The sequence below is a fragment of the Loktanella sp. PT4BL genome, from assembly GCF_003201935.1.
Classification (GTDB): Bacteria; Pseudomonadota; Alphaproteobacteria; order Rhodobacterales; family Rhodobacteraceae; genus Yoonia.
In genome coordinates this window covers 1-56479 of sequence record NZ_QJJL01000010.1, presented here as the reverse complement: position 1 = coordinate 56479, position 56479 = coordinate 1, and the positions used below count along the sequence as shown (strand labels likewise).

The 56479-nt window shown below is 55.5% G+C and carries 53 protein-coding genes and 9 pseudogenes (1 of these 62 cut by a window edge); 38 read left to right on the top strand and 24 right to left on the bottom strand.

Going from position 1 to position 56479, the window contains the following annotated elements; translation table 11 throughout:
* The 4 genes in view from C7964_RS17955 to C7964_RS17940 are tightly spaced (each overlapping or abutting the next) and all read right to left on the bottom strand, a layout consistent with a single transcriptional unit that may run on beyond the window.
* Positions 1–45 carry the 5' portion of a helix-turn-helix domain-containing protein gene (locus C7964_RS17955; RefSeq protein ID WP_110280963.1) on the bottom strand. Its footprint begins 972 nt before the window's first position, so 45 of the gene's 1017 nt are visible here — the first part of the coding sequence; the start codon lies at positions 43–45; its stop codon lies off the left edge, out of view.
* On the bottom strand, positions 42–494 hold the full coding sequence (locus C7964_RS17950) for a VRR-NUC domain-containing protein (protein ID WP_110280962.1): 453 nt from the start codon (positions 492–494) through the stop codon (positions 42–44). Before C7964_RS17950 ends, C7964_RS17955 begins: the two co-directional genes overlap by 4 nt.
* Complete coding sequence (locus C7964_RS17945) at positions 491–769, bottom strand: hypothetical protein (protein WP_110280961.1); 279 nt, start codon at positions 767–769, stop codon at positions 491–493. The genes C7964_RS17950 and C7964_RS17945 overlap by 4 nt, the downstream gene beginning before the upstream one ends.
* Entirely contained in the window at positions 766–1023 is a 258-nt protein-coding gene (locus C7964_RS17940; RefSeq protein WP_110280960.1) for a helix-turn-helix transcriptional regulator, read from the bottom strand. Before C7964_RS17940 ends, C7964_RS17945 begins: the two co-directional genes overlap by 4 nt.
* A 560-nt stretch (positions 1024–1583) precedes the next feature.
* On the opposite strand from C7964_RS17940, the gene C7964_RS17935 reads away from it, so the two are divergent.
* The gene (locus tag C7964_RS17935) at positions 1584–2885 is read left to right on the top strand and encodes a tyrosine-type recombinase/integrase (RefSeq protein WP_110280959.1); all 1302 of its coding nucleotides are present in this window, start codon (positions 1584–1586) and stop codon (positions 2883–2885) included.
* Here C7964_RS17935 and C7964_RS17930 read toward each other — a convergent pair.
* Positions 2866–3477, bottom strand: coding sequence for a hypothetical protein (locus tag C7964_RS17930; RefSeq protein ID WP_110280958.1), 612 nt, complete (start codon positions 3475–3477; stop codon positions 2866–2868). The two genes, C7964_RS17935 and C7964_RS17930, sit on opposite strands and share 20 nt — an antisense overlap.
* Positions 3478–3674: 197 nt before the next feature.
* On the opposite strand from C7964_RS17930, the gene C7964_RS17925 reads away from it, so the two are divergent.
* The 4 genes from C7964_RS17925 to C7964_RS17910 all read left to right on the top strand — a co-directional run bounded on the left by C7964_RS17925 (position 3675) and on the right by C7964_RS17910 (position 9239).
* The gene (locus C7964_RS17925) at positions 3675–4667 is read left to right on the top strand and encodes a helix-turn-helix transcriptional regulator (RefSeq protein ID WP_110280957.1); all 993 of its coding nucleotides are present in this window, start codon (positions 3675–3677) and stop codon (positions 4665–4667) included.
* 267 nt (positions 4668–4934) lie between these two features.
* Complete coding sequence (locus tag C7964_RS17920; protein ID WP_110280956.1) at positions 4935–6005, top strand: sodium-dependent bicarbonate transport family permease; 1071 nt, start codon at positions 4935–4937, stop codon at positions 6003–6005.
* 345 nt (positions 6006–6350) lie between these two features.
* On the top strand, positions 6351–8219 hold the full coding sequence (locus C7964_RS17915; protein WP_110280955.1) for a dihydroxy-acid dehydratase domain-containing protein: 1869 nt from the start codon (positions 6351–6353) through the stop codon (positions 8217–8219).
* 48 nt (positions 8220–8267) lie between these two features.
* Positions 8268–9239, top strand: coding sequence for a DUF6671 family protein (locus C7964_RS17910; protein ID WP_110280954.1), 972 nt, complete (start codon positions 8268–8270; stop codon positions 9237–9239).
* Positions 9240–9928: 689 nt separating this feature from the next.
* On the opposite strand, the pseudogene C7964_RS17905 reads toward C7964_RS17910, so the two are convergent.
* Positions 9929–10117 (bottom strand): annotated as a pseudogene (locus C7964_RS17905) (transposase domain-containing protein); the annotation flags it as partial.
* Between the two features lie 17 nt (positions 10118–10134).
* Here C7964_RS17905 and C7964_RS20415 point away from each other — a divergent pair.
* From C7964_RS20415 to C7964_RS17895, 3 genes and pseudogenes are all read left to right on the top strand, one after another.
* A pseudogene (locus C7964_RS20415) lies at positions 10135–10359 on the top strand (DUF5372 family protein); the annotation flags it as partial.
* Positions 10360–10417: 58 nt separating this feature from the next.
* Positions 10418–10603 (top strand): hypothetical protein, encoded by a 186-nt coding sequence (locus C7964_RS17900; RefSeq protein WP_110280953.1) that lies wholly within the window; start codon positions 10418–10420, stop codon positions 10601–10603.
* Positions 10584–12659, top strand: a complete 2076-nt coding sequence (locus tag C7964_RS17895; RefSeq protein WP_110280952.1) for a recombinase family protein — start codon at positions 10584–10586, stop codon at positions 12657–12659. The genes C7964_RS17900 and C7964_RS17895 overlap by 20 nt, the downstream gene beginning before the upstream one ends.
* A 28-nt stretch (positions 12660–12687) precedes the next feature.
* Here C7964_RS17895 and tnpC read toward each other — a convergent pair.
* The 3 genes and pseudogenes from tnpC to tnpA all read right to left on the bottom strand — a co-directional run.
* Positions 12688–14150: pseudogene (gene tnpC / locus C7964_RS17890) on the bottom strand (IS66 family transposase); the annotation flags it as partial.
* Positions 14151–14214: 64 nt separating this feature from the next.
* On the bottom strand, positions 14215–14568 hold the full coding sequence (tnpB, locus tag C7964_RS17885; RefSeq protein ID WP_110280951.1) for an IS66 family insertion sequence element accessory protein TnpB: 354 nt from the start codon (positions 14566–14568) through the stop codon (positions 14215–14217).
* On the bottom strand, positions 14565–15026 hold the full coding sequence (gene tnpA / locus C7964_RS17880; protein WP_110280950.1) for an IS66-like element accessory protein TnpA: 462 nt from the start codon (positions 15024–15026) through the stop codon (positions 14565–14567). The genes tnpB and tnpA overlap by 4 nt, the downstream gene beginning before the upstream one ends.
* 68 nt (positions 15027–15094) lie before the next feature.
* Between tnpA and C7964_RS17875 the strand changes: the two are divergent.
* A pseudogene (locus C7964_RS17875) lies at positions 15095–16017 on the top strand (IS256 family transposase); the annotation flags it as partial.
* On the opposite strand, the pseudogene C7964_RS17870 reads toward C7964_RS17875, so the two are convergent.
* Positions 16010–16404 (bottom strand): annotated as a pseudogene (locus C7964_RS17870) (transposase); the annotation flags it as partial. The pseudogenes C7964_RS17875 and C7964_RS17870 overlap by 8 nt on opposite strands.
* Positions 16405–16454: 50 nt before the next feature.
* Positions 16455–16769 carry a transposase gene (locus tag C7964_RS17865; protein WP_110280949.1) on the bottom strand — a complete coding sequence of 105 codons (315 nt, stop codon included), beginning with the start codon at positions 16767–16769 and terminating at the stop codon, positions 16455–16457.
* A gap of 921 nt (positions 16770–17690) precedes the next feature.
* Here C7964_RS17865 and C7964_RS17855 point away from each other — a divergent pair.
* Both C7964_RS17855 and C7964_RS17850 read left to right on the top strand, forming a co-directional pair.
* Positions 17691–18896: an IS4 family transposase gene (locus C7964_RS17855; RefSeq protein ID WP_220000195.1), complete on the top strand. Its 1206-nt coding sequence runs from the start codon at positions 17691–17693 to the stop codon at positions 18894–18896.
* Between the two features lie 69 nt (positions 18897–18965).
* Positions 18966–19082, top strand: a pseudogene (locus C7964_RS17850) (transposase); the annotation flags it as partial.
* A gap of 236 nt (positions 19083–19318) precedes the next feature.
* Here the strand turns inward: C7964_RS17850 and C7964_RS17845 are convergent.
* A pseudogene (locus C7964_RS17845) lies at positions 19319–20089 on the bottom strand (IS110 family RNA-guided transposase); the annotation flags it as partial.
* An 85-nt stretch (positions 20090–20174) separates the two neighbouring features.
* On the bottom strand, positions 20175–21179 hold the full coding sequence (locus tag C7964_RS17840; protein WP_110280946.1) for a tyrosine-type recombinase/integrase: 1005 nt from the start codon (positions 21177–21179) through the stop codon (positions 20175–20177).
* 465 nt (positions 21180–21644) lie between these two features.
* Here C7964_RS17840 and C7964_RS20175 point away from each other — a divergent pair.
* The 9 genes and pseudogenes from C7964_RS20175 to C7964_RS17790 all read left to right on the top strand — a co-directional run.
* A pseudogene (locus C7964_RS20175) lies at positions 21645–22350 on the top strand (integrase core domain-containing protein); the annotation flags it as partial.
* Between the two features lie 207 nt (positions 22351–22557).
* Positions 22558–23259 (top strand): TetR/AcrR family transcriptional regulator, encoded by a 702-nt coding sequence (locus tag C7964_RS17825; protein WP_286164042.1) that lies wholly within the window; start codon positions 22558–22560, stop codon positions 23257–23259.
* Between the two features lie 94 nt (positions 23260–23353).
* Positions 23354–24103 (top strand): maleate cis-trans isomerase family protein, encoded by a 750-nt coding sequence (locus tag C7964_RS17820; RefSeq protein ID WP_502693577.1) that lies wholly within the window; start codon positions 23354–23356, stop codon positions 24101–24103.
* 11 nt (positions 24104–24114) lie between these two features.
* Positions 24115–24903 (top strand): alpha/beta fold hydrolase, encoded by a 789-nt coding sequence (locus C7964_RS17815; protein WP_087210621.1) that lies wholly within the window; start codon positions 24115–24117, stop codon positions 24901–24903.
* Between the two features lie 17 nt (positions 24904–24920).
* A complete protein-coding gene (locus C7964_RS17810) occupies positions 24921–25952 on the top strand; it encodes a 2,5-dihydroxypyridine 5,6-dioxygenase NicX family protein (protein WP_087210618.1) in 1032 nt (343 codons plus the stop codon).
* 16 nt (positions 25953–25968) lie between these two features.
* A complete protein-coding gene (locus tag C7964_RS17805; protein WP_087210615.1) occupies positions 25969–26589 on the top strand; it encodes an isochorismatase family protein in 621 nt (206 codons plus the stop codon).
* Positions 26590–26707: 118 nt separating this feature from the next.
* Entirely contained in the window at positions 26708–27688 is a 981-nt protein-coding gene (locus C7964_RS17800) for an amidohydrolase family protein (protein WP_087210612.1), read from the top strand.
* A gap of 1 nt (position 27689) precedes the next feature.
* Complete coding sequence (locus C7964_RS17795; protein ID WP_110280943.1) at positions 27690–30494, top strand: FAD-dependent oxidoreductase; 2805 nt, start codon at positions 27690–27692, stop codon at positions 30492–30494.
* The gene (locus C7964_RS17790) at positions 30491–31048 is read left to right on the top strand and encodes an aromatic-ring-hydroxylating dioxygenase subunit beta (protein WP_087210605.1); all 558 of its coding nucleotides are present in this window, start codon (positions 30491–30493) and stop codon (positions 31046–31048) included. Before C7964_RS17795 ends, C7964_RS17790 begins: the two co-directional genes overlap by 4 nt.
* 99 nt (positions 31049–31147) lie before the next feature.
* On the opposite strand, the gene C7964_RS17785 is transcribed toward C7964_RS17790, so the two are convergent.
* From C7964_RS17785 to C7964_RS17775, 3 genes are read right to left on the bottom strand one after another with little or no spacing between them, the layout of a single operon-like run.
* On the bottom strand, positions 31148–32323 hold the full coding sequence (locus C7964_RS17785) for a 2Fe-2S iron-sulfur cluster-binding protein (RefSeq protein WP_087210602.1): 1176 nt from the start codon (positions 32321–32323) through the stop codon (positions 31148–31150).
* The gene (locus C7964_RS17780; protein WP_087210599.1) at positions 32320–33144 is read right to left on the bottom strand and encodes an FAD binding domain-containing protein; all 825 of its coding nucleotides are present in this window, start codon (positions 33142–33144) and stop codon (positions 32320–32322) included. The genes C7964_RS17785 and C7964_RS17780 overlap by 4 nt, the downstream gene beginning before the upstream one ends.
* The gene (locus C7964_RS17775) at positions 33141–35495 is read right to left on the bottom strand and encodes a xanthine dehydrogenase family protein molybdopterin-binding subunit (RefSeq protein ID WP_087210596.1); all 2355 of its coding nucleotides are present in this window, start codon (positions 35493–35495) and stop codon (positions 33141–33143) included. The genes C7964_RS17780 and C7964_RS17775 overlap by 4 nt, the downstream gene beginning before the upstream one ends.
* Before the next feature lie 125 nt (positions 35496–35620).
* Between C7964_RS17775 and C7964_RS17770 the strand changes: the two genes are divergently transcribed.
* The 7 genes from C7964_RS17770 (at position 35621) to C7964_RS17740 (ending at position 41797) form a co-directional block, all read left to right on the top strand.
* Positions 35621–36139, top strand: a complete 519-nt coding sequence (locus tag C7964_RS17770) for a MarR family winged helix-turn-helix transcriptional regulator (protein WP_110280942.1) — start codon at positions 35621–35623, stop codon at positions 36137–36139.
* 305 nt (positions 36140–36444) lie between these two features.
* Positions 36445–37308, top strand: a complete 864-nt coding sequence (locus C7964_RS17765) for a branched-chain amino acid ABC transporter permease (protein WP_087210587.1) — start codon at positions 36445–36447, stop codon at positions 37306–37308.
* Complete coding sequence (locus tag C7964_RS17760; protein WP_110280941.1) at positions 37305–38228, top strand: branched-chain amino acid ABC transporter permease; 924 nt, start codon at positions 37305–37307, stop codon at positions 38226–38228. Before C7964_RS17765 ends, C7964_RS17760 begins: the two co-directional genes overlap by 4 nt.
* Positions 38225–38998: an ABC transporter ATP-binding protein gene (locus C7964_RS17755; protein WP_087213424.1), complete on the top strand. Its 774-nt coding sequence runs from the start codon at positions 38225–38227 to the stop codon at positions 38996–38998. The genes C7964_RS17760 and C7964_RS17755 overlap by 4 nt, the downstream gene beginning before the upstream one ends.
* Positions 38988–39692, top strand: a complete 705-nt coding sequence (locus C7964_RS17750; RefSeq protein ID WP_087210581.1) for an ABC transporter ATP-binding protein — start codon at positions 38988–38990, stop codon at positions 39690–39692. The genes C7964_RS17755 and C7964_RS17750 overlap by 11 nt, the downstream gene beginning before the upstream one ends.
* Positions 39607–40944, top strand: coding sequence for an ABC transporter substrate-binding protein (locus tag C7964_RS17745; RefSeq protein ID WP_087210577.1), 1338 nt, complete (start codon positions 39607–39609; stop codon positions 40942–40944). Before C7964_RS17750 ends, C7964_RS17745 begins: the two co-directional genes overlap by 86 nt.
* Before the next feature lie 253 nt (positions 40945–41197).
* Positions 41198–41797 carry a short chain dehydrogenase gene (locus tag C7964_RS17740; protein ID WP_087210573.1) on the top strand — a complete coding sequence of 200 codons (600 nt, stop codon included), beginning with the start codon at positions 41198–41200 and terminating at the stop codon, positions 41795–41797.
* A gap of 695 nt (positions 41798–42492) precedes the next feature.
* Here the strand turns inward: C7964_RS17740 and C7964_RS17735 are convergent.
* The 3 genes from C7964_RS17735 to C7964_RS17725 are packed head-to-tail and all read right to left on the bottom strand — an operon-like array spanning position 42493 to position 44893.
* Positions 42493–43335 carry a DMT family transporter gene (locus tag C7964_RS17735; RefSeq protein ID WP_335673968.1) on the bottom strand — a complete coding sequence of 281 codons (843 nt, stop codon included), beginning with the start codon at positions 43333–43335 and terminating at the stop codon, positions 42493–42495.
* 17 nt (positions 43336–43352) lie between these two features.
* Entirely contained in the window at positions 43353–44237 is an 885-nt protein-coding gene (locus tag C7964_RS17730) for a polysaccharide deacetylase family protein (RefSeq protein ID WP_087210567.1), read from the bottom strand.
* A 32-nt stretch (positions 44238–44269) separates the two neighbouring features.
* Entirely contained in the window at positions 44270–44893 is a 624-nt protein-coding gene (locus C7964_RS17725; RefSeq protein ID WP_157898252.1) for a TetR/AcrR family transcriptional regulator, read from the bottom strand.
* Positions 44894–45042: 149 nt separating this feature from the next.
* On the opposite strand from C7964_RS17725, the gene C7964_RS17720 reads away from it, so the two are divergent.
* From C7964_RS17720 to speB, 6 genes are all read left to right on the top strand, one after another.
* Positions 45043–46101, top strand: a complete 1059-nt coding sequence (locus C7964_RS17720) for an ABC transporter substrate-binding protein (protein ID WP_087210561.1) — start codon at positions 45043–45045, stop codon at positions 46099–46101.
* Between the two features lie 62 nt (positions 46102–46163).
* Positions 46164–46973: an ABC transporter permease gene (locus C7964_RS17715; protein WP_087210558.1), complete on the top strand. Its 810-nt coding sequence runs from the start codon at positions 46164–46166 to the stop codon at positions 46971–46973.
* Positions 46973–47764, top strand: a complete 792-nt coding sequence (locus C7964_RS17710; protein ID WP_087210555.1) for an ABC transporter ATP-binding protein — start codon at positions 46973–46975, stop codon at positions 47762–47764. The genes C7964_RS17715 and C7964_RS17710 overlap by 1 nt, the downstream gene beginning before the upstream one ends.
* 11 nt (positions 47765–47775) lie before the next feature.
* A complete protein-coding gene (locus C7964_RS17705; protein ID WP_181417235.1) occupies positions 47776–48543 on the top strand; it encodes an SDR family NAD(P)-dependent oxidoreductase in 768 nt (255 codons plus the stop codon).
* Positions 48540–49271 carry an SDR family NAD(P)-dependent oxidoreductase gene (locus C7964_RS17700; protein WP_087210552.1) on the top strand — a complete coding sequence of 244 codons (732 nt, stop codon included), beginning with the start codon at positions 48540–48542 and terminating at the stop codon, positions 49269–49271. Before C7964_RS17705 ends, C7964_RS17700 begins: the two co-directional genes overlap by 4 nt.
* Before the next feature lie 12 nt (positions 49272–49283).
* On the top strand, positions 49284–50234 hold the full coding sequence (speB, locus tag C7964_RS17695; protein ID WP_087210549.1) for an agmatinase: 951 nt from the start codon (positions 49284–49286) through the stop codon (positions 50232–50234).
* 343 nt (positions 50235–50577) lie between these two features.
* On the opposite strand, the pseudogene C7964_RS17690 reads toward speB, so the two are convergent.
* Positions 50578–50790: pseudogene (locus C7964_RS17690) on the bottom strand (hypothetical protein); the annotation flags it as partial.
* Between the two features lie 122 nt (positions 50791–50912).
* Between C7964_RS17690 and C7964_RS20045 the strand changes: the two are divergent.
* The 5 genes from C7964_RS20045 (at position 50913) to C7964_RS17670 (ending at position 52767) form a co-directional block, all read left to right on the top strand.
* Positions 50913–51095 (top strand): hypothetical protein, encoded by a 183-nt coding sequence (locus tag C7964_RS20045; RefSeq protein ID WP_087210546.1) that lies wholly within the window; start codon positions 50913–50915, stop codon positions 51093–51095.
* A 10-nt stretch (positions 51096–51105) separates the two neighbouring features.
* Positions 51106–51327, top strand: coding sequence for a hypothetical protein (locus C7964_RS17685; protein WP_110280940.1), 222 nt, complete (start codon positions 51106–51108; stop codon positions 51325–51327).
* A 13-nt stretch (positions 51328–51340) separates the two neighbouring features.
* The gene (locus C7964_RS17680; protein ID WP_110280939.1) at positions 51341–51628 is read left to right on the top strand and encodes a hypothetical protein; all 288 of its coding nucleotides are present in this window, start codon (positions 51341–51343) and stop codon (positions 51626–51628) included.
* Between the two features lie 99 nt (positions 51629–51727).
* Positions 51728–52129 (top strand): hypothetical protein, encoded by a 402-nt coding sequence (locus tag C7964_RS17675; protein ID WP_110280938.1) that lies wholly within the window; start codon positions 51728–51730, stop codon positions 52127–52129.
* 98 nt (positions 52130–52227) lie between these two features.
* Positions 52228–52767, top strand: coding sequence for a DUF3489 domain-containing protein (locus C7964_RS17670; RefSeq protein ID WP_110280937.1), 540 nt, complete (start codon positions 52228–52230; stop codon positions 52765–52767).
* A gap of 9 nt (positions 52768–52776) precedes the next feature.
* Here the strand turns inward: C7964_RS17670 and C7964_RS17665 are convergent, their stop codons facing one another.
* The 4 genes from C7964_RS17665 to C7964_RS17650 all read right to left on the bottom strand — a co-directional run bounded on the left by C7964_RS17665 (position 52777) and on the right by C7964_RS17650 (position 55431).
* A complete protein-coding gene (locus C7964_RS17665) occupies positions 52777–52986 on the bottom strand; it encodes a DUF7220 family protein (RefSeq protein ID WP_110280936.1) in 210 nt (69 codons plus the stop codon).
* Positions 52983–54245: a site-specific DNA-methyltransferase gene (locus C7964_RS17660; protein ID WP_110280935.1), complete on the bottom strand. Its 1263-nt coding sequence runs from the start codon at positions 54243–54245 to the stop codon at positions 52983–52985. The genes C7964_RS17665 and C7964_RS17660 overlap by 4 nt, the downstream gene beginning before the upstream one ends.
* A 477-nt stretch (positions 54246–54722) precedes the next feature.
* On the bottom strand, positions 54723–55112 hold the full coding sequence (locus tag C7964_RS17655; protein ID WP_110280934.1) for a helix-turn-helix domain-containing protein: 390 nt from the start codon (positions 55110–55112) through the stop codon (positions 54723–54725).
* 19 nt (positions 55113–55131) lie between these two features.
* Entirely contained in the window at positions 55132–55431 is a 300-nt protein-coding gene (locus C7964_RS17650; RefSeq protein WP_110280933.1) for a type II toxin-antitoxin system HigB family toxin, read from the bottom strand.
* Positions 55432–56479 lie beyond the last annotated feature (1048 nt).

Genomic DNA, 56479 nt, shown 5'->3' with positions numbered 1-56479 from the left:
GAGCCCGCGGCGCTGGATCGCCCAGTTGGTGGCGGCATGGCTCATTGGGTGACCCTCCGCGCCGAAGGACCGGTACCATCGTGGCGTGCCCCTGCATCGCGCGGGGCGTCCGGTGTACTGGTTTGCACGACCCGCGTTGTGAATCCGTGATCCGCCAGCGCGCCCAGCGCATCGTCAAGGCTGCGAACCAGCGCCCAGCCAAAGCCTTGCGCCAAGATGGCATCGCGAAACGCCTCCTGCGCAGGGCTGAGACGACCCTTCTGAGACTTCAGCTCCAAAAACAGCACGCGCCCACCGCAGAGCACAATGAGATCGGCAAAGCCGGGATATACGCCCATACCAACCAGGATCGCCTGACGTTTGGCGCCCCGCAGGCCCGCTTCAGTCACCTCATTGACACAGTGATGCACGATCGCCCCCTTGGGGAGGGCAAAGCGCAAGGCGACCACAACAGCGCGCTGCAGATCTGCCTCGGGTGTTCCGCGCCGCTTCATCGCTCCACCTCCGGATCCTGGTTGTGATGATTGCCGCGCCCCGGGGTCTTGGCCTCCAGCACGACCAGAAGAATACGAGCGTCCTCACGTTCCTCGGGTGTCTCGCCATGGCGGACCAGCACATTGCAGGCGATGCGTAGCAGATGGTCGGAATGGTTGATGACGTCAGCCACGACGATGCGGGCCTCGCGCCGCCGCTCGTCAATCCAGTCCGCGCGCACCTCATCGCGTTCAGCGCGCCGGCTCCGTTGCCGGAAGGGCAGGGGGATACTCATCGGCGTGCCCCCCGACGCCCGCGGCGAAGGTCTGCCGCTTCTTGGTCTTCCAGCCATTCAATGACGGCGCTGCGGCGGTAAAAGATCTTGCGACCTGCGCGAATGCAGGGCGGCCCCCAGCGCGCTAATGTCCAGCGCCTTAAGGTCGCTTCAGTGACCTCGAGTTCTTGGGCAAGATCGGCGCGGCTGATCCAACCGGTCAGCAGAGCCCGCGACGTATCCCGCCCTCCTTTGGCGTTTATGATTTCATGCATGTGATGTCTCCAGTGTGATGGCCCGAAGGTGGGCAAATGCTGAAAACCATTCACGCACATCGCTGGGGGTGGCAGGGAGGCACGGGGTGGCACGCAAACCGCCACCCTCGTGCCACCCCATGTTTTATTAGGTTTTCTTTGCATTCCGGTAAGGCGGCGGCAGGTTTCGCGCCATTGCAGCAATCGGGCTGATATGCGGATTCGTATGCACAAGTGCATAAACCGCTACATAGGCAGGCTTTCGCGCGCGTTCGCGTGCAAACAGGGGGTGGCAACGTGCATAAACGCGTGCCACCCCCATATTTTATTGAAAATTGTGCCACTATCGTCCGGCTTTGATTGTGATTTTGGAGTTCAAAGGTGCTTTCGGGCCAAAATCATAATGGGCGCCGCACCGACCGGAGACCGGCCCAGCGCGCAATTCCCCAATAAAACAGGGGGTGGCACCATAGTGTCTCCGGCGTGCCACCCCACGCCTCCCTGCCACCCCCTGCGCCATGCTCTGCTTGATAAGGTGCGCGATCTACGCGTCATGACAGGACCAAGAGAGAGGTTTAGGGATGGTGAACAGACAGAAACTTACAGAAGCGGTTGTGCGCGAGGCCGCGCCCACCGAGGGCCGAGATTACCAGATTTTTGACACAGAGGTGCGCGGCTTTGCTGTTTGCATCTATCGCGGCGGTGGTCGTGCTTTCACGCTTGATTACCGCTATGCAGGCAGGCAGCGCCGGATGACCTTTGGCCGCTGGCCTGAATGGAGCGTGTCGGCGGCACGCACACGCGCGAAAGCACTACGACGGGATATTGATGCCGGAGGGGATCCTCTGGCGAACCGCGACGCCCTGCGCGAGGCACCACGGATCACGGATCTGATTGCGCGCTACAGTGATGTGCACCTGACGCATCTGGCCAAGCTCAACGCGGCTGATCAGCGATCAATGATGGCAAAGTTCATCGCACCGGCTTGGGGCCGGATGCTGGTGACCGAGGTCAGCGCGTATGATGTGGAACTGCTATTGAACAAGGTCGCCGAGGGACGCGCGCGGCCCGCCAAGGCCAACCCCAATAATCGCGCGCGCAAGCTGCAAGGGTCCAAACCCACGCCGGTACGCGCCAACCGGGTGGGTGAGGTGGTCCGCAAGATGTTCGCCTATGCCGTTAAATGGGGGTGGCGCGAGGATAACCCCGCCATGGGGTTTCGCCGTCGCATGGAGACACCGCGCGAGCGATATCTGTCACAAGAGGAAATCGCACGCCTTGCCACAGCGCTGGATGGGGCAGAAGACGCGCGGGCTGCGAACGTCATCCGGATGTGCATGCTGACCGGGGCCCGTGTGGGGGAGGTCCGTCAGGCGCGTTTTGAGGATTTCAACCTCGAACATCTGTCGTGGACAAAACCTGCAACCACGACCAAGCAACGGCGCGTACACCGCGTGCCGATCTCCGAAGAGGCTGCTGTGATTGTGCGCCAGCGCCTTCAGGCTGTCTATCCTGGCTGCCCATGGCTGTTCCCCGGCGACACGCCGGGCCACCCTGTGCAGGAGGTCCGGCGGTTCTGGAAGCGCATTCAGAGAGAGGCCGACATCGAAGATGTCCGCATCCATGATCTACGCCACACCTTTGCATCATTGTTGGTCAGCGGGGGTGCTTCACTCGAAATGATCGGCAAGCTGCTGGGTCATAGCCAGATGCAGACGACCCAACGCTATGCGCACTTGATGGACTCGCCACTGCGCGCAGGCGTCGATGCGGTGGCCAGCGTCTTCAAGCCCAAGCCCCGCCTTGTCCACGACGCAGACACGTCTTCGGCAACGACGGCCCCGCACAGCAACCCCGACGCAGTCACCGCTTCGGCCTCTTGAACTTCAAGGCATCAAGAATGGGTTTGAGCCGTCGACGTATCGAGCGTTCATCAGGGAAGGTGCCGTCTTCCGATTGCGCGGAGAACCAGTCTTGAAGTTCGCGGACCCATGCGCCTTGCGAGGCGGGCAACCCTTCTTCGAACACGCGACGCGTGATTTCGACATGCATTGCTGACCAGTCATAGTCGCCTTCCTCGCTCAGCCCAGCGCCTTCGGCAATCCGACCGAAAAGATTATGTGCGTCCTCGAAAAGCTGAAGATCTTCGCCCAGGATCATGACGTCCCCGATCGAGACGGCGACGCCGACTTCAGGTGCGCTGATATACAGCCACTCTTTTTCCTCGAGTGGGCGAATGCGCTGAAGATGCGCGGATTGTGGTCCCGTTCCGCAGCGGCGGAATATGGGAATGATATCCATTGGTCGGATTTGCACCATCCCGCCAGCGCGCTTGCCATCACATTCCACGGGTGGGATCCCTGTGACGATCCTCAATGATCCCATGTCAGCCCAGCCGGCGATGTCAGATATCGTGCAGCCCCAGCGTGCGGCAGCTTCGTGGATAGTGTAGAAAACACGTTGCGGTAAACTCATCAGCAGCTTCCTTTGCCTTTTTGCCGTGACGAGCCAAGCAGGCCTCTCCAGCGGCAAATTTCCATTTCAATCTGAGGCTTGCTAACCACTTACAGACATATCACCGATGACGATTCGGCCTCGACGATTGATTGTAAACTGCCTATGGGGGCAGTCTCTTACCCCTTGTTGCTGCAACCGTAAAATAAGCTTTGCCCATGTCGTTCATTAAAGCAGAACAGCTCTACCGGATGGCTGAAATGGCCAACGCCCGCAGGCAGGGCATCTCATTGCGGCTCATCATGGAAGAATTCGAGGTTGAGGAGCGCACTGCACGCCGGATGCTGCGTAAGTTCGAAGACCTGTTCGGCGGTGTTGAGACCTGGGACGATCGTGACCGCCGCCGGTGGTGGTCGTTGCACGATGTGCCTTACATCCAGCACCGGGTTTTGAAGGAAAAGGAACTGGCGGCCCTTGATCTGGCGATTAGGCGGGCTGAGCGCAATGGCGCGCAGGACGAGGCAAAAGCACTGGAGACCGCCCGCGATCGTCTTGTGGCATCATACTCACGGCCCATGATGCACGGGGCAAAGAAATACTCAGAACTGCTGCTGCTGGCGAACGGCTTTGCCTCACGGCCAGGGCCAAGCCGAAAAGTGTCTGAGGAATATCTCAACCTATTGTTCACGTCGCTCCGCAGGCCGACGATGGTCGAGATCTTTTATCAAGGTGCGCGTGATCCGGCGCCCCGCAAGCGACTGGTCGAGCCTCACGCTGTGATTGTTGGCACGCGGCATTATCTCATTGCACGCAAAGCTGATGGCGACCGAGAATACCGGGAGTTTCGGTTTGACCGTATCTTCGAGATGCACGCAACCGTTCAGCCCTTTGAACGGGACCCGGATTTTGATGTTGAGCGCTACAGCGCGCAAGCTTTTGGATCGTTCTTTTCTGACTCGGAGCATGGACCGGTCCGCTGGCGTTTTACGCCCAGCGCAGCAGCAACTGCCCGCGAATTTCTGTTTCATCCGGACCAGGAGCTGACTGATCTGGAGGATGGCAGCCTCCTGGTCGAATTCACGGCCAGCGGCTGGTTGGAAATGGCGTGGCATCTGCTCAAATGGGGTAAGGCGGTAGAGGTTCTGCATCCGCCAGAGCTTAAGGAAATGCTGGAGCGGGTCAGGCGCGGCGAGGTGGATATCCTGCCGTGATGGTTCCAGAGGGCGTGAATTGGAGCTTCGCTGCAATGGCTTGGCACCTTCATCTGCAATGTGGAGGGCTCTCGTCATCGACCGAAGCAAGCTGGTGAGATTCTTAAATTGATCTACCAAAGCAGATGCGAATTCGCGAAGTAGCCAAGAAGAAGATCCCTTACATTCCCATTGTTCTATTTTTTAAATTGAAATGATTGAAATGATATATTTTTAACTTCAAGCCTCGTGCCCTATGTCGTTCTGGCAACACGCTAGGAGCTAGCAATGGAAATTATTGTAACGATCGCCGGCAGTTTCGTTGAGCAGCTACAAAAGCCGACACTGGCGTTCTTGATTGCGGGGATGCTGTTGGCTGCCCTTGGCAGTAAATTTGAAGTTCCGGATCCAGTATATAAGTTCATCGTCATCTTGCTGCTGCTCAAGGTCGGGCTGGGAGCAGGTATCTCGATCAGAGAGGCCGATTTATTTACGCTAATCATTCCCGCACTTGGTGCGGCTTTGGTTGGGGTGGCAATTGTGGTGTTAGGCAGTCAGACTTTGGCTCGGTGGCGTGGTGTCACACATGTGGACGGTCTCGCAACTGCGGGCCTCTTCGGTGCTGTCTCCGCATCGACCCTCGCGGCGGGGATGGCGGTTTTAGATGATAGCGGCATCATTTATGAAGGATTTATTGGCGCACTTTATCCATTTATGGATATCGCAGCTTTGGTAACCGCCATCTTGATGGCGAAACTGTCAGCCGCCCGTAGGGCGCAGGTGGTGGGGTCTGGTGGTGGGGAGTTGGCAGTTCGCGTCTGTGGTGAGCAACATCTGCGCCGGTCCTCAAACAGCTCCAGCAATGCAGGTCTTGTGCGTGGTATTTTCGTCGAAACCTGCCGCAGCCCAGCGATATCGGCACTCCTGGCCGGTCTGGCTCTCGGTATTCTGTCACAACCTGACAAGGTTTTTCATGGGTTCTACGAGCCGCTGTTTCGTGGGCTTTTATCGGTCCTGATGCTGATCATGGGCATGGAAGCATGGAGCCGTCTCGCAGAGCTGCGTAAAGTAGCTCATGCCTATATACTGTACGGCATTACTGCGCCAATCATTCATGGCATGATTGGCTTTGTTTTTGGTATGATAGCCCACGAGTTGACGGGCTTTTCTGCCGGTGGTGTGGTTCTTATGGCTGTGATGGCTGCATCTAGCTCTGATATCTCTGGGCCCCCTACATTGCGCGCGGCTTTACCTGAGGCAAACCCTTCTGCTTATGTTGGTTCATCGACAGGCCTCGGCACCCCGGTTGCAATACTAAGTATACCGCTCTTTATAACTTTAGCAGAGCTGCTGATTTAGATGGCAGCCCAAGTTGACACAATATTGTGCACGAGTTGGCCATGTAACGGCGTTTGATGCCACTGACTTAATACGAGCCTGACATACCACCATCATCTTAGTCCATCATACTTTGTCACTCAGCTAGGAGTTCTTTGATGTTTCTGCAGATGCAACCAATACACCAACCCAATGAGCCACGCTGATGTCGATCCCATATCAAAATCTTCAGGACACCATGCCACATGTGCTGCGGCCAGTGATGGCGACTTTCAGTCTTTACAATCATCGACCTCACATTTTTGATCATCATCAAGTTGTGTCGACGGTTCATCCCGTTGGCTAAGAAACCAGAAAGAGAGCGCCTTGACCAATCCAAACGCAGTTCTGATCGACCGCCATCCTGGTCGGTCAACCCAAACCCTCGGCCTTGCCATCGAGATCGGTACCGACCCATCATTAATCCATGAGCCATCGGTCGGCGTGGTCGGTACCAAAGGTGATAGCCAGTGCTATCTTGGTGTTGCGGCCAAGGTCGACGCGATCCACCAAGCACTTAGGTCCCGCATCGGAACAGGTCCGGACCAACTAAGGTTTCGTCTCGTCCAGCCCGAATTCACGATCGCGACCTCCGACGGTATGCGAAATGGCACGCCCGAAATGCGTTACTCTCTAATCGGGCGCGAGGTGACACAAGATGCATTATGCGAACACTTCAGTGCAACCGGGCTGGCCGGCACAATCGCCGTCGTCGCCTGTGATAAGCCGCCCGTCGGCACGCTTTCGGCCATGCTGGAGCACAACTTACCATCGATCATCATGTCAGATGGTCCAATCCGCCCTGGCGTTGATCCCAAAACTGGCGAGCCCCTCGATATTGTGAGCGCCTTTCAGGCAGCTGGCCACCCGGACCCTGAATACCGCCACCACATCGCGTGTCATGCTTGCCCCGGTTTTGGCAGTTGCGGCGGCATGTTCACCTACAACACGATGCAAACCTTCATAGGTGTGCTTGGCATGCAGCCTTTGCATATGGTTGCCCCGCCTTCGGATGACGCGCGCCGTTTGACAGAGTTCCCCGATGAACTGGTCACTCTGCTCGCCAGGATGATTGATGCAGATCTCAAGCCGCGCGATATTGTCGAGCGAGAGTCCTTGCGCAATGCGACGATCGTCGCCATGGCAATTGGCGGCTCCACAAACGCACTTTTGCACGCGCCTGAGATCGCGCGTGCAGCTGGCTTTGCCGACTTCTGGAAGGACATCATGACACCCGAGGAATTCAATCACCTCTCGCAGCATGTCGTCCCCGTCCTTACCAATGCGCGGCCATATGGCAAATATTCCATGGTAGACATAGACAATGTTGGTGGTGTTCAGATCATCGTCCGCGAGTTGCTTGAGGCAGGTCTGCTGAATGGCGACACATTAACCTGCACAGGTGAGACATTGGCAGAGCAGGTCGCACGGCTTGGTGCAAAACAGGCTGATGGCGATGTCATTTATCCGGTAAGGGCCCCATTCAAGCCGACAGGCGGCCTACGGATGCTTGGCGGCAACCTGTCACCCGACTTTTCGGCTATCCTGAAGCTGGCTGGCGTAGAAGGCGGCTTGGAAGATAACCTGTTCCGCGGCAGGGCCCGCGTTTTTGACGGTCAGCAGGCCCTATTGGACCTGTTGGACCAGACGCCTGAGGCGTTGCAGGACAACGACATGATCATCGTTCGATATGAAGGTCCGAGCGGTGCACCAGGGATGCCTGAAATGCTGGATCCGACCGCGCGGATTACAACACTGTGCCGCGAACGGGGCATAGTTGTTGCCCTGATGACAGATGCGCGGTTTTCTGGCGGTTCAATCGGTCTTGTAATCGGGCATGTAGGACCGGAGGCCGCACTGGGCGGTCCTATTGCGTTTGTCGAGGATGGCGACGAAATCCTTGTCAATCTCAATACCAACGAGATCAACTGCACCCCTCTGAATGATCCTGCTGTACTGCGTGCCCGCAAGGCCGCCTGGGACCAAGCAGTTGATGGCAATGGTGGCTTTCACCCAAGCCTGCCAACGGCCGAGACAAGGCTATTGCAGCGCGCACGACATATGGCAGTTCCTGCTGTTAGAGGGGCGGGAATGCACCCAAACCGGACAGTCTGGGTGCGCAATCCGCGTACCGCGACACGATCAGGTTTTAAGCCACAAAATAAGTTCCGCTCATCAGCACCCGAGGAGTCCTAAATGCGCTAGTGGAGTTTTTTCGGATGACCGACACCTGCTCCGATACCAATGCAGACGCTCCTTACATACGGCGCGAAGCGTCGTCACTTCCGTTGCTACCAAATTGCTCTGGATACCAATCGCCAGGAAAGTGATGAGGACATGAAGCAAAAATCTGACGTTTTCTTGGGCGATGCGCATCGGCAACTGCCCAAAGTTGCCGTGCTGGCAACCATGCACGGAAAGCAGATTGCACTCCAAGAAACGTTTGCAGCAATAGGTGTAGATCTAACGTTGCCAGCAGATTTCGATACTGATCAATTTGGGACATTTAGTGGGGAGGTCCCGCGGCGAGGGACGATGGAAGAAGCAGCACGAGCGAAGTTGGCTGCAGCGATGAGTGTCTCGGGCATCTCAGCCGGACTTGTGAGCGAGGGCGCGTATGGCGCACATCCTATGATCCCGTTTGCGCCAGCAGGCCTAGAGATATTGGTTTGGTACGACAAAGAACGAAATTACGAAATTATTGAGCACCTGCTTGATGAAAACCCGGTATACGATCACTCTGAAATCAAGCGCTTTGAAGATCTTGGCCCCTTCCTGGGACGAATTAATTTTCCCGATACTGCCGTGATCGTTGCGCCATCCTCAAACAAATCTGCTTGTTGTGGTAAAGGCTTGCGCAGCCTACGGGATGTTGAAGAGGCGTTTAAATCAGCGGTGAAATTATCTGAGGATGGGACATGTTTCGTACAAACGGACATGCGAGCACATATGAACCCGAGACGCATGGAAACTATAGGACGCCTGGGCAAAACGTTGGCAGCGCGTTTGACCCAATTGTGCGCTTCGTGTGCAACACCAGGATGGGGTCTATTGAGAAGACAAGCAGGCTTGCCTTGTAAGTGGTGTGGGGAGGCCAGCATGCAAATCGCATATGAAATCCATGGCTGTATCGCGTGCGGCGAAGAAAAAATAGTGCCTCGGTCTGATGGCAAAACCCACGCTGACCCGGCACACTGCGGCATTTGCAATCCATGACCCAAGGTCGTGATCATAGCAAAACAACGCTGTGGTTAAAACTCCATGATACAAATCGGTGATATTGAAAAATTGACATAGGTTACTTCGAAATACTTGTCGTGTTTTGATACAAAAGGGTGGTTTGCGATGATGACGTGGCAGAAGGCTGGCAGGTCTACATCAACACCACATCAACCCGCTAATGCACGTTTCGTGCCGAGTTTGCGTCTGAATGTCGGCCAATGTGCACGAATGTGGGGTGAGAAAATGCGTGGTATCAAAGGCTTATCAGCTAAGTGCTTGTTTTTTATAACCTATTGGAATTGTGGGCTTATGGGCTCATAACCTGAAGGTCGTAGGTTCAAATCCTACTCCCGCAACCAAAATAAACAAATAAATCAAACGCTTAAGACGGTGGTATCATAGTACCATCGGGCTTTTGCACGTTTACGTCAACGCCACGTCAACAAATCAACAGTCCCCCTACGGCGCGCAGGTGAGATATAGCTAAAAGTTGGTGATGGCCCCTGAGGCATATCATGGCGTTGTTCACGCGCCGCAATTCTCATCTGAGAAAAGGATATGCCACATGACGACAAATACCGTATGCGGCGGCCCCGCCCCATTGATTTATCGGTTGCACGTTGTTGTGGCTGGTTGATGCGGAGGGCGGTCGGTAGCTCGTCAGGGACTACGAGACGAGGTCCTTATGAGCCCTTGGCTTGCTGGGCATAGGCCCATGGCATCAGGGCGTCGATGTCGCGGGCGAGGTGGCCGTTGGCCCGCTTGGTGAAGAGATCGCGCATGTAGGCATATGGTTCGACGCCGTTCATCTTGCATGTGCCGATGAGGCTGGCGAAGCGGGCCCAATTGCGGCCACCCTCGTCGGAAGCAGCGTTATGATGCCGGGAGTCTGGGTTTTGACGCGGTTGTCACGTATCCGTTTCACCCGCTTTGCGGCCAAACGGTCGAGATTACAGGATCAGTTGAGCACGACTTTTGTAATCATCTTTTGATCCGCCAAGATCATGGTGGGGCATTTCATCTTCCGGCTTGGATGATCACACCTGAGGCCGGATCTATCAAGCCTGTCGATACTCCAACCCTACCGCTTGAACGGTTGCGCGACCTTCGCGCGTTGTTGGATCAGGTCTTACACTCCCGTGAGGACGAATTGGTCAGCACAGGAGATGTCGATGCCACACGCCAATCAACCCGATCTGTTTGCCTATCTGACGCCAACGGTTCATTGGAGCCCAGTCGATCGCCAGATGGCCATGATGCTTCTTCAGGAGCTGCTGCAGGAAGCAGTGAACGCGCCACATCTATCCAATCCGTGTCAGACCGGAAAGGAGGGCGACAATGAACAAGATCACGGCTGAGCATCTGGGCCGCAGCGCCTATATCTACATCCGGCAGTCTTCCACGTATCAGGTGGTCAACAACCTAGAGAGCCAACGTCGACAATATGGGCTGGCTGAGCGGGCGCGGCAACTGGGATGGGAAGCGGTTGAGATCATTGACGAAGATCTTGGCAAATCGGGAGGCGGGGGCACCGAGCGCCCGGGATTTCAAAAGCTTCTTGCTGCGATCTGTGAAGGCCGGGTCGGCGCTGTATTTTCGCTTGAAGCTTCGCGCTTGGCCCGCAACGGGCGCGATTGGCACAGCTTACTGGAATTTTGCGCTGTGGTGGGGACGCTGATCGTAGACGAAGACGGCTTATACGACCCACGTCTGATCAATGACCGCCTGCTGCTAGGCATGAAAGGCACCATGAGCGAGATGGAAGTGTCGGTCTTCCGGCAGCGCTCGGCTGAAGCCATCAAGCAAAAGGCCCGCCGGGGTGAATTGCTGACAACTGTAGCCGTCGGCTACGTCAAGACCGATGACAATCGCATCGAAATGGACCCCGACCGCCGTGTTCGGGACGCCATTGCACTGGTGTTCCGGAAATTCTCTGAACTGCAGTCGATCCGCCAGGTTCTTTTGTGGTTCCGGGATGAGGAGGTCATGTTGCCGCGCGCGATTTATGGCGGTGGAGCACAGCGTATTACCTGGACACTGCCTGTTTACACAACGCTGCATCACATGCTGACCAATCCGGTCTATGCCGGGACCTATGCATTCGGGCGTCGGGGCAGCAAGGCCGTCATCAAGGATGGACAAAAACGCCAGACCCGTGAAAGCTTTCGGCGCAATTGGAACGACTGGGATGTTTTGATCCGTGACCACCACACCGGCTACATTTCTTGGGAAGCCTTCAAGAAGACGCAAAGCGTGATCGCGCATAACGCCAATCGAAGCGGTTTTGGCGCGCGCGGAGCAATCCGCAAAGGTGAGGCGCTGTTGCCCGGGTTGTTGCGCTGCGCGCGCTGCGGTCGACGTTTGCGGGTGGCCTATAGCGGCAAAGGCGGCAACACGCAGCGCTACGTGTGCCATGGAACTTTTGGAAGCAAAGCACGGGCCAACTGCATCGCGTTTGGTGGCATGCGTATTGACCGTGCGGTTTCGGCCGAAGTTCTGGACCGTCTGCAGCCCCTTGGGATCGAGGCGGCTCTGTCTGCGGCGTCAGCGCAGGTAGAGAAGCGGCACGAGACGTTGCAGCAGGTGGAAAACGCGCTGCAACAGGCTCGGTTTGAAGCAAAACGGACTCAGCGCCAGTATGATGCGGTCGACCCGGACAACCGGCTGGTCGCTGACGAGCTGGAGCGGCGTTGGAACGACAAACTTCGTCAGGTGTACAATTTGGAAATCGACATCGAAAGGCTCCAGACTGAACCACAGCCCAGTGCCTCTGTGCCAGATCGCGAGCGATTGATGAGCTTGGGTGCAGATCTAGGGCAGGCTTGGGACAGTCCCGGCGTCACACCCGAGACCCGAAAGCGGATATTGCGGCTCATGATCCGAGAGATCATCGTCGATATGACCGAAGACAGCCTGCCTTTGATCATTCATTGGCAAGGTGGGGATCATACGCGTCTGAGTATCAAGAAGAACAAGGCGGGTCACACACGGTGGGTAATTGCCGGTGACACGCTGGACCTGATCCGCACTCTGGCCCGTCAGATGCACGATGAGCACATAGCATCGATATTGAACCGCGCAGGCAAGGTTACTGGGAAAGGCCTCACTTGGAACCGAAGCCGTATCTGCAGTGTACGCCGCAACCATAACATTCCGGTCTATCGCGAAGGCGAACGTCAGGAACGTGGCGAACTCACTCTGGACGAAGCGGCGACAATCTTGAATGTCAGCCCGTCGACGGTGCGTCGATTGATCAAAACTGGAGAACTTGTCGCCATTCAGACCTGTAAAGGCGCCCCATGGATCATCAGGCAGGACGAGGTTCAGAAAGACAGCGTGCGCCAAGCCGCTGACGCACGCCGCGCCAGACGCCCGGCGTCTCGCGATCCCAATCAAATAACCATGCAATTATAAAGGCATATGCAGATGTGTAGTATGAAGCACCCTCGTCATGGCCCGCAAACAATGCGTTGCGGCGGTTCATGGCCGGGCTTCGGATGGCGTTTTCAACAAGATTGGAATCGATGTCGACGCGCCCATCGTCGAGGAACAGCCGGAAGCCGTCCTGACGTTTCAGCATGTAGGCCATGGCCTCGCCGAGGTCGGATTTGCGCGAGACCCGCGCGGCCTGTGCCTTCAGCCAGGTGAAGAATTCATCGAGCAGCGGGCGGGACATTTCCTGCCGGACAGCGCGGCGGTGGTCCGGGTCGGAGCCTCGGATGGCGTCCTCGACCTTGTAGAGGGCGGCAATGCGCAACAGCGCCTCGTCGACGATGGGTGATCCCTTCTTCGGCTTGGCCTTGATCAGCTTGCGTCGGCCATGCGCCCAGCAGAAGGCCAGCCGCAGCGGATCGCCGCCCGGGCGTTTCGGCGTGGCCAGATGGGTATGGCGCCATAGGCATCGACCTGGATCGTGCCGTTGAAGCCCTTGAGGATTTCGGCGGCGTATTCGCCTTTACGCCCGGGACGATAATGGAACACCACGCCGGGCGGCGCAGGGCCGTTCCAGCCCCGGTCATCCCGCAACACCGCCCAAAGATAGCCCGTCTTGGTCTTGCCCCGCCCGGGATCGAGAACGGGCGCGGTGGTTTCATCGACGTAGAGCCGGGTGCTGCCGGACAGCAGTCGTTTGGCCATGTGATCGACCACGGGGGCGATCAACGCACCGGTCCGACCCATCCAGTCGGCCAGCACCGAGCGGTCGATCGGCACCCCGTGCCGCGCCATGACCACGGCCTGCCGGTTCAGCGGCATGTGCTCGGAATGCTTGGAGACGGCGATCTGGGCGAGCAGCGCCTCGGTTGGCCAGCTCCCCTCCAGCAGATGGGCAGGTGCCTTTGCCTGGACCACACCTGTGCGCCCCTTGGGGCAGGCATATCGGGGGCGCACCGTGACGATGACCTGATAGCGCGCGGGGAGGTAATCCAGCCGTTCGCTTCGATCCTCACCAATCTTGACCATGTCACCACAGCCGCAGGGGCAAATGATGTTGTCGGGCTCGACCACCCTCTCGACGCGCGGCAGGCTTTCGGGCAGCGCCCGGGCCTTGCGTGGCGCTCGCGGCTTGCGCTTCTCGGGATCCGGTTCGCTGGCCGCGATCCTGTCTTCAACAGCCGCGATTTGCGCCTGCGTCTCGGCGATAGCCGTTTCCAGGTCCTCCAGCGCCAGTTCCAGCTTCTCGGATTTTGGCCCGAACTTGGTGCGCCGATAATCCTGAACCTGGCCTTCCAGCTTCTCGATCAGCACCTCAAGCTCTGCGATGAAGGCCTCTTTCTCGGCAACCACAGACTGCTCATGCTGGCGCGCAGCGCGCTCGACCGAAAGCTCGAACTGAACAGCTGCAAAGGCCTTCACCACCTCGGGCGGCAGGTCTGGAAACTGGCTGAGATCGAAGGGCTGCGACATACGCATTTCTACCCGAACCGGGACAGAAAGACCAATAAAACAACGTCAAAAACAGCTGCCTGAGTCATCCTGCCGCAGTCGGTGCCAGCACCCGTTGCGCCACCACCCGCCGCCAGTCCAGACCTTCGAACAGCGCTTCGAATTGCGCCCGGGACAGCCGCATGACCCCGTCCTGAACCTTCGGCCAGGCGAAGCTGCCTTGCTCCAGGACTTTGTAGGTCAGCACCATTCCGCTGCCATCCCACACAAGGATCTTCAGCCTGTCCCCGCGTTTTGAGCGAAAGACCACCGTCACCCCGGAATGCGGGTCGAGCTTCAGCTCCGTCTGCACAATCAGCGCCAGAGCGTTATGTCCACAGCGGAAATCCACAGGCTTCGTCGCGATCACGATCGGCAGCCGTTGACCGGCGACAATCACGATGCACCCCGCAGCGCCCGCACCAGCGCCGCCGCGCGCTCCACCGTAACATCACCGGGAATGCACAAGCGCAGATCGGACCCGACCTCAATCGTCATCACGCCGATGCCGTCCTGCGCGGCCTCGGTCGTGGAAGATACCGGCTGATCCATGGGCTCAGGCAGAATGGACAGCGGCACAAAGGCAGGCTCCGCCGCCTCCGGCACTGGCGATCCGTTCAACGCATCAATCAGCTCACCCGGCAGGGCCAGCCGACCCTGCCGGGCATGGCGGCGCCAATCTGACAAATGATGGGGCAGAATATCATAGCGCGCCGCCACATCGCAGACCCGCGCGCCCGGCTGAAGGCTTTCGGCGACAATCCGCGCCTTCACCTCATCAGGCCAACGCCGCTTGCCCCGCCGTCGCGGCTCGACAACCTCGCACCGCCCCATAAATCCATCGCCACCGTCCGCCATGCGCAACCTCCATCTGCTAACGCAGACCTTCTCGCAGGCACCTCACGCGTCAGGAACAGGCCAAATCAATGGGGCGGGGCCGCCGCATACCAAATACCGTTACCCAACTGCTCGATCCACAGGGATTTTCACCTGTTCCTTTGACAGCACTTTTACGGTCTGGCGCACAGCGATTGATTGAGCAAGCCGTCGAGGCCGAACTCGCTGTTCTGCTGGAGGCCTATGCATCCGACAAAACGGATGATGGCCGCGCGCGGCTGGTGCGCCATGGTCACCTGCCTGAGCGCGAGGTGATGACAGGGGTTGGCGCGGTGCCAGTCAAGGTGCCCCGCGTGAGGGACTGGGGAGCAGCCGCCGAGAAAGTTCGGTTCAGCTCGACAATCCTGCCGCCCTACCTGCGTAAAGCCAAATCCATCGAAGAGCTGGTGCCCTGGCTCTACCTCAAAGGCCTTTCCACTGGCGACTTTCACGAAGCGCTCGCGGCGTTGCTTGGTACCAATGCCGCAGGGCTGTCCTCGACCACGATATCGCGGCTCAAGGCTGACTGGTGGGATGAGTATGACCGTTGGCAACGGCGCGATCTGAGCGCGCGGCGGTTCGTTTACATCTGGGCGGATGGCGTCTATTTCCGACCCCGAATGGCCGAGAAAAAACAATGCGTTCTGGTGCTGATCGGGGCAGATGAGTGGGGCCGCAAAGAGATCATCGGCTTGGCTGACGGCTATCGTGAAAGCACCCAAAGCTGGCGCGAATTGCTCCTTGTTTTGCAACGACGCGGACTCACCCACGCGCCTGACCTGGCCATTGGCGATGGTGCCCTGGGCTTCTGGAATGCTCTGCGCGAGGTCTTTGGCGCGACGAAAGAGCAGCGCTGCTGGTTCCACAAGAGACCGGCAATGTTCTGAACGCGATGCCGAAGTCCGTTCAGGCCAAAGCCAAAGGTTACCTTAACGATATTTGGCAGGCCGAAACCCGCGTGGATGCCGAGGCGTGTAATAGACACTGCCCCGGTTGATCCCCAGCATGATCGCCTGACGGCTGACGCTCAGCTTGGCTGTGGGATCGATCATTTTTTTGCGCTCGGCAACAGACCCGCCTTGCCGAGCGCGCCGGACAAAAAATCATTCTCCAGCGTCAGCTCTCCGATCTTCGCATGCAGGGTCTTCACGTCGATCACCTGTTCTGGTTCGGCCTTCGCGGCGTCCCCAAAAACACCAGTCGCACCCTCAAGCAGCTGATCGCGCCACTGCTTGATCTGGTTCGGATGAACGTCGAAATCTTGTGCCAGCTCGATCAGCGTCTTCTCGCCCTTGATCGCGGCCACGGCCACTTTTGCCTTGAATGCCGGACTGTGATTCCGGCGCGGTCGTCTTGTCATAGTCTTCTGCTCGCTTGCAGCATCATGCTGCTGTTGCGCGGAAAATCCACTTATCCCAGCTGTTCAGATTTGCGCAGCCACTTCTCTGAATCACCGCCGCCATCCTCCAACACCACGATCGATGTGAAACTAAAGCCGTCGTCATCACTCGCAGGCAAAACCAATCTGCCGTCACGTGCCCGACTGCGCCATTCTGACAGATGGTTTGCCCGAAGCCCATAACGTGCAGCAACCGCATTCACCGTCGCACCCGGCATCAACGTCTCGGCAACAATCAGCGGCTTGACCTTATCAGGCCAGCGACGCTGACCATTCCCCCGTATCTCTACTCCATAGTCCCTGAGTAACTCACCCGTAGTCGCCATCGCGAAACTCCCGCATCAATCTCCGTCAGGCGCGACATCGCAGGTCACACTGAAGGCGGGAAGGTGGGGGACAGAAAACGCTCACGCCCAGTTCCTGGAAGCGGGTGAATATCGCGCCTATCGCTTCCTAAATCCGCATGTCTGGATCGAACATGATACCGGCGTCCCAGTCCCAAAGGTAGCCTATCGGCGGGGTGTAGCGTAGTTCGCTGCGTCTGGCCTTCGCACGGGCAGCGTCCAGCATCCGCGTTCGCAATATTGCCAGTTCAAACTCGCTGACGCTTACGTTACTAAGTGATATTATCAGTTAGATACGCCCAAAACACTACACCTAGGGTTAATCCCGCGACGACTAACCATACTATAATCACTTCTCGTCTTTCTGGCTTCCTTTTCATTTCTTCGCTCACTTTGAAAAAGGCCTATCTGGGCCGGCATCAGCCACCTCCAGTGTGACCAAGGCCGATCGAAATCTTTTTTGCTGTAGCCCTGATCGCCATAGTCATTTGGGGGTTAATTGTAGAATCTACAATATGAATCAACCCGACAATGGCGATCGTCGCCCAGCAGCGACAGGGCTCGTTGATAGACGGGAGGGGCGATCGCATCAAGGCCCAGCATCTATTCGTCGTGGGCTTCGGTCATCTCCCCCGAAAATTAACTAAGGGATGCACACATCTTTAGGTATGATTTCCCTTCCCGGGCGCTTGACGGGTTTTGTTTTGCATGATTCGATTGCCCTACCTTAAATGGAGGGCGACTTGTGGTGACTTCGGAAGGCTGTGGGCTGGGCGATTTCGGAGACGAGCGCCTGGCAAAAAGGGGGGTCTGCTGCTCGCGGAAATGGTGGCGCGCACGAGTACCTGCCTGCGGCGTCTAGCGGGTGGCCGACGCAGTGGGATTGTCGGATTTTCGCGCTTTTTGGCCAATCCGCGCGTGACGGTGGAGGCCCTGGTTGATGGCTGGGGAGCAGAGCTTTCACAAGCCTGCGCGGGCCGGCATATACTGGCAATCCAAGATACCAGCGAATTCAATTTCTCGACGACGAGAGAGCGCAGCCGCGGTCTAGGCGAGATCGGCAAGGGATTAGGGCGTGGTGTTTTGCTACATGCGATGCTGGGTGTGGATGCCGAGACGGGTGGCATTCTGGGTTTGGCCGCGGGCCGGATATGGACACGCGATGGCCGGGTAAGCGTTCCCCACCGGAACCGGCCGCTGTCAGAGAAGGAATCGCATCGGTGGCTGAGCACGGCAGAGGCCGCCAAGACGGTTCTGGCCCGAGCGCATATGGTGACTGAAATCAGTGATCGCGAGAGCGATATCTATGAGAAATGGGCGCGATTGCCTGAGCCGGGCTTTCACATCCTGACCCGTGCCATGGCGGATCGTTCAATTCTGGAAGGTGGCGGTAAGCTTTCCTCCGCACCGCTGCAATTAGCGGGTACGGCCAATGTGGCGGTGCGCGCACGCCCTGGTCGTCCAGCCCGCACCGCCAGGCTTGTGACCCGGTTTGGCCCCGTTGCGATCAAGCGTCCCGCCAATCGGGCAAGGCAGGCGGGGCTGGCCGAGACGGTAGAGGTCCACCTGATCGAGGTCTGTGAGGAGGATGCGCCGCCGGGCGCCGCGCCCATCTCGTGGCGTCTTCTGACCACCCATAAGGTCGAGGATGCAGTGATGGCCTGGCGCGTAGTTGGCTGGTATCGGCAACGCTGGCATATCGAGCAATTCTTCCGAACGCTGAAACAGCAGGGCCTCCAACTGGAAGACAGTCAACTGGAAAATGCCGAGCGGTTGATCAAGCTGGCCGCGATTGCCGCCCGCGCTGCCTGCACAATTATGCAACTCGTTCAGGCGCGCGATGGCAGGTCCGAGCAAGACGCTAGGATCGCCTTCTCGCCCACCGAAATCCAGGCCCTCCATGCACTCCTGCCCGAACTCGAAGGTAAGACCACACTTCAGAAAAACCCCCATCCGCCTGAAACGCTGGCTTGGGCCGCCTGGATCATCGCAAAACTCGGCGGATGGGACGGCTATCCGAAATCCAAACCGCCCGGACCAATAACCTTCCGCCACGGTCTCCAGTACTTCAAATCCCTCACTCACGGATGGAGGCTCAGAAATGTGTGAATCGCCTAGCGAAAATTAAGGGGCTGCAAGAGTATAATTTTCTCGGCAAAATGAACGAGGAGATTTCGAATGAAGACAAGCAGATACACTGAGACGCAGATCATCGTGATCCTGCGGCAAGCCGAAAGCGGTGTGCCAGTTTCTGAGCTGTGCCGCGGGCATGGGATGAGCGAGGCGTCGTTTTACATCTATGGATGTCTCTCCCTTTGCAAGATTTTCGCTGATCTGTTCCGCCGCCAGGTCCCAGGTTGCAAACATCTATCCGGCGTCACCCTTCGATGGTGCGCCCAAATGGGAATTCCGCGTGGTGAGCCTCAACAAATGGTCGGCCTCAGCAGGCCATTATAAAAGCCAGGTTCCTCACACACCGGAGTTTGCCCGTCGGTTCATTTCATGATCTTCTTGCAATCCTTGTTGCGCGCTTAAGCGTGGGCGCGGAACTGTTCTTTTCTGTTTAGCATGGCCCAGATGATCCGGGCGTTTTTGTTGGCCGCGGCGACGATAGCGCGGTTAATACCGCGTCGTTCGCGAAGGCTGTTGACCCATTGACTGAAGGGGTCTGTCTTTCGCTGCGCTACACGGACTACTGATCGGGCACCATGGATCAGAAGGTTTGGGAGATGTCTGTCTCCACGTTTGCTGATCCCCATGAGTAGCCTCTTGTCGCCGCTTGAGTGCTGCCGTGGAACCAGCCCAATCCATGCGGCCAGATGTCGGCCGTTCTTGAACTCACGGCCATCGCCCACAGCTGAAACAACAGCTGTCGCCGTCTTTGGGCCGACACCGCAGATGCGTGCGATCAGGCGGCAATCCTCATTAGACTTGAACACTGCATCAATGCGGCGGTCGAAGGTTGTGATCTGAGCATCAATCTGTCCCAAGAAATCGAACAAATCGCCAATGACCTCTCGGCTCATTGCACTCAGCCCGTTCGTCTTGTTCTCAAGTATCTCTGGGATGGCCCGATGTGCCCGTCCGCTCGATAAAGTGATTGGTATGCCGCGGTCCAACAGCAGGCCCCGCATTTGGCTCACGAGTGCGGTCCTGTGATTGACGAGGCGGCGGCGCGCCCGATGCAGGGCCCGAATATCCTGTTGTTCTTCTGACTTGGTCGGCACGAACTTCATGTTCGGACGCATCAAGGCGGTACAGATGGCCTCGGCATCGGTTAGATCGTTCTTTTGATGCTTGACTTATCATCAGGTGGCCATAATGCGGAGGAACGTGCGCAGCGTGGCTGATTGTCAGCGTTTTCGTCCCACATTCCTCCGCATTATTTCAGAGCGTATCGAGCCAGGCGAGCAGGCTTGCACCCCGCTTCCATGATGGCGGATGAACCGCTGTTGCCAGAGGACTGACCTGTTCCAGTGCCTTTCGCTTCGTTTCCAGGTTCGCCTTCGCGTAATGGTTGGTGGTGTCGAGGCTCACATGCCCAAGCCAGCTGCGAATGACCGTGACGTCGACACCGGCCGAGACGAGGTGGACGGCGGTAGCGTGGCGGAAGCTGTGCGGCGTCACATGCTTGTTGTGCAACGATGGCTCGATTCCGGCCGCCGCTTTCACATAGCCCGCAAGTTTGAACCGGACGCCCGAGGCGCTGAGCGGTTCGCCATAACGGTTCATGAACAGCCGCTGGTTCGGTGCTCGTGGTTTTCGCTCCAGCAGCTTTTTCAACAGCATCACAGTTTCCGGCCAGAGCGGGCAGATGCGTTCCTTGCGGCCCTTGCCTGTCAGGCGCACGCAACCTGGACTATCGAAGCGGATCATCTCTGGGCACAGATCGAGCGCTTCCTGTATTCGCGCCCCGCTGTTGTAAAGGAACGAGAGCAGCGCGTGATCGCGCAGGCCCTCAACGGTCGAGCGATCTGGCTGGGCAAGGATTGCTGCCACTTCCGCCGGTTCCATATAACAGGGTTCGGATATCGGCGCACGCTTGACCGGGATGTTGAGGATTTCCACGCATTGAGCGATTGATGCGGGTTCTCTCGTCGCCACGAAGTTGAAGAAGCTGCGGATCGCGGCAAGCCGGCAGTTGCGCGTGCCGATCGTACCTCCGCGCTCGTGTTCAGTGTGCCTCAGGAACGCAGCAACTTCGCTGGCAGTCAGATCGGTCAGCGTGATCATCGCAACCTTCTTTTCCGCGCGCTGCGCAACGAACCGCAGGAACAGCCGCCAGGTGTCGCGGTAGGATCGGACCGTATGGATGGACGCGTTACGCTGCTCAACAAGCCATTCGTAGAAGAACGCGCGCATCAGGTTCGGGAACGGGTTGGTCTTGCTCATGACCTCACCTCCCACCCAAGATTGAGGCATGGTGCGCCCACGGCCCTGAACCGCTCGTTGGCGAGATGCAGCAGATCCTGCGTGACGGTGATGTAGACCAGGGTGGAGTTGATATCCCGATGCCCGAGGTAAGTCGCGAGGAACGGCAGTCTATCGTGTGGATTGATGCCCGTTTGGTACCACTGCAGAATACGGTTCACGACCATCGAGTGGCGCAGATCATGAACGCGTGGCCCGGTGCGCCCTTGCAGAGGCTTCAACCCGGCGCGCCGAATGACGTCAACAAGCAGCCAGGTGACAATTTCCGGTGTGTAACGGCGAGTGCGGCCCTGCTCGTGCCAGAACAGAGCGGAACATGGATGCTGCGGCGCGCCCGCATAGCTCGCGCCCAGAGGGTCTCGGGCTGGTCCCCCGCAGCGCGATGCGCCGCGCTTTCAACGTAGGGAGAGACTGATGCCTCCTGTTGGGGTCAGTGAGACTTGTTACCGTTACAGCCTGAGGCTGAAGGCCGAGAACGAGGTGATCGCCGATCTGCTGACCGGGCTGACCGATGCGCGAAAGGCATGGGGATTTGGCCTGTGTTTCCGGCATCTGCGCAACGTCAAGGGGCATCCTTGGAACCACAAACGCTTCTATCGAATCTATTGCGAGCTGGAACTCAACCTGCGGAACAAGCCCTGAAAGCGGCTGAAACGGGAGAAGCCTGATGTCCTGGCGGTGCCAGACGCGCCCAATGTGACCTGGTCGATGGCCTTCATGGCGGATCGCCTCGGCGACGGCCGTACCTTTCGGCTGCTGAATGTGCTGGACGACTTCAACCGAGAAGGGCTGGGGATCGAGGTGGACTTCTCATTGCCCGCAGAACGGGTCATTTGCAGCCTGAGCCGCATCATCGAGTGGCGCGGTAAGCCCGGCGCTATTCGGGTAAGGACGGAGTTCACCAGCTCGTCGATCCTGAAATAAGCCAACGAAAACAATGTCGACTAGCACTACATCGACCCGGGCAAGCCCCAACGCCTTCATCGAAAGCTTCAATGGCAGCCTGCGCGATGAACTCCTGATCGAGGAGTTGTTTGGCAGTCTGGACGATCGAAGGGGCAAGCTGGCCCTATGGCGATACGACTATAACTACGTCAGGCCGCACTCGTCGCTCGGCAACAAAACACCCGCAGAAGCGCGCCAGGCGCTTGAGCAATTTGGGGACTCCGTTCCCGGCGCCCTTGCCCAAACCGAAACCGAAGAATATGAAAACCACATGATCTACCCTCCCTCATCGTTACGTGAGCTGGCCGATTAGACCGGAATCAAGAGTCGCTTTCATCGAAGCAATGATCCGGAGTTGGAACTCGACAAACTCTTTATCGCGGGGCATCAATAGATGATGACCAGAAATATTGATTCCAGCAAACCGAAATCAAAGCAGCGGCGTCCGGGACGCCCTGCGGGTGATAAAGATCTACGGGTCGCCATTCTGGATAGTGCGGAACAGGTTTTCTCTGAACACGGCTATAACGGAAGCCGTATGCGTGACATCGCAAGCAAGTCAAATGTCAATCAGGCCTTGATTAACTATTATTTTCAATCCAAGCAACATCTTTTTGATCAGGTGTTTCTGCGTCGTGGAAAACATATCGGGCGGCGCCGTGAAGGGCTGCTTGACGCATTGCTTGCACAGCCGGCCGCTCCATCGGTCGAAGAGCTTGTGCGTGCCTACCTTACGCCCCAATGGGATATGAAATATAGCAGCGAGTCCGGCGCGGCATTTGTCAAGCTGCAAGCCCGTTTACATGCTGAACCGGAAGAGCATGCGTTGCGATTGCGCCGCGAGGTTTACGACCAATCTGCCAAACGTTACATCAGTGCCATTTCTGACGCCCTTCCTGAGCTTTCCAAACCTACCGTTGGATTGCGTATGGCGTTTTTGATTGGTGCATATTTGTTCATGCTGAATGACGTGGACCGGCTGAATGACCTGACGGACAACCAGCTTGGTAAAGTGGACAAGACCGAAGTACTCGATAATCTTGTGATTTTCCTGAGCGCGGGAATGACCGCGCCTGAGAACACCCCATTGCTTTGAACCACGAAAGACAAACTGCTGTAGGAAAATGTTGGCTTGTTATTAATCGAAGTTTGAATTAATACATGATTAACGTCCATATTGGAGAATGATCATGAGAAGTTATCGCGTAGGACAGATTGTCCCTAGTTCCAACGTAACGATGGAAACAGAAATTCCGGCGCTTTTGCGTGCGCGTGGACAGGTCCACCCCGAAACATTCACATTCCATTCCAGTCGTATGCGTATGAAAAAAGTCACAGAAGAAGAATTGAAGGCTATGGACGGTGACAGTGACCGTTGTGCGCTCGAACTGAGCGACGCGCGCGTCGATGTATTGGGTTACGCCTGTCTGGTTGCAATCATGTCGATGGGCCACGGATATCACCGTAAATCTGCAGAGCGTCTGGGTCAGGTAACAAAGGACAATGCGGCCGAGGCGCCTGTCATCACGTCTGCGGGCGCACTCGTCGATGGGCTGCACGCAATGGGGGCCAAAAAGGTCGCTGTAGTCGCACCCTATATGAAGCCGCTGACCGAAATGGTTGTTGAATACATCCGCGCTGAAGGCATCGAAGTCACAACGTGGAAGGCGCTGGAAATTCAGGACAATCTTGCAGTTGCCGCGCATGATCCGATGAACCTGCCAGGTATTGTTGCTGGCATGGACACTAGTGATGTTGATGCCGTTGTGTTGTCGGCTTGCGTGCAAATGCCATCGCTGCGTGCGGTTCCCGAGGCTGAAGCGGCGACCGGTAAGCCCGTTGTAACGGCGGCGATTGCGACGACATGGGCGATGCTGAAGGCGCTTGATCTGGATACGTTGGTACCCGGTGGTGGCGCGCTGCTTTCGGGCAAATATTAAAGGATCGTAACATGGCACGTGGATATAATCTTCACGCAAACGGTATCCGCCAACACCTGTTGCATTATGCAGGTGAAGGCCCCCAGATGCTGCTTATTCCCGGAATTACATCGCCTGCGATTACATGGGGTTTTGTCGCAGAGCGGCTGGCCGAAAAGTTTGATGTTCATGTGCTTGACGTGCGGGGTCGTGGTCTAAGTCAGGCTGGTGATCTTAATTATTCACTTGATGCAATGGCAGAGGATGCGCTTGGCGTTATTGATGCTGGCGATATGGACAGGCCGGTCATCCTTGGGCACTCAATGGGGGCACGAAATGCAATTCGTGCTGCGCGCAAGAATAGCGACGCGATGTCAGGTCTAATCCTTGTAGATCCTCCGGTCAGCGGACCTAGTAGGCGCGCATATCCTGCTAAATGGCAGTGGTATGAAGATTCGATTATTGCCGCGACTAAAGGCTGTTCTGCCGAAGAAATGCGGGCTTTCTGTCCGACGTGGACTAATGATCAGGTCGGGTTGCGGGCGGAATGGCTTCACACCTGCCAGCTTGATGCAATCAAGACAGCGTATGACGGTTTTCACACCGACGATATTCATGCCGACCTGCCGCATATCAAATTGCCGATGCGTCTGCTGAAAGCTGGTAATGCGCCGGTGATTGGCGAAGACGACATTACCGAAATACAAAGCCTTGCCCCGCACATCGAGGTGAAAGTTGTGCAAGACGCGGGCCATATGATCCCTTGGGACAACCTTGAGGGATTTTTGGACGCCGTTATGAATTTCAGCGAAGACGCGTAGAAAAGAGGATTTTCGATATGGATCAAGAGAGTTTTACACAGATTTGCCTGCATCAGTTGAAGATGTCTGGCGTACATGAAGGCGAAAAACTTATTGTGCTGACCCAGGGCAACGAACGGCTGGATTATGCCAATGCGTTTATGGCTGCGGGCGCACAACTTGGGGCGTCGATGTATCATATGCGCCTTCCGGCGCCATCTGCGATCGGCGGCTGGAATGTCGGCGTAACCGGCCTTGCCGCCATGCCTGACGCGGTGGACGCGCTAAAGGCATGTGATATGTTGATTGATTGCGTGTTCCTTCTGTTTTCGCCGGAACAGTTCGCCATTCAGGACGCAGGCACGCGGATACTTACGGCGGTTGAGCCGCCCGAGCTTCTGGCGCGGATGTTGCCATCCAAGGAACTGCGCGAGAAGGTCGAAATCGGTGCTGAATATCTGACGAAAGCCAAGGTGATGCGCATTACATCGCCGCATGGCACTGATGTGACCTACAAGCTGAATACCTATCCGACTGTTGCGGAATACGCCTGTACCGACGAGGCGGGCCGTTGGGATCACTGGCCTTCGGGTTTTGTGTTTACGGGCGGAGATGATGACGGTGTTGACGGCCAGATTGTTGTCGCACCGGGTGATGTGTTGTTGCCGCAAAACATGTATGTCCGCGACCCGATCACCTATACCATCGAAAAAGGGTTCATCACTGACATGAGGGGTGGGCTGGATTGCCAGCTTGTACAATCTTACATGGACGGGTTTAACGACGAGCGCGGCAAGGGCATGAGCCATGTAGGATGGGGCATGAACCCCGATGCGAAATGGCATCGCATGACGCCAGGTGAATTTCCCGGTGGCATGGGAATGGAGCCGCGCAGTTTCTACGGCAACGTGATGTTTTCGACCGGTCCGAATAATGAGTTGGGCGGGTCTAACGACACGGCATGTCACCTCGACATTCCGATGCGCAATTGTTCTCTGTTTCTTGATGACGAGCCGATCGTAATTGACGGTGATCTTGTGGTGAAGGAAATGCAGATGGAGCGGTGCTAGGGTCGGGCAGGGTAACATGAGCCAGAAAAAAGTTTATGAAGACGCAGGTTTCGGGGTGCGTGTTCAACGTGGTTCTAAGCCAGCGTTGGTCGTTATTGATTTCAGCTATGGTTTTACCGATCCGCGCTATCCCACGGCGTCTGATGCCGACGCGCAGATTGTCGTCACAAACAGCCTGATTGCGGTTGCGCGCGAAAAGTCGGTTCCGGTGATTTTCTCCGTTATTGCATTCAACACTGCCGAGGTGGATACCCTTGCTTGGCTTCGGAAAGCGCAGGGCATGAAAGCGCTGGTCGAAGGTAGCCACCTTGTCGAGATTGACGCGCGGTTACACCGGTTGCCTGATGATGCGGTGGTGGTCAAAAAAGGGGCTTCGGCGTTTTTTGGCACCAACCTAGCAGCGCATTTGGCGGGCGTCGGTATTGATACCACGATCCTAACAGGTGCGACGACTTCGGGATGTGTCCGGGCGTCGGCTGTGGATGCTGTTCAAAGCGGGTTCAATGTCCTTGTCGTGGCAGATGCTTGTGCAGACCGTGCCGCACCGCCACATGAAGCTGCATTGTATGACATCGATCAGAAATACGGAGACGTTATCCAATCAGCTGACGTGCTGTCCTATCTTAACGGGCTTTGATCCGTAGGGCGCCAGTATTTAGAAAATGACCGGTATGCGACCTTTGATTAGAACACGGTGCAGTTGCTTCGACTTATAAAGGAAGTATACTTCATATAGTCTTTAACAGGAGATTCCCATGACACCCAAGATAACGTTTGAAGAGCATTTTATGGCGCCGGGATTTGAGAAGCATTCAGAGGCTTTTCTGAAATTGATTCCGCAGGATCAGGCTGAAATCCTGATGCGCCGTCTTGGCGATTTTGATGGTGAACGTATCGAATTGATGGATCGCGGTGGAATTACTCGTTCGATTATGTCGCTGACGGGGCCCGGAACACAGGGTGAAGCCATAGAAAATGCAGTCAATGCGGCGATGGGTGCCAATGACTTTATTGCTGAAAAAATCTCAAAACGACCTGATCGTTTGGGTGGGCTTGCGACCTTGCCGATGCACGATCCCGAGGCTGCTGCAAAAGAACTTAACCGCGCTGTGAACGAACTTGGATTGCAAGGGTGCCTTGTTAATAGTCACACGCATGGCACCTATTACGAAGGGACAGACTACGACCCGTTTTGGGCCGAGGTTGAAAGACTTGGCGTGCCATTCTACCTTCACCCATCAAATGCTTACGTCACGCCGCATGTTCTTGGCGGTATGCCAGTGCTACAGGGCGCAACATGGGGGTGGGGCGTTGAGACAGGCTCGCACGCTTTGCGTATACTCTTCGGAGGAGTTTTTGACCGCTTTCCGGACGTTAAACTTGTCCTTGGCCATATGGGTGAAGCGCTGCCGTTTTTGCGTTGGCGGTATGATAGCCGCTTTGGCGCCTATCCGATGGGTGTATCGCTTGACCGTGCGCCATCGGCATATTTCGGCTCCAATATATTGATCACCACATCGGGCGTTTGTTCACATCCGTCAATCCTTGGCGCGATTGGCGAAATGGGCGCGGATGCGGTCATGTTCTCTGTGGATTATCCATATGAGGACACCGGTCTTGCAGTGGATTTCATAGAAACCGCGCCGATCGAAGAGGCAACACGCAGAAAAATTTGCCATGATAATGCAGCACGCCTTTTTGGTATGCCGACTTTGGCCGAAATGAACGGGGTGTAATATGGACTGGTTCAAGACGCTTGAGACTAGGCAGGTTTTGGAGCAGGGTGCGATCGCCACAGAGGTTGACGGGCTACGAATCGCGTTATGGGCTGTTGACGGCGAAGTTTATGCAACAGGCAATATCTGTACGCATGCTTTTGCCTATCTAACAGATGGCCACGTTGAAGGTGGCTGCATCGAATGTCCCTTGCACCAAGGCCTGTTCGACATCCGGTCCGGCAAAGCACTTAGCGCGCCGGTTTCCAAGGACATCGCAACCTATGCAGTTAAACAAGAAGATGGATTTGTATGGGTGGATATCAACACGCCCGCGCAACAACTAGAGGAAGCGGTCACGACCGCGCATGTCATTGGATCGGATGATCGCACGCTTGTCGTGATCGGGGCTGGGCAGGCGGGTGCCGAGACGGTGATTGCGGTGCGTAAACACGGCTTTGGTGGTCGTATCGTTCTAATAGGGTCTGAGGCACATATGCCATATGAACGCCCGCCGCTGTCAAAGGAACTGCTGGCTGGTGTGACGACGATTGAAGATGCGTATGTCTTTCAGGCAGGTCAGGCCGCGGAGTTGCAGGTGAAAATGATGCTGGGTGTAAGTGTTTCCGCCATCTATTCTAACGACAAAACGGTTCGTTTGTCGAATGGCGAAACTATTTCCTATGACATTCTGGTCCTTGCTACTGGTGCGCGCCCTCGTAAACTTGTCGTTAGCGGGTCTGATGACACGCGCATACATTATTTGCGCGATTTGCACGACGCCGAACATCTTGGCGCTGCGTTGAAAACTGCGCAAAGCGTTGCCGTCATCGGCGGCGGTTTCATCGGGCTCGAGCTGGCCTCTGCTGCGCGAAAGTTGGGCGCGAAAGCGACAGTGATTGAAGCACAACCACGCTTGATGACCCGTCTTTTGCCCGCGGCACCCGCCGATTATCTGGCCGGAATTGCCAAGCAGCACGGCGTTTCTATTGAACTGGGTGCGCGCATCACGAATGTCAGTGACAAGGGTGTGGGATTGGGCGACGGCCGTTTGATTGATGCGGATGTCATCATCGCCGGAATTGGGGCAATCCCCAACGACGATTTGGCGTCGGACGCTGACATCAAAACCCATGACAAAGGTGGGATACTAGTCGATGTGGCCAACCGTACAAACCTTGCGGGCGTTTACGCTGTGGGTGATGTTGCTGTCCGTCAGGAGCGCCCCGGCGGACCGTTCCAACGTATGGAAAGCTGGCAGAATGCGCGGTTAAGCGCAGAACGCGTTGCCCGGCATATCACCAGACACAGTCCCGTTGCCGAAGATGCGCCGTGGTTCTGGTCTGATCTGTTCGGTGCGACGATCCAGATTTACGGACAGACTGACCCCGACATGGCTGTTGTGCGCCGCGACGGTGACAAGGCGCCGGTCTTTTTGGGTCAGGACGCAATTGGCAGGGTCAAATGCGTCATAGATTTCGGTGATCCGTCTGCGTTGCGTGCAGCAAGGTCTTTGATGGCGAATGGACAGCCGCTTGCGACCGGTGGGTCCGAAGCGGGCGACAACGAGGAGGATGACATGAAGCAACAATCATTTGAGAGCCGGTTTGTCTGGCCAGCCGAAGGGCTGACCCGCGTGCCTGATTGGGTCTATACCAATCAGGATGTCTATGACCGTGAAGTCGAGCGTATTTTCCAGGGGCCAACTTGGAACTATGTGGCGCTCGAGTGTGAAGTGCCGAACACAGGTGATTTCGTGCGGTCATATGTCGGGCCGACCCCAGTTGTTGTGTCACGGGACGAAGATGGCGAAGTCCATGTTTTTGAAAACCGTTGTTCGCATCGTGCCGCTGAATTTTGCCGTGAGCTGCGTGGTAACAGTACCGAATTTGTCTGCCCTTACCACGAATGGAGCTATGATCTGAAAGGCAATCTGGCGGGTGTTCCGTTTCGCCGTGGTGCCAACGGAGAGGGCGGAATGCCAGCCGATTTTAATGCGGCGGATCACGGGTTGCGTAAGTTGAATGTTACAAAGCGCGGCGGTGTGATTTTTGCGTCTTTTGCCGACAACATGGAAAGTTTCGAGGATTACATGGGCGAGGCCATGCTGACAGACTTTGACGCCGTGTTTTCGGGTCGTAAGCTAAAGCTGTTCGGTCATTACCGTCATACTATTATGGGCAACTGGAAATTGTATCCGGAGAATCTGAAAGATCCGTATCACGCGACATTGCTGCATACGTTTCTGGTGACCTTTGGGCTTTTGGTGGCAGGTAACAAGTCTGCCATGATCTGCGACCCCAAAGGCCGCCATTCGACCATGGCGTCGGCCAAGAGCGACAAGAGCGTTTCGGACGAAAACAAGAAAGAGATGCGTGCGTATCGGGATGGTATGACGTTATCGGATCCGCGTTTGATGGATTATGTGCCAGAATTCGACAGCCCGTGGTCTGTCACCATGCAGGTTGTCTGGCCGAATCTAATTGTTCAACGCGAGATGAACACGCTTGGCGTGCGCCAGCTAGTACCCAACGGTCCAAACGAATTTACTATGATCTGGACCATGTTCGGGTACGAGGACGATGACGAAGAAATGATACGCCACCGATTGCGTCAGGGCAATTTGATGGGCCCTGCGGGTTTTCTTGGATTGGAAGACAACGAGGCGATAAAGTTTGTGCAGGACGGAATGCTGAATTCAGCCAAACCTGCAAATCACATGGTGCAGCTCGATCCCGACGTGCCCGCTGGCACATCTGAAACTCTGATATCAGAGGCTGCGATCCGCGCACTTTATCAGCACTGGCGCGAGGAGATGGGCGTATGAGCCGCGAAACAAAACCGTCACTTGATGTCGGACTGAAAGACGTGACAGGCGCGTTGCAGCGTGCCACGAGCCCCGCCGTGCGCGATGCCCGATACGCAGTCGAGGCGTTTAACGCGATCTATTGTGCCGTACTTGACGACGGTGATCTGGAAGACTGGCCAGAGTTTTTCACGGAAGACGGATTTTACAATATCGTCAGCCGTGAAAACTACGATCACGGGCTTCCTGTGGGGCTTGTCTACTGCGAAGGCAAGAACATGATGAAAGATCGTGCGATGGCGATCGCCAAGACCTCCATGTTCGGCCCGCGATATTTGCGCCACTTTATGACAAATACCCGTATCTTGGGCATAGACGACACTGGGACAATCAGGTCCGAAACCAATTTTATCCTGATCGAGGTGCTGGCTGAATTGCCCGAGGGGCGTCTGCATATGGCCGGACGGATGCAGGATATTTTTGAGACACAGGGCAACGGTAGCCTTTTGTTGAAATCACGCATCGCGATTTATGATACGCTGCTTGTCCATAATGCGCTCGTCCTACCAGTCTGACATAACAGTCCGGTCTGACAAAAGACTGTTTTTAACAAAAAAGTGGGCGCGAACGTATTATCGTTCGCGCCCACTTTTTTGTTAGGGACCGTTGGGCAGTCAGCTTCGCTGAAACAAGGCCCGCAGTTTGCCAGCGATAATGACGCGGATCATGGTAAACGCGCTGATGCCTTTGTTGTAGCGCAATTCGCCCCCCGATAAGACGGAGTCGCAGTTGGCGACAAACTCGCCCAGAATATAATCGACAAAACCGTTGACCAGTTCGGGCCGGTTAAACTGGCCAAGAATGCCTTGAATACGGAACCGGAACCCGACATCCACGACGGACGCATCCGGGTTGCCTTGCGCGCGCCGGACTGTATAGCTTAGTTCACCTTCGACTGCGGATTGGCCGCCGCGATCCTTGCCGCGCCCCGATACGGTGCCGATGCGGGTACTATCGTCGGTTTTATAGGTGCCCTCGCCTTCGAATTTTGCAGCAATGGGGCCAAAGGCGACGCTGATATGACCTTCAAAAGTGCTGTCGTCATGTTGGGCGAGTTTCGCCCCCGGCAGACAGGCCGCGACCGCGTCCAGATCTGAAAAATGCGCCCAGACGGTATCCGATGAATGGTTGATCGCGACCTCGCGTTTGACGACAGACCATCCGTTTTCAACAGTCATCGTCCCGGATGACACGGCGGGGGCTGACGGTTGTTTGAAGATGTCAGCATCAAAGGGCGCGAATCCTGTCGGTGGGGCGCGGTCAAGGCGCGGCGTACCGGTGCACGGAAGGCCGCATGCGCGCCTTTCTTCGATCACTTGCATGATGGAGTTTACAATCCCGACGTATCCGGTGCAACGGCACAAATTTCCTGACAATTCGTTGCGGATGCGCACTTCGTCGGCGGTATCGAGCCGTTCGACCAGATCGCGCGCAGTTGCGAGCATGCCGGGTGTGCAAAACCCGCATTGTAGCGCGTGATTGCGGTGAAACGCGGCCCGTAGTCGATCCATCAGATCGTCGCCTTTGAATCCTTCGACAGTTTCGACTGCGGCACCTTCGCAAGATACGGCAAAGGTCAGGCACGCGCGTTCCGGACGTCCGTCCACCATGACCGTGCAGGCGCCACATACACCCTGTTCACAGCCCAGATGTGTTCCCGTCAGATCCAGATGGTCGCGCAGAATTTCCGCCAGTGTCGTGCGCGGAGTTACGTGAACAGTCTCGGGCATGTTGTTCACTATCAACGATACTGGCTGTTTGGCGACAGAAGGCGTAACGGTGGCATTCATGATGGTATAACCTTTGCAATGGCGCGCGACAGGGCGGTTTTCAACAGTTGTCTTTTCACGCGTGACGCGCCGGGCAGATATGTCGCGAGCGTGCTGTCGATGTCACCCAGTGAAGGAGCGGTTGCGGTGCGCGCAATTTCGCGGGCCATGTCCGGCAGCAGTAGCGGTGCATCTTCTGTCGCACCAACGACGACGCGGGCATATTTCAAATCTGGGTGTATCACGATCGCACCGATCGCATCTGCAAATTCTCCGACCTTGCGGCAGATTTTATCGTACCCCCATAAGGCCTGTCCCATGGCAACGGGCATTTCCACGGCGGTGATACATTCGTCCTGTTGCAATCCCGTCCGATAGGCACCGCGCATGAAACTGGCCATCGGTTCACGCCGCGATTTTCCGCGCGCGTCCCTGATCACGAGTTGCGCATCAAGTGCTGTCATTGTTGTGACCCAATCGGCCGCGGGATCCGCGTGGGCAAGTGACCCGCCCAATGTGCCTTTGTTCCGGACGGCGCGGTAGGCGATGCTGCGGGCCACATGGCGCATCATGGGCGGAAGATCGACACCATCGATGCCGTCTTCGATGCGTGCATGTGTGACGGCAGCACCGATGGACAGAGTGTCGCCTATTATATGAATTTTTTGCAGCTCTTCCAGTCGGGTGACGCCAATCAGGGTTGTCGGGCGCACTAGGCGCAGGTTGAGCATAGGACCAATGGATTGACCGCCTGCGATAATCTTGCTGCCGTCAGTGTTGAGTGCCTTGCTGGCGAGCTGTAGTGTGTCAGCGATATTGTGTGAAAAAGGAACTGGTTTCATTCTGCCGCCTCCAACATTTCGCGGGCATCGCGGGCGTCGAATATCGCCTGAAGTATGCGGTGCGGCGTGGCTGGAATGCTGTTAATCTCGGCCCCAAACGGAGTGAGCGCATCGTTGATCGCGTTCACCAGTGCCCCGCTGGGAGCGATTGCGGCTCCTTCGCCGACGCCCTTGATCCCGTGACGCGAGTAGGGCGAAGGCGATTCAGAATGACCAAGGCGGAAACTGGGCAATTCCGCAGGGCCCGGAAGGATATAGTCCGCCAGTGTAGAGGTCAGCGGCTGGCCCGCGCTGTCATAAATCACCTCTTCAAAAAGTGCGGTACCGATCCCCTGCGCGGCACCCCCATAAGATTGACCATCAAGGATCAGCGGGTTCACCCGCGTTCCGCAATCTTCGAAAATCACATAATCGAGGATGTCGACCTTGCCGGTTTCGATGTCGACTTCGACGACGGCGGCATGGGTGGCATACGTAAAGACACCGGTATCAATGGTTGGCTTGTATCCTTCGGTGACTTCCATTCCGGTGGTTTCGATATTGTCGGGCAACAGATCTGGCCGCAAATACCAAGCCTGAGCGATCTGTTTCAGGCTGACCGACGCTGCGCCTCTGAAGACGGCACCGTCTTTCAGTTCGGTTTCTTCCGCTTTGCATTGCAGGAGATGGGCACCCAGTACCCGAATACGGCGGGCCAGCTCTTCGGATGCTTTTGACACAGCACCACCTGCCATCACCATCCCGCGCGACGCATAAGCGCCCGTTGAATAGGGCGTCATGCCCGTATCGCCCATCGTTACCTTGATGCTGGAAATATCAAGTGACAGCCAGTCACTGGCCACTTGCGCGATTGTCGTCTCGAGGCCTTGCCCTGTTGTTTGGTTGCCTGACTTGACTTCGACCGATCCGGTCGGGGCCAGTTTCACCATCGCCTGTTCGTAGCCTGGCACGAGCGCAAGCCCCCAGGACGCGAATACCTTTGTGCCGTGTGCGGATTGTTCTGTGAACGACGAAAATCCGATCCCCAGATGCCGCCCCGTGCTGGCCGCTTCTGCTTTGCGTTTCGCAAAAGATTTTGCGTCGATCATTTCGGCAGCCTGACGCGCCGCTTCCGGATAATCACCGGTGTCATAGAATTTTCCGGTGATGTTCGTGTAAGGCATCTTGCTGCCGGGAACCAGATTCAGGCGGCGCACATCAAGCGGATCACGACCCACCGCGCGCGCAATGGCGTCAATCGTCAGCTCCATCGCGAAACAGACGCCAGGGCGCGCTACGCCGCGGTAGGGCGTGAATCCCGGCTTGTTTGTGGCGACCGAATAGGTCCGGCAAGCATAAGCGCCCAGATCATACGGTCCGGGCAGGTTGCCTCCTGCTTGTGCAGCCTCGAGGCAGGCGGTGAACGGCCATACGGAATAGGCGCCGACATCGACCCAGATATCGGCATCCACGCCGAGAAGGCGACCGGTATCATCAGCATAAGCCGTCATTTTGTATTTGTGTTCGCGCGTATTGGCACCGGCAGTCAGATGTTCGCGCCGGTCTTCGGTCCAGCGGATGGGCCGGCCAAGATGTTTGGCAGCCCACCCCACTGTCAGCTCTTCTGGCTGCAAGACGCATTTGTAACCAAAGCCTCCGCCGACATCGGGTGCAATGACTCGTACCTCGCCCTGATCAAGGCCCATACATTCAGCCAAGCCTGTGCGGATTAAATGAGGTACCTGTGTAGAGGTGTATATCACAAGCTGATCTGCTTTGCCGTCCCAATAGGCCAGCGCGCCTTTACCCTCCATTGGAGCCATGCATTGCCGTGCCGTTGAATACTCGCGCTCGACGACAACGGCGGCGGTTTTGCGGATTTCGGTAAGGTCGGTGTCGAACTGCGTTGTCAGAAACAGGTTGTTTTCCCATTCATCGTGGAGCTTTTCGGCGTTCGGGGCAAGGGCAGTATCGACCGTGACATGAACTGGCAGAGGCTCCAGATCCACAATGACGGCCTCCGCTAGATCCTCTGCCTCGGCGCGCGTGGGCGCCACGCACATGACAATACATTCGCCTACAAACCTGACCTTATCTTTGGCCAATGGCCAGTGATTAGACTGATTGTATGTGGGGAGCGTTGATTGAGCCGCTATCGGTCCAAGCCCGACCATGTCGGCCATCGAAAACACCCGGTCCTCAAACCCTTCTGGTTTGGTGATTGATTTTATCTTTGCATGGGCAAGGGGGCTGCGGACATATGCGGCCTCCCACAGGTGCGACATCTTAATATCACCGACGAATTGGGCAGTCCCGTTCAGGTGGCGCGCGTCTTCTTTGCGGGGAACCTTTGCACCAATACCTGTCTTCATGTCGCGACCTCCTCGTTGAAATTGAAGTTAAACCGTGATTATAAGGAGCATACTTCTCAATTAATTTGTTAGCAACTCGTAATTGGTTTAGTAACCTCCACAAGCTGTACAGGAGGCAACTGTTAATGAATCAATACAAACCCAAGTATCGTCACGTTATGACATCAAGCGATCACATGCCTCAACTAGCTGGCCGTTATAAACAACTTTGGAGCAGGCCGGGTTATTTGATACGCCGGTTGCACCAGATTCATGTCGGTTTGTTTGCTGAAGCATGCGGAGCCGACGGTGTGACGGCTGTTCAATTTGCTATTTTGTCGGTCTTGCAGGAAAATGACGGCCTAGATCAACTAACTTTGTCCAAAGCTGTAGGCATCGACCGTACCAGTGGCGCAGATGTCATTAAAAGACTGGTGCGTAATGATCTGGTGACGCGAGAGCCGTCGAAAGACGACGCGCGCGCAAACGTTGTACGGATCACGCAGGCAGGGCGCATGCTTATTAAAAAAATGCAGCCCGCCATGGCGGCAGCGCAGGACAAACTGATGAGTCCGCTCAACGCTGAAGAGCAAGCAGTTTTCATCGATTTGCTGAGTCGCCTGATCGAGGCAAATAACGAATTCAGCCGCGCACCTATGGCTTGAATCACTCTGGGCAGTGCGCGACTGAACAAGTTTTTCGGCTGTGGAGCGGTGATTTCCAGTGAAGCTAGCGTCGAAATCACTGCTCATAAGGTGTGTATTTTCTTATATTATAAAGCTTAAACAATAACTTAAACAAATTAATTAATCACATGAATAAATACTTTGCGGATTTCATTTAAGGGGGTATGCTTCTTAAAAAGCATGAGGGAAAACTGTGAGATGATTTATTTTCAAGCAACAGCAGATATGCTCTGCGGGCCGGATCTGGCGGTTGGCAAATCCGATCAGATCGAAGGGGCGGGCCGATGACAGTTTTCTTCCAGCTTGTGCTTACCGGTCTTGTTACGGGGTCTTTTCTTATTCTTGCAACGATCGGTTTTTCATTCACCCGCCGCGTTGAGGGATTTCTGAATATTGCGCACCCTGAATTGCTTGGCGTGTCGGCCTTTACCACATGGGGGCTAAACGTGATTTGGGGCTGGCACATCATTCCCTCGGCAATGGTTGGGATCGTTTTTACAGCTTTTGTCGGGTTGATTATTGGACGTGTTGTGTATGATCCAATCCGTGCGCTTGGTCCGGCAATCTTGCTCATTACGTCCGTCGGCGTGCACTATGTCCTTGGCGGGTCGGTTGATGCCATCGTCGGGACCGGAATTCGCAGCCTGGACATTCCGCTTGCTGAAAGTTACCGATTTTGGGGAGTGCGGATCACGAATTACCAGATGATCGTCGTTGTTTTCGCGGCTTTGGCAACAGTCGGCCTCGCGTTGTTTCTTAACAAAACACCAATGGGCCTTGCGATCCGGGCCATGTCAGCCAACCCGGAGCTTGCAGCGTCTCGCGGCATTGATGTGAAATCGACCTCGCGCATTACGTGGCTTATTTCGTCGGGTCTCGCAGGTCTCGCAGGTGTCATGCTTGCTGTAATTGCGACACTGTCGACCGATATCGCATTTAACCAAATACTACAGATACTTGCTGTCGCAATCCTTGCGGGGCTCGGCTCACTTTATGCGGTCGTCGCAGCAGGGTTGATTATCGGCGTTGCTATGGATGTGTCGGTATTCTGGATACCCGCAGGCTATCGTCCACTTGTCGCCTTTAGCGTCGTCATTCTGGTGCTAATGTTCCGTCCAGAGGGTCTAGCAGGGAAGAAATCACGATGACTATTTACGCAATCATTATCGCGACACTCACCTTCGGGGCCATTTTCTCAGTGCTGACGTTGTCGCTAAATCTTCAATATGCCCGTGGTGGCATGATCAACTTCGGGACCGTAGCCTATTTTGCGGCAGGTGCATACGCCTACGCAATTTTCACACAAGAGCCTCCAAGCGGCCTTGACCAATACCGGTTTGGTTTCGACATGCCCTGGTACGTCGGCTTCCTTGCCGCTGGTGTTGCGTCGCTGCTTTTTGCGCTGGTCACCGGATGGCCGACACTCAGGTTGCGCGGCGAATACCTTGCGTTGACGACGTTTGCCTTTGCCGAAGTTTTCCATTCCCTCCTTCTTAATGAGCGCCGGATTGGTAACGGGAGTGTTGGGCTTGCCAATGTCGAACGTCCGGACCCGACAACGCTGGGTATGAGCGATACTGTCGGATACGCGCTTGCTGCCGTAGTGTTAATGTTGGTCACGGCTTTTGTGTTTAACCGTCTGTTGAAATCACCCTTCGGCCGGACAATTGACGCCGTACATGATGATGAAATCGCGGCGCAGGCCGTCGGCAAAGACGACGCCCGCATCCGGCTTCAGGTGTTTATTATCTCAGCAATTCCGATCGGGTTTGCCGGAGCTCTTTATGCGATGATTACCACCTTGGTCGCACCTGCAATGTTTACGGCAGAAGTTACATTTTTTGTTTGGATCGCCCTCGTGCTTGCTGGTGAAAAGACAATCGTTGGTGCGATTTTAGGAGCCATGGCTCTCGTATTGTTTCAGGAACTCGTCAAAGGGGTCCCGTTCGAGACTGTACGTGGTGCCCAGATTGCTGCTTCGGTCGAAGAAATAGTCACGGGAATCCTGTTCATACTCGTATTGAGATTGCGGCCTTGGGAAAAATTGTCAAAAAGGAACGCGTCATGAGCGATATCATCCTTAGCGTCGAGAACGTCGCAATGGACTTTGATGGATTTCGGGCCGTTGGCGGTGAACACGGCCTCAGCTTTAATGTTAATCGTGGAGGTTTTCTCGGGTTGATCGGCCCCAACGGAGCTGGCAAATCCACAACGTTCAATCTGATTTCGGGTGTATTGAAGCCGACGCAAGGCCGTGTTGCCATGAATGGTGTGGAACTGTCTTCGCTCAAGGCTGCTGAAATCGCTGGTCACGGCCTTGGGCGGACGTTTCAGACGCCACGCGCTTTTCCGTCTTTGAGTGTAATTGACAATGTCATCGTCGGTTCAGAGCATTCCGAAGAAGGGCCCCTTGCTGCACTATTCGGACGATGGCGCCCTGCAGATGTGGAATTACATGAAAAGGCGGAACACGCGCTTGAACGTGTCGGGCTTGCGGACCGGTTGCATGACTCAGTTGCAAACCTGTCGGGTGGTGAACTTCGCATGCTCGAGGTTGCACGCCAACTGAACCGTGATCCCTCGATCCTTTTGTTAGACGAACCCACAGCAGGGGTCGATCCGAACTTGCAAGTGAAACTGTCGGAAATTCTGGTGCAGCTTCATGCGGACGGTACAACTTTGATCGTTGTGGAACACAATTTGGCCTTTCTGCTAAACATTGCGGATAGCGTCGTTGTTCTTCAGAACGGTGCGCTGCTTGCAGAGGGTGATCCGGATTCTATTCGTCACGACCCGGCGGTAATTTCAGCCTACCTTGGAGCAGACCATGAAACTTGAAGTCAAAGGGCTGCACAGCGGCTATGGGAAGGTCACGATTTTGCATGGGATGAATTTTATCGCGGAGCCCGGCGAGATTACATGTATTTTGGGACCCAACGGTGCCGGCAAGAGCACATTGATGAAAACTATCGCTGGTCACTTACCTGTTGATCGTGGCGAGATCACGATTGACGGAAAATCTTTTACTAAATTGAGTGCTTTGGCAACAACACGATCTGGCGTCGGCTATGTTCCGCAAGAGAACAATACCTTTGCAGAGATGACGGTGCGCGACAACTTATTGGCTTCGGCGCTTAACTTTGCGGACACAGGTGCGCGTATCGACAATACCTATGAACGGTTCCCGATACTGAAAGAACGCTCGACACAGCTTGCTTCAACGTTGTCAGGGGGCGAACGGCAGACGCTTGCTGTTGCGAATGCGTTGATTGGTGCGCCGAAGGTCTTGATGCTTGATGAACCGACTGCGGGACTGGCGCCGATCTTTGTCGACCGGATCGTCGATTGGGTTTGTGAGCTGGCCCAATCTGGCATGACCGTCATTTGGGTCGTCGAACAGAACCCAGAAAAAATCCTAAAAATATCGCGAACGACCTGGATGTTTGATGCTGGGCGCAATCGCGAAACCTTGCCAAGCGCGGACTTGCTGGAACCTGGCAGGCTGGAAGAAATGCTTTTACAGGCACACTAACCGGAAAACCGGATCATACGACCCAACAAGGAGAAAACAGATGAATACAATTTCAAGGAAGTTACGTAACATGACTGCCATTGCTGCAGTAGCGGCCATCGCGGCGCCGTCTTTTGCTGCCGCCGATGTGACCGTCGGCGTGCTGGTGCCGCTTACTGGCGAACTGGGCGAGTTCGGTGCTATTGTTGCAGGAGGTGTGGAAGTTGCTGTCAACGAAATCAACGCTGCCGGTGGTACCTCTTGCGGGATGTTGCGCACTGTTATTGCCGACACTGGGGGCAGCGCTGAAAAAGGCATCCGTGAAGCCACCAAGATGATCGAAACCGAAGGTGCTGTTGCAATTCTTGGGCCAACGTCCGGCGTTATGGTGGCGCTTGTTGATCTTGCCAAACGCAGACAGACACCCATCATTTCACCCTATGCCGGTACAATCACTTTGGACGAGCTGGGTGGAGACTACGTTTATCGCACTGTTGGTTCGGATCTTGGTGACGGCGCCGCGGCGGGTCTCTGGCTGACCGAAAAGGGCTATAAATCTGTGGCCATGCTGGTTCAAAATGAAGAGTCTACAATCTCTCCTGCGCAGGTTGCTCGCGCGGCCCTTGAAGAGGCCAATGTCGAAATCACCGATTATGTGATCTACAACCCAGGCCAACCGTCTTATCAGGCTGAACTGGTCGCGGTCCTTGCGAACAATCCCGACGTTATCTATTTGGCTGGTGGTCAGGAATCAGGCGTAACCGTTATGAAAGAAGCCGCCGTTGGTGGGTTTGAAGGCGAGTGGTTGTTGACTGCAGATCTGGCCGTCCCGCAGATTTTTGAAGCCGTCGATCCGCGCATCTTGAACGGAAGGGCTTATGTTCAACTCGCAGAACCTGACAATTCATTGCCAGCCTACCAAACATTTGCCGCGAAAATGATGATGGAAACAGGTGCTGCACCTGGCCCGTTTGCAGCCAATTCCTATGATATGGCGATGTTGGTCGCCCTTGCTCTTGAGGGGTCGGAAGGCTGCAACGGCGAGGCAATCAACTCGGCAATTCGCGATGTAACTGTTGATGGGGAGATGGTATCCGATTTTGCAGCGGCGCGTGATTTAATTGCTGGAGGCACCAATATCGACTTTGAGGGTGCATCCGGCCCGTTGACGATGGATGAAAGCGGAACCCCGGCTGGTTCTTTCCTGATCATGCGTGCCGAAGATGGCGCGTGGGTGTCGGAAAAATTCTATCCGGCGACAGTATTCGAATAAAGCTAATATTTGAGGCCCGCTCGTTTTGGGTGGGCCTCAATCTCTCTGGCGTAAAATCCCAGAATTTCATATATCAGGACCTAACAAATCATGGTTTTTGGCGTAGGGATATCGGCAGGTTGGAGCCTTTCACGGAAGTATTTTCGAAAGCAGCTTAGACTACACCAACCTTTTAGTTGTTTGTCCAATGCTGACGATTTAGCCTTAACGCTAAAGCCAAAATTTTACGGGAAGTACTCTGAGGAATATCGAAATGAAAGTTGTTATTGTTGGTGCAAACGGTGCAGTTGGAAACGCGGCAGTCGAGGCACTATCTGAAAGGCACCAGATAATCCGTGTCGGCAAAACAAGCGGTGATATCCAGGTTGACCTTGAAGATGTCGCCAGCATTAGAGCTATGTACGAAGCAATCGGCAAAATTGATGCAATGGTTTGCGCGGTCGGCCATGGGCATTTTGGACCCGTCGATGAGATGACAACTGACCAATTCATCGAAGGCATCAACGGCAAAGTGCTGCCGCAGATAAATTTGGTGCTTTCAGGGTTTGAGTATATGAACGATGGCGGCTCGTTCACTTTGACGAGTGGTGTCCTCAACCGTGATCCGATAAAAGGTGGATCTGGCGCAGCGGCTGCAAATGGAGCGATTGACGGGTTTGTCGGAGGCGCAGCAATTGAGATGCCAAGAGGCATCCGCATCAATGCAGTTAGCCCGGAAGTTCTTGAAGTGTCGCGCGCTAAATACGACGGCTTCTTCAGGGGCCACAATCATGTCTCGAACGAAGCCGTTGGGCGCGCATTCAGCAAAGCAGTTGAAGGGCTTGTAAACGGGCAAATACTCATCGTCGAGTAAGCGCGATTCGATCGCGCCCAAAAGCGACTCGCAAATACTACCTACGTAATTTGTTGATTGCTCTGAGTGGCAGGCCTAAAACCATCGCACACAAAGAACGCGTTTTCTGCCAACAATATCCGCTCAAAACCCAAACAGTTGGTGAATGTTTTTACCTCCCCTGCTGTCGCTGTACCCTAATTAATCAGAATCGCGTCTGAAATTTCCCAATAAAATCCATGGCGGTTTGCACCTGTCGCGTAGCCCTTAGAGCGGTTCCTGATCATCTTGAATCGTTGGGGATTCCCACGTGTGCGGATTTCTGATTCCTTACTGCTCAGGAGGATCGTTTCATGCCCGCACCCTTGTCACCCGACATTCGCCATCGTTTTCAAGTTCTACACCGAGAGGGCCATTCGGCGCGTGAGATCGGTCGTCGCTTGCTGATCCCCGCTGCAACCGCTGTACGGTTTGCGGCGTGCTTGCGGGAGACTGGAAACCTCACGCCAGCTGACGTGCCCCCAATAAACCGGGCCATTCAAAAGGAGAGTTTGTTCTTGTAACGTTCGTCAGAACAAGGAGAACAGACGATGCGCAAATCACGTTTCACCGAAGAGCAGATTGTGGTGTCAATCGATGCTTTTTCAGTGCCCCCCTAGCCTGACAATGAATAAGGATTTAATTGGAATGCGGATCAATGTCCTTGTGAATCTGGTTCACCGTTCCTGCGAAGAACGGATTGAATGGATGTTATAGAGCACCAATGCGCTTATCACTATGACGCCGCCAAGTAAGGCTTTCTGACCCGGATTTTCACCTACGACGAGCCAGACCAGAAGGGGCGCGAGGATGGATTCGAGCAGGATTAACAAAGAAACTTCACCTGATTTGATATAGCGCGGACCGAGCGTGAGAAGGCAACTTGCTGCGCCAATGAACGCGCCATGTGCCAAAAACAACGGCCATTGTGGGCCGAAATCTGGACCCGGAATAGAGATAAGCCCAAGGATCAACGCCGTCCCGAGGTACGCGCAAGGGATGGCCGGGATCATCGAGACGTCTTTGACGCATCGCACTGCGGTCAAAGCGCCGGCGTAGGATGCGCAGACCAAAAGGGCGCAAAGATCACCTTGCCATGATGAAACATCGTTCTCATGTGATCCGGCTGCTATGATTGCCAACCCACCCATTACTGCAGCCATCGTCACCACCATACGCAAGCAAATTGGCTCGCCCAAAAAGATGCGGCTAAAGATTGTCGCAAAAATTGGCATCGCGGCCAGAATAAACACCACATTCGCCACGCTTGTCCATGCGATCGCGAGGACAAAGCCGATATTTGTCGTGCCGAGAAGTAGGACATATACCAAACCGATACGTCCCGTGCGCAGAGCGGCCAGAAACGCCCCCCAGCCTTGAAATACAAGAACAAGCGCGAAAATAATGAATCCAGCGATGAGACCCCGCCAAAAGGCTGTGACTAAGGGGTCTGCTTCGATCAGCCGAACAAACAATGCGTCCGGCACGACAAGCAGGACGCCAAAGATCGTGATCAACACACCTTTTGAATGTGACGTCATGGGGTTAGTGGTGTGGCCGGTGTGGACCCAGTATCCAAGTTTTCCTGGCGCAGGCGACTGCCTGTCGATTTCGCATGCTCGGCTATATTCTCCATCGATGTCAGCCAGACATCGCCTTGTTCGACGATCCGTTCAATATGCCGTTCCAGTTCTCGCCAGCGGGCAAGGCGCCCAGTCAGGAAGGGGTGGAGTACGGGCATCCAGAACCCTCCAGCCTCATACATAGCGTCAAATTCCTCTATAAAGGCTTTGATGCCATCGGATGGACCACGCACAGGCATGATGTAATCCAGCTCACCCATGTGTGCGAAGGGCGGCCAATCGTCGGTTCCCCAGTGCGGCGGGATCTCAATGAGTGAACCTGAGTTGGTGACAACCTCGTAGGGAAGGTCATCCGCCATCATAGAGCTATCATATAGGAAATCATGCTCGATCAATCGGTTCACGATAGCGGGGGTGATGCTGTACACAGGCGCGCGGTAGCCGCGCGGTTTGTGCCCTGTCATTTTGATGTGAGTGTCCAGTGCACGCTCGAAAAGCTCGGCCTCTACTTCGTCCGAATGTTCCATAGGATCTTCGTGGGCCCAAGAATGGTGGCCAATCTCATGGCCGTCTTTCAGGATCGCCTCAACAGTGTCGGGGTATTCCTCCATCACCCATCCAGGCATGAAAAATGTCTGCGTAAGTTCAAGCCGGCGGTAGGTTTCCAGAATGCGCGGCACTGCAACAGTCGGGCCATAGCGCCCCATCGAAATGGGTTGAAGGCGCAGGTCTGCATCTTTAGGCCGCCCGACCCGCACAAGAGAGTCGGCATCAATATCAAACGTGACCGATGCTGCGCACTTCTTGCCATTGGGCCATGACATAGGATGAAGAAACATTGTTTTCCTTTCTGAAAATCTGTACGCGCTTGCTATGCAGTAACCGTCGCTTGAACCGCAAACAGCGCGTCTAGATCATTGCGGATGCGGCGCAAAACGTCCTCTATTTGTAAATTTTCCGAGCATACAAATTGGATGAACCGCGCGTTCTGAAGGTGGAACAGCGCCTTACCCAAATGTTCGGGCACCACAGACGGCGGCAACGCCCCCGCTGCTTTCATCCGCTCCATCTTTTGCACAAGAACCTGCGCGAGCTCTTGGTCCAGATCGAAATACGGTTTGCTGACGGAATCGTCAGCGTTGGCTGTTACCGTTGCGATCACCTGCCGCCAAATCACCTTCCGAAGATTGGCGACTGCGTGTTCCATAATCGTTTTTGAGAATGACAGCATAACTTCTGTGACAGTTTGCGGACAGTTTGCCAGTTCTTTATTTAATCGGGTGACCAATGTGCGATCATTTTCGGCGACAAGCGCCAATAGGATGCCCGATTTTGTCCCATAGTAGTTATGGACAGTGACACCTGACATGCCTGCCGCCTGTGCAATGTCTTCAATTGTCGTCTTTTCGAATCCATGCTTTAGGAACAGGGACTTTGCCACCTGAGCAATTCTGGCCTGACGATCTTCTTTTTGCCGTTCTCTCAGTCCAGTCACAGCAGCCTCCTCGCGTTCACATACTGCAACTATAAGAGGCAATCTTGTGGAAAATCAAACTAAAAACTTTAGTAAGCTAAATATTTTGTTGCATAAAGGATTTTGCTGGATAAGGGTTTAATGTAACTTCAACCAGGAAAGGACATCTCATGCGAATTTTCAATGCACTCGGCGCGGCGGCCCTGCTGTCTGCAGGCATCAGTGCGGGCACTGCTGCCGCTGATGAAATCAAAGTGGGGATCTGTGTTTCATGGCCGGGATACGCGATGCTTGAACTGGCGCGTCAGCAAGGTTTTCTGCCTGAGCACGATCTGGATATTACAATTTTTGAAGACCCTCTTGGCGGTCACTCAGCCTTGGCGGCTGGGCAAATTGACGTCTATGGTTGCACTGCTGATTACACACCGATCATCGTTGACCAGGGCTTTGATGTTGTAAACGTAGCCTTTTTGAACCCGTCTTATGGAGTTGATCATATCATTTTGGCCCCCGAGGTTGAAGTCGAGACGCTCGCCGGATCAAAGGTATCCGCACCCCAAGCCTATATTGGGCATCTTCTGATGGGGATGTGGTTGGACCGTGAAGGTGTTGATCTCGACACTGTCGAATGGATTAACCTGAATGCAGACGAGGCCGTTGGCCCGATGCTGTCGGGCGATCTTGCGGCGGGCTACATGTACGAGCCATGGATTTCTCAGGTTCTTGAGGCAAACCCTGGTGCCCGCAGCGTGATCAATACCGGTGATGCCGAGCTTCTGAAGTCGGGCATTTACATGGACGCGATGTATATGAACAAGAACTTTATTGCTGAAAACCGCGAAGCTGCGGTTGCTGTGCTAAAGGCGCGTTGGGATGGTCTGACTTATTGGAACCAAAACGTCGAAGCGGCGAACAAGGCAATGGCTGCGTTTTTGCAATGGCCTGAAGAAGACATCGGTTATGTAATTGGGACGGACGGCAAAAGCCTTGATGGCGGCATCTACATGCTCGACTTTGATGAGTCCGCACGGATGTGTGGCGTGCTGGAAGGTGAGCCGCCGTTTGGCATTGAAAATGGTGCTATGACCGGAACAATCGCGACTATCAACGAATGGTGGATCAGGTTGGGGCTGATGGAAAACACGATTGATGCCGCCGCTGGTGTTGATTGTAGTTTGATGGGTGATCTTGTTGCGGCAGGCTACCGCCAAGACCTTCAACCAAACTGATTTAACCAAGTCCCTGCGCGTACCGATGTTTCGCGCAGGGCTTTTGATATATGAGACAGCGAATGACAAACAACAAACCCAAACCGGACTTCTTTGCGGTCCGGGGCTCCGTTGGACATTTGCAAAGCACGATATCCGCAATCGGCATTTGGGCCGTTTTCTTCGGTGTCTGGGTTTTGGCCACAAGTTCCGGCTGGGTGAATGACCTCTTGGTGCCGTCCCCGCAAAGGGTTTTGGCCGCTACCTATGATTTGTTCATAAATCGGGGGTTTACTAGCGACGTCTTGATCTCCATCTGGCGTGTGTTTATTTCGTTTGCGATAGCCTGCGCAGTTGCTATCCCACTCGGAGTTGCCATGGGAACATTTGCGTCGATTGAAGCGATTTTTGCCCCGTTTGTATCGGCATGGCGTTATTTGCCTGCGCCGTCATTTATTCCTATTTTGTTGATGTGGTTCGGTACCGGAGAAGCACCAAAACTCGCGCTATTGGTGATCGGCGTCATCTTCTTTCTGATCACTTTGGTGATGGATCATACTAAAAATGTTCGCAAAGAGCTGATCGAAACGGCGCTAACGTTGGGCGCTAATCGCTATGTCGTGGTCCTAAAGGTCGTCTTCCCCGCGGCACTTCCCGATATCGTAACAGCCATGCGGCAGATGTTGGCGATGGGCTGGACTTATCTCGTCATCGCAGAAATTGTAGCATCAACAACGGGGATTGGGGCAATGATGATGCGCGCACGGCGCTTCTTGAAAACCGATGAAATACTGGCGGGTATCGTCGTGATCGGCATTCTTGGCCTGCTGACGGACGTGATGTTCAGAATGCTTCATCGTCGTTTGTTCCCCTATCTCGAGGTTAAGAACTGATGTCTGGCACCCAACTTGAAGTTCGCGATCTTTCCAAGACATTTGTACTTGGTGGCGGCAAAACATTGCAGGCCGTTGACAGTGTTTCTTTTGGCGTCGACCAAAATTCTATCTGTGTCCTGCTTGGCCCGTCAGGCTGTGGTAAGTCGACGGTTCTGAGGATGATGGCAGGTCTGGAAACCCCGACAAGTGGTGCGGTCGTCATTGGTGGCAAAACAGTTACTGGACCGGGCCAGGATCGCGGCATGGTGTTTCAGGCCTACACATCATTTGATTGGCTGTCCGTACGCAAGAACGTCGAATTCGGCATGAAGGTGAACGGTGTAGATGCGGCAAAGCGTCGCGAACGTGCCGATCATTTTCTTGGCCTTGTTGGGCTCATTAAATTTGCTGAAGCTTATCCGTCGCAACTGTCTGGCGGCATGCGCCAACGGGTTGCGATTGCGCGCACGCTGGCCAATGATCCAGAGGTGTTGCTTATGGATGAACCCTTTGGCGCGCTGGACGCAGAAACCCGTTGGTTGATGCAAGAATTGATGATTGACGTAGCCGAAAAGACAGACACGACAATGGTGATCGTAACCCATGATCTGGAAGAGGCTATTTTCCTTGCTGATAAAATCATCTTTCTGTCCAGCCATCCGGGCCGCCTGAAAGAAGAAATTATTCCCGCGTTCAAAGGTGGTAAAAGGATCGGCGATAAGGAACATATCATCCGGATGGATGGCTATTCAGAGCTTGAGGAAAAACTGATGCGCTTGATGCGCGAAGAAGGTCATCGCCGGACTTAGGAGGGGCAGACGTGTCTATTTCATTTGATTTTAGGGGCAAATCTGTTCTTGTCACCGGTGCCAGCAGCGGCATTGGCCAAGGTGTGGCCGCCGCGTTCGCACGGGCGGGTGCCGATCTGACAATCCTCTCCGATACCGATGGCATACACGCCGCCGCCGCCGCGATGCATGGTAGGGCGAAAGCGATCAAATGCGATATCTCTGATGCGAGCGCAGTAACAGCCGCGCTTGCCAATATTGAACGCGTTGACATTCTGGTTAACAACGCAGGCCTCGAAAAACCTACACCGCTCAGTGGAACAAACCCCAACGGCGATGCGACGTTTGAACGTGTGATGGCCATCAACGTGAACGGAACACGCAACGTTACCGACACGTTGATCAACCGTATCCCAGACGGCGGGCGCATTATCATCACCGCGTCGATTTGGGCGAAAACGGCCGTGGGGGGGTTTTCTGCTTACGTCGCTTCAAAACACGCCAATGTCGGCCTGATGCGCACCTGGGCGCAAGAGCTTGGGCCGCGCGGCATCCGCGTAAATGCTATTTGCCCGGGCTGGGTAAAAACGGGCCCTGCCATGGCTTCTTTGAGTGAACTGGCGACAACCAGCGGAACCACCGAAGACGGATTGCTCGCTGACGTCATGTCTGCACAGGCCATTCATGGCTTGATGACCCCCGAAGACATGGCCGACACCTATCTGTTCCTTGCCAGCGATGGCGGCCACAACATCACAGGACAGGCCATTAACGTCGATCGTGGTGAGGTGATGTCGTGACCCTTTCAGGCCAGACCGCGATCGTCACAGGGGGATCACGCGGCATTGGGCGGGCGATTTGTATTGCATTGGCGCAGCAGGGAGCGAAGGTTGCCTTTTGTCATGCCGATGACCCCGAGGCGGCAGAAACCTTGGTCGCTATCAATTCCCTCAGCGAAGGGTTTGCCTTTGTCTGTGATGTCTCCAATGAGGGCGAAATCGACAGTTTCTTTACCTCAACGCAACAGGCATTGGGCGTGGCAACGATCCTTGTGAACAACGCGGGCATCCTGAAAGAAGCCCCACTTTCGCAAACTGAAGTGCGAGATTTTGATCGCGTCATCGCCGTTAATCTGAGGGGTGCGTTTCTTGCGTCACGGGCCTTTGTGCGGCGCACCACGACGGGGCGGATCATTTGCATTGCCAGTGATTTGGGCGTTCTGGGACGTGAAAACATGATCGCCTATTGCGCATCAAAGGGTGCCATCATCAGCATGACGCGCAGCATGGCCCATGAATTCGCGCCGGACATCTTGGTCAACGCCGTCGCGCCCGGATCAATCGCCACAGACATGACAAAACCTGAATCCATGAGCGCAGAGGCGCTTGCAAAAGACCTCGCTACTCCTTTGGCGCGTTTTGGCGACCCAAAAGAAATCGCGTCGATGGTTCGTTATCTCGCGGGCCCCGACAGTACATTCATCACCGGCCAATGTTTTGGCGTAAACGGCGGCAGCGTGATGCGCTAATGGAGAATAGCAATGAGTGATACATATTTTCAACCGGTGTCTGGTTTCGATCTTCCGCGTTTTGCAGGTATCCCGACGTTTATGCGCCTGCCGCATGTTGCGCTGGACGATCCGAAGATCAAAGACGTCGATATTGGCCTGATCGGTGTGCCGTGGGATGGTGGAACCACAAACCGCCCCGGCCCCCGCCACGGCCCCCGCCAGCTGCGGGATATGTCGACAATGATGCGGGCACAAAATGGAGGCACTGGTGTGCGTCCGTTCGAATTGGCCAACTGTGCAGATCTTGGCGATGTTGCGCCCAACCCGGCGGATTTGATGGCGACAATGGCGCGAGTCACAGCGTTTTATGAAAACGTGAAGGCGGCCGGCATTCGTCCACTAACGGCTGGTGGGGACCACCTGACATCCCTGCCTGTGCTGCGTGCTTTGGCAAAAGATGCGCCTGTTTCGATGATCCATTTCGACAGCCACACAGATCTTTTTGACAGCTATTTCGGCGGCACACGGTACACTCACGGAACGCCGTTTCGCCGCGCGGTTGAAGAGGGGCTTCTTGATCCCAAAAAAGTCGTTCAAATCGGTATTCGCGGCACGACCTACGACAGCGAAGACCGTGATTTCGCTGAGGCTGTCGGAATTCGTGTCATACCGATTGAAGAATTTCATGCACGCGGTGTGGACGACGTGATGCAAGAGGCCTGCGATATTGTCGGAGAGTCTGAGACTTATATTTCCTACGATATAGATTTTGTGGACCCTAGCTTTGCGCCCGGAACTGGCACCCCCGAAATTGGGGGACCAAACTCCTACCAAGCACTTCAGGTTGTTCGCGCATTGGACAAAGTGAACATAATTGGCGCAGACCTCGTCGAAGTGTCCCCGCCCTTTGATCAAAGCGGAAACACAGCATTTCTTGGGGCCTCCATCATATTCGAGCTTCTATGTGTTATGGTGCCATAGAAGCGTAGCTGAAAGCTTCGCTCTTTAGATCCGTGATGGGTTCAACGGGTGCTAGTGAAAACTGTATCCATATGAACGACGTGGGTGCCAGCGAAATAACGCGTAAGCAATCTAAGGGCACTTTGGAGAATGCGATATAGTAGTTCTGACAGTCACAATGAACGTCAACTTTGGGACGTTTCCTTCGAGGGCAAAATTTCAGTTTTCTGAAAGCGGACCTTATTTGCGATGCCGCAACTTGGAAGTCGGGCTTAAAACCGACCTTCGCTCCAGAACCCAACAATGTCTGACGAGGGGGAAAATGATGGTGGTTGACGTAGCATTTATCAGCCTACATCAACGCACTATCACCAGCAGAACCACTACCCCCAACACCACCACGCGACCGCATTTGTTGATCCGGATCCGTCATGGCACCGCGGCGTGCATCAGACGCCACCGCATCAATCGACCCATCGGCAAAAAGCACCAGGCGACCATTCTTGCGGGCCTTCTGAACGGCTCCACGCGACAGACCGGACCGTTCTGCATAGGCGCGTTCAGATAGATCTTCCATGGCGCTTTGCATGTCCTCAACATATTGTAAATAAACGGGAAAGCCGATCTATTTGAGTTGATTATACTGCCCGTCAGAGCGATTCTCAGTGCAAGCAAACACGCCAGAACGGAGACAGACCCATGACCCTCGCAGAACGTTACAACGCCCAAGCCAAAAGCCTGCTGCCGCATATGGCCGAGAGCCTGGCTGTTGATCCCGCCATCACCTGCGCAGGCGAGATCGACGATATCGTGTTTCGTCGCAGCGAGTATCTCGGCGGGATGGCGATCGCCATTCTCGCCCTGATCGAACAGCAGGCTTGAGGAGCACACCATGACCATGGCCACCACGACAATCCGCATCGACCACGCTGCGCTGCCCGACCACTTTGACCGCAGCCGCCCCGACGCCACCGCAGCAGCCATCGAGACGGCGCTGCGGGACGCAGGCATCAAGGCTGAAGCCTCGGACATCTTCTCGCACATCAAGATCGAACTGCCGACCAGCCAGCTCGCCGCCGCCAGCACCGTGCTGGCCGAGCTGCAGCTGATTTGAAGGAGGACTGGTCATGAGCACGCGCGCACAGATCGCCATTCAGACAGGGCCTGACAAATGGGCACATGTGTATGTGCACTTTGACGGATACCCCTCCCATATGCTGCCCGCTCTGGCGCGTTGGACACCCGAGGACATTCTTGCCGCCCGCGAAATCCGGCAAGTGCGTGCAGAAGCACTGGACTGTTTTGATCCACCGCGCGCACCCCGCATCCTGTCGCATCCCACTTGCGAACTCAGCCATCTTTATATCTGGCAAGCCGGTGCATGGCGTGAACTGACCTCCCTGCGGGGCGTGTAAAAAAGCAATCAAATTGCGCCGAATTGACTACGCTAATCGCCCTGTCAGAGCGATGGTTGTTTCACCAAAACGATGCAGCGCACCAAAGGATCCAAGCCCATGACCGCACACGCCATTCACCCCAGCCGCAACGAAGACTACGGCTTTTTCCAAACCCTGACACACTGCCCACTGCGCGAGCGGCGCAGTGCAGAGGTCTGGACGCTGGCTTCCACCCTTATCGCCACAGCCATCGGCGCCGATAGTGAAGACGAGATGATCGGCATCCGCGACTTTCTTGACAGTCGAATGGGTCGCCACTTTGCGGACGATGTGGTGGGCAACATTACGGGCTGTAATATCGACAGCGAGGCGGCCATCAAATCAGCAATCCGCCGCTGGCAGGGCTGGCGCATCAGCCGCAGCACAGCGCGTGAAGAAGGCATCCCCGCGGGTCTGCCGTATCTGACGGGTTGGGTGCAGCACTTTGCAATCACGGCCGCGATGACAGACGCAGACTGAGGCTCGCACCCATCACGTTCGGGCCCGCCCGCGCTCGCGCGGGCCAATGCCGGTAGAAGGGCACGCATCCTGCGTTGCCCGTTTGACCGGAGGCCATTATGCCCAATCTCACCAAAACCCAAAGCCTGATCCTGACCACGGGCGCCCAGCGCGCAGACAACATCGCAATGCCGCTGCCCGAGGGGCTGCATGGCGCTGCTGCCAAGAAGGTCGTGACCATGATGATCGACCGCGGCTGGCTCGAAGAGGTCGATGCCGACACTCGCAAAGGCGAACCGCTCTGGCGCGAAACCGGTGATGGTCACGGCACCACGCTGGTCGTCACCGACGCAGGGCTGCTGGCAGTGGGGATCGAACCGGTGGTCGTCAAAACCATGGCTGCGGTCCGTCAGCATGCAGCCGCAGCACCGGCACCCAAAACACCGATGATACGAGCCAATACCAAACAGGCACAGATCATCACCCTTCTGCAGCGGCCTGAGGGGGCCTCCATCGCTGAAATCGTCGCTGTGACGGGGTGGTTGGCGCATAGTGTTCGCGGCCTGATCTCTGGTGGCCTGAAGAAAAAACTGGGTCTGCCGGTCATCTCTGAAAAGCAAGACGGGCGGGGAACAGTCTACAAACTCGACGTTGCATGACTGTGGTCGTTATTGCCAGCGCTCGAACAGTCTGCGCAGCACGTAACTGCGTAGAAGCGAGGTGATGACGAAGATCGCGCCGATCGCGAGAGTGTTGCCGATGCTGACCACCAGACCAAACCATGGAAACACCACGATCTGCGTCGCAACGGCCAGCACATAACCGACCACGACGTTGGCGCCAGCCTCAACCAGTGACATCCTGCGCGACTGTCTCATGCCGCCAGCCTTTGAGATTTGAGGGCGGCAAAGCTCTCGCCGGTTTCCACAAGCAAGGCGTCCTCGCCGGTGAACTGCTGCCAGCGCTCGATGGCGACATCGACATAGGCCGGGTTCAACTCAACGCCAAGGCAGACCCGCCCCGTCGTTTCCGCCGCGATCAGCGTGGTGCTGGACCCCATGAAGGGCTCGAACACGGCCTGGCCGGGACTGGAGTTGTTCAGTATTGGGCGGCGCATGCATTCGACGGGCTTTTGCGTCCCATGCACGGTATCTGCATCCTGATCCTTGTTGGCAATCTGCCATAGGGTGGTCTGCTTGCGATCGCCTGCCCAGTGGCCTTTGCCCTTGGCGCGCACGGCATACCAGCAAGGCTCGTGCTGCCAGTGATAGTCACCGCGACTGAGCACCAGCCGGTCCTTGGCCCAGATAATCTGCGAGCGGATATTGAAGCCTGAGGCAATCAGGCTGTCGGCCACGGTCGCTGCATGCAGAGCCCCGTGCCAGACATAGGCGACATCGCCGGGAAACAGAGACCAGGCCTCGCGCCAGTCCGCGCGGTCATCATTCAGCACCTTTCCGGTGCGCTTGGTCTTGGCCGCACCCGCCTGGTTGCGCCAGCCTGGGTCGTATTCCACACCGTAGGGCGGGTCGGTAACCATCAGCAGGGGCTTCACATCGCCAAGTAGCCGTCCGACGACATCGGCCGACGTACTGTCACCACAGATCAGCCTGTGCGACCCGAGCTGCCAGAGATCACCAGGGACCGACACCGGCGTCACCGGCACATCCGGAATGTCATCCTCGCCCTCGACCGGACCATCAGTGCCCAGCGCATCGGGGTCTTGCAGCAGCGCATCGAGCTCTGCATCAGTGATCCCCAGAAGCGACAGATCAAAATCATCCGCCAGCAGCCCCGCGATCTCGTCGCGCAGCATGGCTTCGTCCCAGTCACCCAGTTCGGTCAGTTTATTGTCGGCGATCCGGTAGGCCCGCCGCTCGGCTTCATCAAGGTGCCCCAGCCGAATGACCGGCACATCCGTCAGCCCCAGCATCGTTGCGGCCAGCACCCGGCCATGCCCGGCGATCAGCTCACCATCGTCGGCAACCATGCAGGGCACGGTCCAGCCGAACTTGGCCATGCTGGCCGCGATCTTGGCCACCTGATCGTCGCCATGGATCTTGGCATTACGGGCATAGGGGTGCAGCCGGTCGATCGGCCACGTCTCGATCTCGCTTGGCGCGAAGACAAGGTCCATGAGGATGTTCTCGTTTGTGGGGTAGGGCGGACGTGTTGATGCCACGGCCAAGGAAGCCGGTGACTGCATTGGGATCCGCGATGTGGGGAAACAAAAAGCGCCCGCGAGGGGTATCCTCCGGGCGCAAAACTTCGATGATTTGTGTATGAGTCAAGGGGGCTAGAAATGTCAAACCATTTTTAGGCGCGGAACCAATACGTTCTGATTAATCCACGTAAGCTTCAAACAGGGTGGCTTCCCTGGCTGGATAAACTGGCGCGCTTTTGGCTTGGTGGATTCTTGACTAAATTACTCAAGAATCCACCCTGAGAGCCAGTTTTATGCGTCCAACCCTTTGTAATTGAGTCACTTTATTTTCCCGGCTGGGCAAGCTGGCTTCAAAGTGGATTCCCCGGTGAAAAAGCCACGCGCTAGCGAAATGGCGCGCCAAGCCCCCCCGTATACGCAAATGCCCAGGGAGGAACCATGGGAGGGGGATCAGGCCCCCTCGCCGTTGGCCTCGAGGTGATAGGGTGCGATCAGAGAGGCCGCTGGGATTTTCCAGCTGGTGTTGATCTTCTGAATCATGCGCAGGGTTAGCGGACGCTTGCGGTTCATGATCTCGGAAGCGCGGGGCTTGCCGCCAACCAGCTCGGCCAGATCACTCTGCTTTTTCTTCTTGATGTCCATGAAGACCTTCAGCGTCTCGATCGGATCGAGCGCCTCTATGGGGTATTCACGGTTTTCATAGGCTTCAATGAGATCGGTCAGGATGTCGAAGCGATCGGCTTCTTCCGTTCCAGGCGCAGGCGGTGCATCGAAGTATTGTTCGATTTCCGCAAGCGCCCAATCCAGATCTTCATCGGTTCTAATGGCGCGGAGTTCCATCTGTTTCTTCCTGGTTTACTTAGATCTTGGTTACGTCAATCTTGTCATATTCTGCGTGGGTTCCCACGAACTTGATCATCACACGGTAATACGGGCCGTACACAACGCGGGCGACCAGACGGAACTTGTTGCCGCCGACGTCGAACACGATCCTGCTGTCGCCCACGAAGTCCACGGATGCACCAAACATGTCCTTCACGTCCTGCGGGCGCTCCCATTGTGCCCGCTCGACTTCAGCGTACCAGAACTGAAGCGGGGCTTTCGCCGCCGCATGCTTGGTCCAGTATTCCACAAGTGTTCGTTTCGACAGGATCCGCATACAACCTCACGAAGTTCCCTCATCGGGAACCGTTCTCCGTATGTTACCCAAATGGGAACTTGTCAAGCGTGTCTTGCCTGCCGGAGAGACCGCAGCGAACTGGAGGTGCTGCAGCCGACATCAAAAATCACTCTGCGGCAGCAATAAAGCGATTTGCTAAGAACAGCCTCGACTGCATTTACTTGCGGCGGATAGCCATCATTCACCGCGCCCGCAAAATAAAATTGACAATTCGAAGAAAGCAGACTCTCTGAGCAACGCACAACATCGAGGATCACCGGACAAATGTGGCCTGCATACATAATCAGGCACACACTCCCAAATCGCGGAGAGTAGGATAAACAGGATAGCCCCTTAAAGTCACGTTAGCGTCTCAGCTTGGCAGGCAACACACCAAGCCGCTTCACACTGACAAGCACAGGGTTGCGGTGTTTATAAGTGCGAATTATGCGATCCACCGCTTCAGCCTCCTCAGGCGCTGCACAAACATGCTTCAACATTTGACCCCCAGATTGGATCGTAATTTCGAATCTTTGACGCAGCTGCGAAGATGACATGACCTATTCCTATTATGACATTCCAGGAGACCGAATAGCTATTTTATAGCGCAATGCAAAACCCAATTGAGGTGCTCTCTTAAATGTAGCGCCCTCGCCGAAGGGGCTTGTTGCATCGTGAGCAAATATCCGATTGACGTGTTGTAAACTCTATATGTCAGGATCGTCTCACAAAGGTATGGTGTAGCGATTGCCGGTTTGGAAACCTGATCTACTGCTTACGGCCTAGCCTTCTCAATCCCTGCGTGGAAAACCTTTTTGTCAAATAGGAGCAAGCGGACATGCCAAGCCCCAGTTCCGTAAAGATGGTAACTCTAAGTAGCTTTCAGCAATCCTCCGATCGTACTACGTCCAACGGATTGCGCGACACACAAAGACAGCACCGTGAATCGCTCCGAGTTTGTCGGAGACCATCAACTTAAGTAAGGATGATGGTTATGACAAAAAGCAAAATGGCAAATCGCTACTCACCTGAGGTCCGCGCGCGTGCG

Excerpts from the sequence above, each read along its gene's own strand:
- C7964_RS17950 (WP_110280962.1), bottom strand. The coding sequence starts at position 494 with ATGAAGCGGCGCGGAACACCCGAGGCAGATCTGCAGCGCGCTGTTGTG.
- C7964_RS17945 (WP_110280961.1), bottom strand. The coding sequence starts at position 769 with ATGAGTATCCCCCTGCCCTTCCGGCAACGGAGCCGGCGCGCTGAACGC.
- C7964_RS17940 (WP_110280960.1), bottom strand. The coding sequence starts at position 1,023 with ATGCATGAAATCATAAACGCCAAAGGAGGGCGGGATACGTCGCGGGCT.
- C7964_RS17935 (WP_110280959.1), top strand. The coding sequence starts at position 1,584 with ATGGTGAACAGACAGAAACTTACAGAAGCGGTTGTGCGCGAGGCCGCG.
- C7964_RS17930 (WP_110280958.1), bottom strand. The coding sequence starts at position 3,477 with ATGAGTTTACCGCAACGTGTTTTCTACACTATCCACGAAGCTGCCGCA.
- C7964_RS17925 (WP_110280957.1), top strand. The coding sequence starts at position 3,675 with ATGTCGTTCATTAAAGCAGAACAGCTCTACCGGATGGCTGAAATGGCC.
- C7964_RS17920 (WP_110280956.1), top strand. The coding sequence starts at position 4,935 with ATGGAAATTATTGTAACGATCGCCGGCAGTTTCGTTGAGCAGCTACAA.
- C7964_RS17910 (WP_110280954.1), top strand. The coding sequence starts at position 8,268 with ATGCAGACGCTCCTTACATACGGCGCGAAGCGTCGTCACTTCCGTTGC.
- C7964_RS17900 (WP_110280953.1), top strand. The coding sequence starts at position 10,418 with ATGCCACACGCCAATCAACCCGATCTGTTTGCCTATCTGACGCCAACG.
- C7964_RS17895 (WP_110280952.1), top strand. The coding sequence starts at position 10,584 with ATGAACAAGATCACGGCTGAGCATCTGGGCCGCAGCGCCTATATCTAC.
- tnpA (WP_110280950.1), bottom strand. The coding sequence starts at position 15,026 with ATGGCGGACGGTGGCGATGGATTTATGGGGCGGTGCGAGGTTGTCGAG.
- C7964_RS17865 (WP_110280949.1), bottom strand. The coding sequence starts at position 16,769 with ATGGCGACTACGGGTGAGTTACTCAGGGACTATGGAGTAGAGATACGG.
- C7964_RS17840 (WP_110280946.1), bottom strand. The coding sequence starts at position 21,179 with ATGAGCAAGACCAACCCGTTCCCGAACCTGATGCGCGCGTTCTTCTAC.
- C7964_RS17825 (WP_286164042.1), top strand. The coding sequence starts at position 22,558 with ATGATGACCAGAAATATTGATTCCAGCAAACCGAAATCAAAGCAGCGG.
- C7964_RS17820 (WP_502693577.1), top strand. The coding sequence starts at position 23,354 with ATGAGAAGTTATCGCGTAGGACAGATTGTCCCTAGTTCCAACGTAACG.
- C7964_RS17815 (WP_087210621.1), top strand. The coding sequence starts at position 24,115 with ATGGCACGTGGATATAATCTTCACGCAAACGGTATCCGCCAACACCTG.
- C7964_RS17810 (WP_087210618.1), top strand. The coding sequence starts at position 24,921 with ATGGATCAAGAGAGTTTTACACAGATTTGCCTGCATCAGTTGAAGATG.
- C7964_RS17805 (WP_087210615.1), top strand. The coding sequence starts at position 25,969 with ATGAGCCAGAAAAAAGTTTATGAAGACGCAGGTTTCGGGGTGCGTGTT.
- C7964_RS17800 (WP_087210612.1), top strand. The coding sequence starts at position 26,708 with ATGACACCCAAGATAACGTTTGAAGAGCATTTTATGGCGCCGGGATTT.
- C7964_RS17795 (WP_110280943.1), top strand. The coding sequence starts at position 27,690 with ATGGACTGGTTCAAGACGCTTGAGACTAGGCAGGTTTTGGAGCAGGGT.
- C7964_RS17790 (WP_087210605.1), top strand. The coding sequence starts at position 30,491 with ATGAGCCGCGAAACAAAACCGTCACTTGATGTCGGACTGAAAGACGTG.
- C7964_RS17785 (WP_087210602.1), bottom strand. The coding sequence starts at position 32,323 with ATGAATGCCACCGTTACGCCTTCTGTCGCCAAACAGCCAGTATCGTTG.
- C7964_RS17780 (WP_087210599.1), bottom strand. The coding sequence starts at position 33,144 with ATGAAACCAGTTCCTTTTTCACACAATATCGCTGACACACTACAGCTC.
- C7964_RS17775 (WP_087210596.1), bottom strand. The coding sequence starts at position 35,495 with ATGAAGACAGGTATTGGTGCAAAGGTTCCCCGCAAAGAAGACGCGCGC.
- C7964_RS17770 (WP_110280942.1), top strand. The coding sequence starts at position 35,621 with ATGAATCAATACAAACCCAAGTATCGTCACGTTATGACATCAAGCGAT.
- C7964_RS17765 (WP_087210587.1), top strand. The coding sequence starts at position 36,445 with ATGACAGTTTTCTTCCAGCTTGTGCTTACCGGTCTTGTTACGGGGTCT.
- C7964_RS17760 (WP_110280941.1), top strand. The coding sequence starts at position 37,305 with ATGACTATTTACGCAATCATTATCGCGACACTCACCTTCGGGGCCATT.
- C7964_RS17755 (WP_087213424.1), top strand. The coding sequence starts at position 38,225 with ATGAGCGATATCATCCTTAGCGTCGAGAACGTCGCAATGGACTTTGAT.
- C7964_RS17750 (WP_087210581.1), top strand. The coding sequence starts at position 38,988 with ATGAAACTTGAAGTCAAAGGGCTGCACAGCGGCTATGGGAAGGTCACG.
- C7964_RS17745 (WP_087210577.1), top strand. The coding sequence starts at position 39,607 with ATGCTGGGCGCAATCGCGAAACCTTGCCAAGCGCGGACTTGCTGGAAC.
- C7964_RS17740 (WP_087210573.1), top strand. The coding sequence starts at position 41,198 with ATGAAAGTTGTTATTGTTGGTGCAAACGGTGCAGTTGGAAACGCGGCA.
- C7964_RS17730 (WP_087210567.1), bottom strand. The coding sequence starts at position 44,237 with ATGTTTCTTCATCCTATGTCATGGCCCAATGGCAAGAAGTGCGCAGCA.
- C7964_RS17720 (WP_087210561.1), top strand. The coding sequence starts at position 45,043 with ATGCGAATTTTCAATGCACTCGGCGCGGCGGCCCTGCTGTCTGCAGGC.
- C7964_RS17715 (WP_087210558.1), top strand. The coding sequence starts at position 46,164 with ATGACAAACAACAAACCCAAACCGGACTTCTTTGCGGTCCGGGGCTCC.
- C7964_RS17710 (WP_087210555.1), top strand. The coding sequence starts at position 46,973 with ATGTCTGGCACCCAACTTGAAGTTCGCGATCTTTCCAAGACATTTGTA.
- speB (WP_087210549.1), top strand. The coding sequence starts at position 49,284 with ATGAGTGATACATATTTTCAACCGGTGTCTGGTTTCGATCTTCCGCGT.
- C7964_RS20045 (WP_087210546.1), top strand. The coding sequence starts at position 50,913 with ATGACCCTCGCAGAACGTTACAACGCCCAAGCCAAAAGCCTGCTGCCG.
- C7964_RS17685 (WP_110280940.1), top strand. The coding sequence starts at position 51,106 with ATGACCATGGCCACCACGACAATCCGCATCGACCACGCTGCGCTGCCC.
- C7964_RS17680 (WP_110280939.1), top strand. The coding sequence starts at position 51,341 with ATGAGCACGCGCGCACAGATCGCCATTCAGACAGGGCCTGACAAATGG.
- C7964_RS17675 (WP_110280938.1), top strand. The coding sequence starts at position 51,728 with ATGACCGCACACGCCATTCACCCCAGCCGCAACGAAGACTACGGCTTT.
- C7964_RS17670 (WP_110280937.1), top strand. The coding sequence starts at position 52,228 with ATGCCCAATCTCACCAAAACCCAAAGCCTGATCCTGACCACGGGCGCC.
- C7964_RS17665 (WP_110280936.1), bottom strand. The coding sequence starts at position 52,986 with ATGAGACAGTCGCGCAGGATGTCACTGGTTGAGGCTGGCGCCAACGTC.
- C7964_RS17660 (WP_110280935.1), bottom strand. The coding sequence starts at position 54,245 with ATGGACCTTGTCTTCGCGCCAAGCGAGATCGAGACGTGGCCGATCGAC.
- C7964_RS17655 (WP_110280934.1), bottom strand. The coding sequence starts at position 55,112 with ATGGAACTCCGCGCCATTAGAACCGATGAAGATCTGGATTGGGCGCTT.
- C7964_RS17650 (WP_110280933.1), bottom strand. The coding sequence starts at position 55,431 with ATGCGGATCCTGTCGAAACGAACACTTGTGGAATACTGGACCAAGCAT.